Source organism: Streptococcus sp. V919 (assembly GCF_054353475.1).
The window spans coordinates 1-57,671 of sequence record NZ_JBTHHY010000003.1 but is presented as its reverse complement, the minus strand read 5'-3'; the positions used below and the strand labels follow the sequence as shown (position 1 = coordinate 57,671).

At 39.7% G+C, this 57,671-nt stretch carries 52 protein-coding genes, 1 tRNA gene, 1 rRNA gene and 1 other RNA gene (1 of these 55 running past the window's edge); 7 read left to right on the top strand and 48 right to left on the bottom strand.

Going from position 1 to position 57,671, the window contains the following annotated elements; all coding sequences use genetic code 11:
* Together ACXYSK_RS08135 and ACXYSK_RS08130 are read left to right on the top strand one after the other, a co-directional pair.
* Positions 1-399: the 3' end of a DUF4097 family beta strand repeat-containing protein gene (locus tag ACXYSK_RS08135; RefSeq protein WP_458625659.1), read on the top strand. Its footprint begins 549 nt before the window's first position; only the last 399 of its 948 coding nucleotides appear in the window; its start codon lies off the left edge, out of view; the stop codon is at positions 397-399.
* Between the two features lie 30 nt (positions 400-429).
* Positions 430-1,389, top strand: coding sequence for a DUF6574 domain-containing protein (locus ACXYSK_RS08130; protein ID WP_458625658.1), 960 nt, complete (start codon positions 430-432; stop codon positions 1,387-1,389).
* A 104-nt stretch (positions 1,390-1,493) separates the two neighbouring features.
* Here ACXYSK_RS08130 and ACXYSK_RS08125 read toward each other — a convergent pair whose 3' ends face one another.
* The 10 genes from ACXYSK_RS08125 to ACXYSK_RS08080 form a co-directional block, all read right to left on the bottom strand.
* A complete protein-coding gene (locus ACXYSK_RS08125; protein WP_458625657.1) occupies positions 1,494-2,354 on the bottom strand; it encodes a DUF4299 family protein in 861 nt (286 codons plus the stop codon).
* A 127-nt stretch (positions 2,355-2,481) separates the two neighbouring features.
* Positions 2,482-3,468 (bottom strand): oxygen-dependent tRNA uridine(34) hydroxylase TrhO, encoded by a 987-nt coding sequence (gene trhO, locus ACXYSK_RS08120; protein ID WP_006151074.1) that lies wholly within the window; start codon positions 3,466-3,468, stop codon positions 2,482-2,484.
* 196 nt (positions 3,469-3,664) lie between these two features.
* The gene (locus ACXYSK_RS08115) at positions 3,665-4,858 is read right to left on the bottom strand and encodes an L-lactate MFS transporter (RefSeq protein ID WP_458625656.1); all 1,194 of its coding nucleotides are present in this window, start codon (positions 4,856-4,858) and stop codon (positions 3,665-3,667) included.
* Between the two features lie 380 nt (positions 4,859-5,238).
* Complete coding sequence (locus tag ACXYSK_RS08110) at positions 5,239-6,732, bottom strand: ABC transporter substrate-binding protein (RefSeq protein WP_458625655.1); 1,494 nt, start codon at positions 6,730-6,732, stop codon at positions 5,239-5,241.
* 104 nt (positions 6,733-6,836) lie between these two features.
* Positions 6,837-7,757: a carbohydrate ABC transporter permease gene (locus tag ACXYSK_RS08105; protein WP_195183527.1), complete on the bottom strand. Its 921-nt coding sequence runs from the start codon at positions 7,755-7,757 to the stop codon at positions 6,837-6,839.
* A 13-nt stretch (positions 7,758-7,770) separates the two neighbouring features.
* The gene (locus ACXYSK_RS08100; protein WP_458625654.1) at positions 7,771-8,700 is read right to left on the bottom strand and encodes an ABC transporter permease; all 930 of its coding nucleotides are present in this window, start codon (positions 8,698-8,700) and stop codon (positions 7,771-7,773) included.
* Between the two features lie 201 nt (positions 8,701-8,901).
* A complete protein-coding gene (locus ACXYSK_RS08095) occupies positions 8,902-10,782 on the bottom strand; it encodes a beta-N-acetylhexosaminidase (RefSeq protein WP_458625653.1) in 1,881 nt (626 codons plus the stop codon).
* Positions 10,776-11,645: an ROK family protein gene (locus ACXYSK_RS08090; protein WP_458625652.1), complete on the bottom strand. Its 870-nt coding sequence runs from the start codon at positions 11,643-11,645 to the stop codon at positions 10,776-10,778. Before ACXYSK_RS08090 ends, ACXYSK_RS08095 begins: the two co-directional genes overlap by 7 nt.
* A gap of 86 nt (positions 11,646-11,731) precedes the next feature.
* Positions 11,732-14,377, bottom strand: a complete 2,646-nt coding sequence (locus ACXYSK_RS08085; protein ID WP_458625651.1) for an alpha-mannosidase — start codon at positions 14,375-14,377, stop codon at positions 11,732-11,734.
* Positions 14,378-14,572: 195 nt separating this feature from the next.
* Positions 14,573-15,853, bottom strand: coding sequence for a glycoside hydrolase family 125 protein (locus ACXYSK_RS08080; RefSeq protein WP_458625650.1), 1,281 nt, complete (start codon positions 15,851-15,853; stop codon positions 14,573-14,575).
* A gap of 172 nt (positions 15,854-16,025) precedes the next feature.
* Between ACXYSK_RS08080 and ACXYSK_RS08075 the strand changes: the two genes are divergently transcribed.
* Both ACXYSK_RS08075 and ACXYSK_RS08070 read left to right on the top strand, forming a co-directional pair.
* The gene (locus tag ACXYSK_RS08075; RefSeq protein ID WP_458625649.1) at positions 16,026-18,110 is read left to right on the top strand and encodes a GH92 family glycosyl hydrolase; all 2,085 of its coding nucleotides are present in this window, start codon (positions 16,026-16,028) and stop codon (positions 18,108-18,110) included.
* 427 nt (positions 18,111-18,537) lie between these two features.
* Positions 18,538-19,986: an APC family permease gene (locus ACXYSK_RS08070; RefSeq protein WP_458625648.1), complete on the top strand. Its 1,449-nt coding sequence runs from the start codon at positions 18,538-18,540 to the stop codon at positions 19,984-19,986.
* A 106-nt stretch (positions 19,987-20,092) separates the two neighbouring features.
* Here ACXYSK_RS08070 and polA read toward each other — a convergent pair whose 3' ends face one another.
* The 19 genes from polA to ACXYSK_RS07975 form a co-directional block, all read right to left on the bottom strand.
* Complete coding sequence (gene polA / locus ACXYSK_RS08065) at positions 20,093-22,726, bottom strand: DNA polymerase I (RefSeq protein WP_458625647.1); 2,634 nt, start codon at positions 22,724-22,726, stop codon at positions 20,093-20,095.
* 64 nt (positions 22,727-22,790) lie between these two features.
* A complete protein-coding gene (locus ACXYSK_RS08060) occupies positions 22,791-23,912 on the bottom strand; it encodes an N-acetylmuramoyl-L-alanine amidase family protein (protein WP_458625646.1) in 1,122 nt (373 codons plus the stop codon).
* A gap of 94 nt (positions 23,913-24,006) precedes the next feature.
* Positions 24,007-24,273, bottom strand: coding sequence for a Veg family protein (locus ACXYSK_RS08055; RefSeq protein WP_006154753.1), 267 nt, complete (start codon positions 24,271-24,273; stop codon positions 24,007-24,009).
* A complete protein-coding gene (gene dnaB, locus ACXYSK_RS08050; protein ID WP_458625645.1) occupies positions 24,270-25,628 on the bottom strand; it encodes a replicative DNA helicase in 1,359 nt (452 codons plus the stop codon). The genes ACXYSK_RS08055 and dnaB overlap by 4 nt, the downstream gene beginning before the upstream one ends.
* A gap of 42 nt (positions 25,629-25,670) precedes the next feature.
* On the bottom strand, positions 25,671-26,123 hold the full coding sequence (gene rplI, locus ACXYSK_RS08045) for a 50S ribosomal protein L9 (RefSeq protein WP_016466507.1): 453 nt from the start codon (positions 26,121-26,123) through the stop codon (positions 25,671-25,673).
* Positions 26,120-28,093, bottom strand: coding sequence for a GGDEF domain-containing protein (locus ACXYSK_RS08040; protein WP_458625644.1), 1,974 nt, complete (start codon positions 28,091-28,093; stop codon positions 26,120-26,122). The genes rplI and ACXYSK_RS08040 overlap by 4 nt, the downstream gene beginning before the upstream one ends.
* A 180-nt stretch (positions 28,094-28,273) precedes the next feature.
* On the bottom strand, positions 28,274-29,212 hold the full coding sequence (locus ACXYSK_RS08035) for a DUF561 domain-containing protein (RefSeq protein ID WP_458625643.1): 939 nt from the start codon (positions 29,210-29,212) through the stop codon (positions 28,274-28,276).
* Between the two features lie 111 nt (positions 29,213-29,323).
* Positions 29,324-30,238, bottom strand: coding sequence for an MBL fold metallo-hydrolase (locus ACXYSK_RS08030; protein WP_006150515.1), 915 nt, complete (start codon positions 30,236-30,238; stop codon positions 29,324-29,326).
* Positions 30,239-30,242: 4 nt separating this feature from the next.
* A complete protein-coding gene (locus tag ACXYSK_RS08025; RefSeq protein WP_458625642.1) occupies positions 30,243-31,355 on the bottom strand; it encodes an acyl-CoA dehydrogenase in 1,113 nt (370 codons plus the stop codon).
* 16 nt (positions 31,356-31,371) lie between these two features.
* A complete protein-coding gene (locus ACXYSK_RS08020) occupies positions 31,372-32,280 on the bottom strand; it encodes a LysR family transcriptional regulator (protein ID WP_269797867.1) in 909 nt (302 codons plus the stop codon).
* A gap of 124 nt (positions 32,281-32,404) precedes the next feature.
* Complete coding sequence (locus ACXYSK_RS08015) at positions 32,405-33,055, bottom strand: 3-oxoacid CoA-transferase subunit B (protein WP_006150518.1); 651 nt, start codon at positions 33,053-33,055, stop codon at positions 32,405-32,407.
* A gap of 1 nt (position 33,056) precedes the next feature.
* A complete protein-coding gene (locus tag ACXYSK_RS08010; protein ID WP_441348672.1) occupies positions 33,057-33,782 on the bottom strand; it encodes a CoA transferase subunit A in 726 nt (241 codons plus the stop codon).
* 16 nt (positions 33,783-33,798) lie between these two features.
* Positions 33,799-34,578, bottom strand: a complete 780-nt coding sequence (locus ACXYSK_RS08005) for an enoyl-CoA hydratase/isomerase family protein (protein WP_269797869.1) — start codon at positions 34,576-34,578, stop codon at positions 33,799-33,801.
* A 277-nt stretch (positions 34,579-34,855) separates the two neighbouring features.
* A complete protein-coding gene (locus ACXYSK_RS08000; protein ID WP_441348673.1) occupies positions 34,856-36,034 on the bottom strand; it encodes an acetyl-CoA C-acetyltransferase in 1,179 nt (392 codons plus the stop codon).
* Positions 36,035-36,052: 18 nt separating this feature from the next.
* The gene (locus tag ACXYSK_RS07995; RefSeq protein ID WP_006150532.1) at positions 36,053-36,901 is read right to left on the bottom strand and encodes a 3-hydroxybutyryl-CoA dehydrogenase; all 849 of its coding nucleotides are present in this window, start codon (positions 36,899-36,901) and stop codon (positions 36,053-36,055) included.
* Positions 36,902-37,004: 103 nt separating this feature from the next.
* Positions 37,005-38,213, bottom strand: a complete 1,209-nt coding sequence (gene fadE / locus ACXYSK_RS07990) for an acyl-CoA dehydrogenase FadE (protein ID WP_441348674.1) — start codon at positions 38,211-38,213, stop codon at positions 37,005-37,007.
* 216 nt (positions 38,214-38,429) lie between these two features.
* Entirely contained in the window at positions 38,430-38,978 is a 549-nt protein-coding gene (hpf, locus tag ACXYSK_RS07985) for a ribosome hibernation-promoting factor, HPF/YfiA family (RefSeq protein ID WP_006150510.1), read from the bottom strand.
* Positions 38,979-39,057: 79 nt separating this feature from the next.
* Positions 39,058-39,720: a ComF family protein gene (locus ACXYSK_RS07980; protein ID WP_006150533.1), complete on the bottom strand. Its 663-nt coding sequence runs from the start codon at positions 39,718-39,720 to the stop codon at positions 39,058-39,060.
* Positions 39,717-41,015, bottom strand: a complete 1,299-nt coding sequence (locus ACXYSK_RS07975; protein WP_441348675.1) for a DEAD/DEAH box helicase — start codon at positions 41,013-41,015, stop codon at positions 39,717-39,719. The genes ACXYSK_RS07980 and ACXYSK_RS07975 overlap by 4 nt, the downstream gene beginning before the upstream one ends.
* A gap of 55 nt (positions 41,016-41,070) precedes the next feature.
* On the opposite strand from ACXYSK_RS07975, the gene ACXYSK_RS07970 reads away from it, so the two are divergent.
* Together ACXYSK_RS07970 and cysK are read left to right on the top strand one after the other, a co-directional pair.
* On the top strand, positions 41,071-41,706 hold the full coding sequence (locus tag ACXYSK_RS07970) for a YigZ family protein (protein WP_441348676.1): 636 nt from the start codon (positions 41,071-41,073) through the stop codon (positions 41,704-41,706).
* A gap of 146 nt (positions 41,707-41,852) precedes the next feature.
* The gene (gene cysK / locus ACXYSK_RS07965) at positions 41,853-42,779 is read left to right on the top strand and encodes a cysteine synthase A (protein ID WP_006150537.1); all 927 of its coding nucleotides are present in this window, start codon (positions 41,853-41,855) and stop codon (positions 42,777-42,779) included.
* Positions 42,780-42,832: 53 nt separating this feature from the next.
* Here cysK and ACXYSK_RS07960 read toward each other — a convergent pair whose 3' ends face one another.
* From ACXYSK_RS07960 to ACXYSK_RS07945, 4 genes are read right to left on the bottom strand one after another with little or no spacing between them, the layout of a single operon-like run.
* Entirely contained in the window at positions 42,833-43,069 is a 237-nt protein-coding gene (locus ACXYSK_RS07960; protein ID WP_235083605.1) for an acyl carrier protein, read from the bottom strand.
* A gap of 1 nt (position 43,070) precedes the next feature.
* Positions 43,071-44,063, bottom strand: a complete 993-nt coding sequence (gene plsX / locus ACXYSK_RS07955) for a phosphate acyltransferase PlsX (RefSeq protein WP_006150504.1) — start codon at positions 44,061-44,063, stop codon at positions 43,071-43,073.
* Positions 44,060-44,830, bottom strand: a complete 771-nt coding sequence (recO, locus tag ACXYSK_RS07950; protein ID WP_458625641.1) for a DNA repair protein RecO — start codon at positions 44,828-44,830, stop codon at positions 44,060-44,062. Before recO ends, plsX begins: the two co-directional genes overlap by 4 nt.
* A complete protein-coding gene (locus ACXYSK_RS07945) occupies positions 44,827-45,996 on the bottom strand; it encodes a pyridoxal phosphate-dependent aminotransferase (protein WP_458625640.1) in 1,170 nt (389 codons plus the stop codon). The genes recO and ACXYSK_RS07945 overlap by 4 nt, the downstream gene beginning before the upstream one ends.
* A gap of 154 nt (positions 45,997-46,150) precedes the next feature.
* Between ACXYSK_RS07945 and ACXYSK_RS07940 the strand changes: the two genes are divergently transcribed.
* Positions 46,151-47,161: a YeiH family protein gene (locus ACXYSK_RS07940; protein WP_458625639.1), complete on the top strand. Its 1,011-nt coding sequence runs from the start codon at positions 46,151-46,153 to the stop codon at positions 47,159-47,161.
* 28 nt (positions 47,162-47,189) lie between these two features.
* On the opposite strand, the gene ACXYSK_RS07935 is transcribed toward ACXYSK_RS07940, so the two are convergent.
* The 15 genes from ACXYSK_RS07935 to rrf all read right to left on the bottom strand — a co-directional run bounded on the left by ACXYSK_RS07935 (position 47,190) and on the right by rrf (position 57,661).
* On the bottom strand, positions 47,190-47,627 hold the full coding sequence (locus tag ACXYSK_RS07935) for a CoA-binding protein (protein ID WP_006150501.1): 438 nt from the start codon (positions 47,625-47,627) through the stop codon (positions 47,190-47,192).
* A 141-nt stretch (positions 47,628-47,768) separates the two neighbouring features.
* Entirely contained in the window at positions 47,769-48,611 is an 843-nt protein-coding gene (gene srtB / locus ACXYSK_RS07930) for a class B sortase, LPKTxAVK-specific (protein WP_458625638.1), read from the bottom strand.
* A gap of 76 nt (positions 48,612-48,687) precedes the next feature.
* A complete protein-coding gene (locus ACXYSK_RS07925) occupies positions 48,688-49,380 on the bottom strand; it encodes a carboxypeptidase-like regulatory domain-containing protein (protein WP_458625637.1) in 693 nt (230 codons plus the stop codon).
* Between the two features lie 270 nt (positions 49,381-49,650).
* A complete protein-coding gene (locus tag ACXYSK_RS07920; RefSeq protein ID WP_006150516.1) occupies positions 49,651-50,619 on the bottom strand; it encodes a ribose-phosphate diphosphokinase in 969 nt (322 codons plus the stop codon).
* 214 nt (positions 50,620-50,833) lie between these two features.
* Positions 50,834-51,328, bottom strand: a complete 495-nt coding sequence (locus ACXYSK_RS07915) for a beta-class carbonic anhydrase (RefSeq protein ID WP_004250355.1) — start codon at positions 51,326-51,328, stop codon at positions 50,834-50,836.
* Positions 51,329-51,488: 160 nt separating this feature from the next.
* Positions 51,489-52,184, bottom strand: a complete 696-nt coding sequence (locus ACXYSK_RS07910) for a TIGR00266 family protein (protein ID WP_458625636.1) — start codon at positions 52,182-52,184, stop codon at positions 51,489-51,491.
* Between the two features lie 70 nt (positions 52,185-52,254).
* Positions 52,255-53,625: a DNA repair protein RadA gene (gene radA, locus ACXYSK_RS07905; RefSeq protein WP_458625689.1), complete on the bottom strand. Its 1,371-nt coding sequence runs from the start codon at positions 53,623-53,625 to the stop codon at positions 52,255-52,257.
* 36 nt (positions 53,626-53,661) lie between these two features.
* On the bottom strand, positions 53,662-54,150 hold the full coding sequence (locus ACXYSK_RS07900) for a hypothetical protein (protein ID WP_458625635.1): 489 nt from the start codon (positions 54,148-54,150) through the stop codon (positions 53,662-53,664).
* 63 nt (positions 54,151-54,213) lie between these two features.
* Positions 54,214-54,657, bottom strand: coding sequence for a dUTP diphosphatase (locus ACXYSK_RS07895; RefSeq protein ID WP_044020006.1), 444 nt, complete (start codon positions 54,655-54,657; stop codon positions 54,214-54,216).
* A gap of 52 nt (positions 54,658-54,709) precedes the next feature.
* Positions 54,710-54,807, bottom strand: an RNA gene (gene ffs, locus ACXYSK_RS07890) — signal recognition particle sRNA small type.
* Positions 54,808-54,839: 32 nt separating this feature from the next.
* Positions 54,840-55,307 carry a tRNA adenosine(34) deaminase TadA gene (gene tadA, locus ACXYSK_RS07885; protein WP_458625634.1) on the bottom strand — a complete coding sequence of 156 codons (468 nt, stop codon included), beginning with the start codon at positions 55,305-55,307 and terminating at the stop codon, positions 54,840-54,842.
* A gap of 199 nt (positions 55,308-55,506) precedes the next feature.
* Positions 55,507-56,793, bottom strand: coding sequence for an adenylosuccinate synthase (locus tag ACXYSK_RS07880; RefSeq protein ID WP_458625633.1), 1,287 nt, complete (start codon positions 56,791-56,793; stop codon positions 55,507-55,509).
* A 243-nt stretch (positions 56,794-57,036) separates the two neighbouring features.
* On the bottom strand, positions 57,037-57,270 hold the full coding sequence (comW, locus tag ACXYSK_RS07875; protein WP_458625632.1) for a sigma(X)-activator ComW: 234 nt from the start codon (positions 57,268-57,270) through the stop codon (positions 57,037-57,039).
* Between the two features lie 196 nt (positions 57,271-57,466).
* Positions 57,467-57,540, bottom strand: a tRNA-Asn gene (locus tag ACXYSK_RS07870).
* A gap of 5 nt (positions 57,541-57,545) precedes the next feature.
* Positions 57,546-57,661, bottom strand: a 5S ribosomal RNA gene (rrf, locus tag ACXYSK_RS07865).
* Between the last annotated feature and the right edge of the window lie 10 nt (positions 57,662-57,671).

The window sequence follows — 57,671 nt, the reverse complement described above, 5'->3', positions numbered from 1 at the left end:
ATTAAAAATAGCCAACTAACCACAGCTGGAATTGTCAATGTATTTGAAACCAGTCTGACTGACAGCCGCATCCAAGCAGAACATGAACATATCTCTGCTGACGACATCCAAATCCATGGCAGAGTGGAATTAGAGACAGAAAAAGATATGACCCTAAAGCTAACCCAAAAAGAATTTGACAGAATCAATCTAGATCTTTCTTCTGACCATGGTTCCATCTATCATCGTAGTCGGGAAGGATATAATCCAAACGAGGAAAATAAGGAAGATGAAGAGTTCTCTAATCCTTACAAATCAGAGAAAAAAGATACACAAGATTTACTTGTCGCAAAAGCTGGTCGAGACATCAATCTACCAAAAGAGGATGTTCGCTCGCCTTCTTATAGAAATCATGAATAAAAAGTTACTAATCAAAAGGGAGGTCTCATCATGACTCAAGAATGGTTTGAAAGTGCTGATTTCGAGAAAACAGCCAACAATGATAAAAAAGAAAGTCCATCTGACCCCGTCATTCCCGTGGAAGAACTAAAAGAAAAAGAAGAGTTGCCAGTAGTCGAGGAAAATTCCCAAGCTATTCCAGAAGATAAGGATGCTGATTTAGAAAAAGTAGAGACTGAAGAACAAGAAGAAGCTGAAGATAAACTGGCAACAAAGACAGACCAGTCAGAAGAGCCTGTCAAAGAAGCACCTCAGCCTAGCAAATCTTTGGAAAGTCCATTTGTCCCAGATCCTGTACCTACAAAAACGGTAATCTTCAAAGAAGAACTAGCTGACTTTTGGATTTGGTTACAAGGTGCCCTTAAAGAACCGACAGCAAGGTTCGATACAGATAAAAAACATAGTTACACTGCCTTTGCGCTCCTAACTATCTTTTCTGCCACGAGTTTCCTCTTTACAGTTTATCACACCAAGCAAGGCTACTACGGCCGCATGGCAGCCATCGACTCTAAAGCTCTCCAGCATCTCCCTTCACTAAATCTCTTTTCTATCTTCTCTATCCTGGTAGCGACAAGTTTGTTCTTCTTCTCTATCCTCATGGGTGGATTTGTAGTCAAACGTTTTGTCGATCAGGACAGTGATTGGACATTGGAAAGAGCCTTTCAAGTACATAGCAGACTCTTGGCTATCCCAATTCTCTTGACAGGTATTGCTAGCTTCTTTGCCTTCTTTAACGGTCTACGCTTTGCGGCTCTTCTCTGCCTCATTAGTATGTGCATGGTACTACTTGGTAACCTCTATATCATTTCAAGACCTAGCAAGGATAGTCAAACTGATTCCTTCTATCGCCTTCTCTTGGCTTTCTTGGTCAACGGAGGTGTCCTATTTATCTTTTTCCTAGCAGAAATGGCACTTGTTTTCGACTATCTTCGAATCCTTGCTTTTATGTAAGATAAAATCCTGTCATAGTGACAGGATTTTTTGTGTACACAAAAAGCAGATCAAACGATCTGCCTTTTCACATTATTTAAAACCAATATCTTTCATTTATGCCTCTAGTTACCTTTTACTAAGTTCTCAAAATCTTTCCCTAAAACAGGTCCTACTTCTACTTGATTGGCATCTAGATTCTGATAGAGTTCTTCTGGCAAAGCCCCCAAGAAGGTTTGATAATCCAGTCTAGCTACCGCTTCATAGTCTTCTGGTTTTGAGCCATCTCCAGAAATTTTTACTAGATCAATTTCCCAGACAAGCTCTTTTCCTACCAACTGTTCAACATAAGGCGCTGGAATCACTGGTTCTTTTGGCAAGATTGTTTTCACTCCCTGAGCCAGGTGGTAGATACCATGAACCTTACCCTCGCTATCTGGATAGAATTTGGCGCTGGCAGGATATGCATCCGACCCTTGAACCTTTTTGACTAATGCTTCAAAACGTGCCAAACCATCTTCTTTTAAGAAGCTTTCTAAATCCTTCTTGTCAAAGTAAACAGGTGATAGAATTCCTTGGCAGAAGCCCAAACGAGCACCCTTATCTGCCAAATAGTTTTTGACAGTATCGTGGAAATAATTTTCCAAATCAAAGTCTGCCAATCCTTCAACTTCTTCACCAACCTTGCTAGATAAGGCTTGCAAGAGAGCTTCTACAATCTCCCAGTCAACTCTCGTAATCAAGTCAGGAATGATTACTTGATAGCCTTTTTGAGAGTCTAGGTAGCGAACTTTAAAGAGGAACTGAGATCTACCAACGATTCCACACTCGATATACTCGAGACGATTAAGCGGTTGGCGGAGATAGACAGCATCATAACTATGCGACTCTAATCCTTCTACTAAGCCCAAAACCGATTTAGCAGTAAGAATCTCCTGTTGTCCTAGAATACTTTGTTTATTTGGAATAAAAAATGTTTTCACCATAAATGGTCTCCTTTGAAATCGTTTACATCTAGTATACACCATTTTCCTGAAAGATGCAGAAACAAATTTTAGATTTTTGGGTAAAAAGCATAGAAAAACAGCCCTTTTCCAAGGACTGTTGATACTTTTATATAACTTCAGAATGATCTAGGTTCTCACCAATCACTGCTAAACGCTCAATAACTTGGTCTTGCGTCAATTCATGCTCTAAAACATAGCGATTGCGTGGATGAACACGACACTCGTGTGAGCACCCGCGGAGGTACTTGTCTTCATTCTCTTCAGATGTCAAGATACGACGGTTACAGAAAGGATTACCACAGTTTACATAGCGTTCGCACGGTGTGCCATCAAACCAATCTTTTCCGACGATGGTTGGATTGACATGATTGACATCGACTGCAATACGCTCATCAAAGACATACATTTTACCATCCCAAAGTTCACCTTGAACTTCTGGGTCTTTACCGTATGTTGCAATACCTCCGTGCAATTGACCAACATCTTTATAACCCTCACGAACCATCCAACCAGAGAATTTTTCACAACGTACTCCACCTGTACAGTAAACCACGACACGTTTATCCATGAATTTTTCCTTGTTATCACGAACCCACTGTGGTAACTCGCGGAAGTTACGGATTTCTGGACGAATTGCTCCTCGGAAATGACCTAAATCATATTCATAGTCATTACGTGTATCTAAGACAACGGTATCTTCATCAAGTAAAGCTTCCTTGAACTCTTTTGGAGATAGGTAAGCACCAGTTGTTTCTAATGGATTAATGTCATTGTCAAAGTCATTGTCTTCAAGACCAAGGTGAACAATTTCTTTTTTGTAGCGAACAAACATCTTCTTGAAGGCTTGCTCGTTTTCTTCATCAATCTTGAACCATAAATTCTCCATTCCTGGGAGACTGTGAACATAGTCCATATATTTTTGTGTTGTTTCGTAGTCACCTGAAACTGTTCCGTTAATACCCTCATCAGCCACAAGGATACGACCTTTTAGACCGATAGATTTACAGAAGGCCAAATGATCTGCAGCGAATTGTTTCGCATTCTCAATTGGAGTATAGAGGTAGTAAAGTAAGACACGAATATCTTTTGCCATAAGATTTGTTCTCTTTTCTATTCTTAAATTTTCAGAATTTTTCATCTAACTATACTAGTATACCGATAAAGAAAAGCGATTGCAATTTATTTGACTGAAAATTAACCTCCTATAACTAGGACTCGTTCTGATTTCCAATCCCACATATGATTTAAAACAATAAAAAATCCTTGGATTTTTCCAAGGATTTATGATTTTAAGCTTTTTTCATTTTAGCCATGTAGAAAAGCTGTAGAAGAATACCAACAAATGCCATACCGATTACGATGAAGAAGGCCATTGTATAGTCTCCTTGGTTGGCTTGGGCAATTCGTGCACCTAGCTGAGGGCCTGCAATCGCAGCAACACCGTATGCAGTAAACATCCAACCGTAGTTTGTTCCTACATAAGTTACTCCCCAGTTTTCAGCAGTAATACCTGGGAAAGAACCTAGGAAACCACCGAATGACAAGGCAACCATCATTACACCAAGGATAGCCAAGATGCTTCCTGGGCCTTTGAACAAGGCTGTGAGCAACAATCCAGCAGCAACTGCTCCAAACATAGCAATAACTGTAGGGTAACGACCAATCTTATCAGAAACTGTACCCCAGAAGATACGTCCAAATGTGTTAGCGATAGATACTAACATAACGAAGAGAGTAGCTTCTCCAACAAGTTGATATTGGTCAGAAATTGCTGCAGCAGAACCGATGATCATCATTCCACCAGTAGCACCAAGAACATAAATCAACCATAGAAGCCAGTAATTTCCGTCACGGAGCATTTCTTTGTAAGTTTTACCTTCTGGTTGAGCAGCTCCAACTACTGGCGCAGCCGTAGGAGCTTTTTCCATTACCAATGAAGACGTACAAATAACAATTAGAAGAATGATACCTAATACTTTGAATGTTGAGTAAACACCCATAGAAGCAATCAAAGCTTTGGCAACTGGACCGATAATAAGGGGACCCAACCCGAAACCTGCTGCTGTCAAACCACCAGCTAGACCTTTTTTATCTGGGAACCACTTAGTGGCAACTGAAGTAGATGCTCCATAAGCAGCACCGATACCAAGTCCTAGGACAACCCCGTAAGTGAGGTAAAGGATTGGAAGAGAGGTAGCAAATCCTGTAGCAAACATACCAGCACCAAAGAGAATACCACCTAAAAATACAAATTTCTTAGGTCCTACTGAATCGACTTTAGGACCAAAAATAATCATACCAACAGGTACCATTGCAAAAGAAATACTAAAGGCCAAAGAAGTCTGGGCTTGAACCCATCCTTGACTAGCATTGGTTTCTAGCAGTGCCTTTTGAAAGACTGACCAGGCGTAACCAGCGCCTAGAGAGAGATTCGTTAAAATGGCTGCTGCCAAAATTAACCAACGATTGGGTGTTTTTTTCATATGAATAACCTCATGTAAAATTCTTATTCCCAAAGGGAATAGTTGACAAATATTGTCGGTTTTTCACCTACTTATCCTAGATGGCTAGTCTAGAAATCAATAAATAGATAAAGTAATTTTCACAATGTTAAGCGCTTTCATTGTCTTATATATTTATTATAAGCTAGATTCATTTGAAAATCTACTTAATTAAACTAATAGGGATATTAGCTCAATTAAGCCCTATTCATATACTATCATATTGTATTTAAAAAGATTTTCTAGTCGCTCTCTTTAGCATTTTCGCACCAAATACAAAAAGAATCACTACCCCGTCTGGAAATATCCAGATAAGGCAGTGATCGCAATTTTTAGGAATGAATACACGAAATCAATCTATCTTAAGATTTTTTGCTTTTCAAGAATTCATCGTATTGTTTTTGCATTTCATCCAATACTTTTTGGTAAGCACCTTCAGATTTAAGTTTTTCCATCAATTCTGGAATAGCTTTTTCTGGGTCTACAGTACCAGTGTTGATAGCTGTATCGAATTGTTGCATAGTGTTAGTGATAGCTGAGATTTCAGATTTCACGTTGTCAGTGTTGAAGATGAATCCAAGCGCTGGAGATTCTTTTGCAGTTTCCAAATCTTTCTTAGATTGTGCAATTTGTTCATCTGTAACGTTTTCGTTGATGTAAAGGATCCAGTTGTTACCAGTGTTCCATCCTGACATGTGAGTGTTTCCTTTGTATCCATCAAGGACACGAACACGGTTTTCTTTACCTTCAACTTTTTCCCAGTTCTTGCCTTCTGGTCCATAAACAAGTCCGTTCAAGAGTTCTGGGTTAGTGTTCAAGAGGTTCAACACTTCCATTGCTTTTTCTTTGTTCTTAGAGTTGTTTGAGATTACAAAGTTTGCAACTTGAGTTGTTTGGTTTTTCTTGATGAAGTTAGTAAATGGTTTGATTTTGATGTCTCTGTTAGCAACACGAGAAAGCAAGCTGCTACCGTAGTCAGCTGGTCCTACTGTTTCTTCGCGAACAAGCCAAGTATCTTGAGTAAGGTCATATGAAGTATCACTAGTTGCTACGTCTTTTGGAATGTATCCTGCTTCATAGTATTTGTGCATAGTCTTCAAGTGTTCTACGAAACGAGGAACTTCGTAACGGTTTACGATCTTAGTAGTGTCGCCTTCAAGGTCGATGACGAATGGAAGACCATTTGCAACTGGGTAGTCAAAGTTTTCTGATGGGATAAAGTTTTTACCAACAGCGAATGGCATTACATCTGGAGCTTTTTCTTTGATTTGTTTCAATACTGGTTCAAGTGTTTCGTATGAAGTTACACCTGAGATATCGATACCATATTTTTCAAGAAGTGGGCCGTTGAAAGCAAAGTTTTGTGAAGATGCAACGTTAGCTGCAACTGGAACTGCATAGATTTTACCGTTTACAGTGTTCCCTTTGATGTAAGCTGGGTCAAGCGCTTTGTAAAGGGCAGCTCCTTCTTTCTTGTACAATTCGGTCAAGTCAGCATAAGCACCTTTTTGAGCGTTTACAACGTAGTTATCTGCAAATGCGATATCATAGTTTTCACCTGATGAAGTGATAACTGACATTTTCTTGCTGTAGTCACCCCAACCAAGGTATTGGATATCTAATTTAGCACCAACTTTTTCTCCGATGATTTTGTTTGCATTTTCTAGCAACTCATCCAAGTTATCTGGTTTGTCACCGATTTGGTACATTTTGATAACAGTCTTATCACCTGATGACGATGATGATGATTCAGCAGCTTTTTGGTTGTTTCCTTTAAGGTTACCACAAGCTGCAAGTCCAGCAGCCAAAGCTAGAAGGCTAGCTGAAGTAAAAGCATATTTTTTCCAGTTTTTCATGATAAAAACTCCTTTTTTTATTTTTAAATTTAAAACAATTTTAGTGATCTACTTTTCAAAAGAAAAGTTAGATAGGGTAGAGAAAACTTGTTTCTCAGTGTCTCTTATTCTTTAACACCACCGATGGTTAAACCTTTTACAAAGTAGCGTTGGAAGAATGGATAGAGAATCGCAATTGGAACTGTCGCAACAACGACCATGGCCATACGACCTGTTTCTTTTGGTAAGGCAACAGCAAGTTGTCCTGACATCCCAACTGACTTAGCAATGTAATCCATGTTGTTTTGAATTTGCATAAGCAAATATTGCAATGGATACAAGTTATCACTCTTGATATAAAGAAGGGCATTGAACCAGTCGTTCCAGAATCCAAGTGCTGTCAAAAGTGTGATAGTCGCAATCCCTGGAAGAGAGAGTGGTAAACAGATTTGGAAGAAGATCCGCGCCTCACTAGCACCATCAATACGAGCCGATTCGAGGATTGCTTCTGGAATGGTTTTCTTGAAGAAAGACCGCATCAACATGATGTTGAATGGTGATAGAAGCATCGGAACAATCAAGGCCCAAATAGTATCACCCAAGTGAAGTAGCTGAGTTACCACGATATAGCCTGGTACCAAACCAGCATTGAACAACATACTAAGAAGAGCAAAGATTGTAAAGAATTTGCGATACTTAAATGTTGAACGTGAGATGGCATAAGCGTATGTTGTTGTGATGAATACGTTTGTCAAGGTACCGACAACTGTCACAAAGGTTGAGATAAAGAGTGCTTGCAAAATTTTGTCTTTAAATTGAGCCAAGAACTGGAATCCATCTACACCAAACTTCGATGGGAAGAAACTATATCCATATTGAACAATACTTTTTTCGTCTGTAATTGAGATAATGATTACAAAGATGAAAGGCAAGATACAAGAGAAGGCCAGCAAACCAGATATGATACTAAAGAAGATATCTGCCTTTTTGCTGAAGGAGTGTATGCCAACATTATCAATTTTTTCTTTTTGAATTTTTTTTGCCATATGCTCCTCCTTTCTAGAATAGTGCTGAGTTAGGATCAACACGTCTTGCAAGTAAGTTTGATAGGATAACGAGAATCAAACCGACGACTGACTGATAGAGACCGGCTGCTGAAGCCATACCGATATCTGCTGTCTGAGTCAATCCGTTAAAGACATAGACGTCCAATACGTTTGTTACACTATAGAGCTGACCAGCGTTGTGAGGGATTTGGTAGAAAAGACCGAAGTCTGCACGGAAGATATTTCCGACTGCAAGGATGGTCAATACTGTCACAAGCGGTGTCAACTGAGGGATGGTTACGTTACGGATACGTTGCCATTTGCTGGCACCATCCACTGTCGCTGCTTCGTAGTAAGTTGGGTCAATACCCATGATCGTTGCGTAGTACATCACACTACTATATCCAAAGCCTTTCCAGATACCTAGGAAGAGGAGGAGGTAAGGCCAGATACTGACATCAGCGTAGAAGTTAACACCCTTCATCCCTAGAGCTTCTAAGGTATGGTTGATAAGCCCTTTATCGATATTTAGGAATGCATCTGTAAAGAAACTGATGATAACCCAAGATAGGAAGTAAGGGAATAACATAGATGTTTGGTAGATTTTAACCATTTGCTTAGAGCGAAGTTCACTAAGGATAATGGCGATACCAACTGACACAACCAAACCGATAAAGATAAATCCAAGGTTGTAAAGTACTGTGTTTCGAGTGATGACAAAGGCATCCTTGGAACTAAACAAGAATTTAAAGTTATCTAGTCCGACCCATCTACTATTTATAATACTGTGGACGAATCCTTCACCAGTCATATGGTAGTCTTTGAAGGCAACCACATTCCCAAAAACTGGAATGTAGAAGAATAAAATCAACCAAATTGTTCCTGGTAGTACCATTAAGAGAAAAATCCAATTATCTCTTAAAGTTTTTGAAAACTTGTTCATAATTTCCTCCCTTTTTATTTTCTAAAACTTCATAATCTCACATTTTTAAACTTGATAACGTTTACAAAAATAGTATACTCTTATTTTTAGGACAGTTTAAACTACAAATTATAGAAAAAACTCCACAAATTATTTTATGTGGAGAACTTTTTATATAAGAATAGGTTTCACGGGAAACTTTCTTCCTGAATAGAGTTTTTTCTAGGTCGTATAAATAGTCGAAGCTGTCGCAATGGTATGCCATTGGTTGGCTGTCGTTGCTGCGAAGTCCTTATCTCCGTAGAAATCATTAAATGGCAAGATATCTACTTCTAATTCTTCGATACTTGAGATAGAACCAGCTAGATAATCTTCAATACGACTTTCTGCTCGCTTGATTCGTTGCAAGAGTCCACCCATACGGATATCTACGGTATCCAAACCAAAGACCTTGTTCTCTTTCAGCCATTGGTGGCTAAAGAGGCTATGGAAGGTTTCAATCTGGCTTCTTAATTTTGGTAATTCTTCCCTAGCAATTTGTTGCAAGCTCTCTTTATCACCTGCTTGATAGGCTTGACGAATGCGTCGGCCCACATTCACTTTACTGCTTAAAATCTGGTTCAACTGAGCCTGAGTTTCAAAGAGATAAGCGTAGATGCCTGCTTTTTCTTTGATAGCAGTAAGAGTCTCAGCTGCTTGGGTAAAGTGTGGTTTGTCCTGCTCAGGAGTCATGTGCTTGTCAAGGATTGGACAGAGAACATCCTGATAAAAGACATAGCGATTAGGGTTGATTCCACTGAGATTGTCTGGTAGGTCTGGCAAGAGGTTGGCTAGATCCAGCTGCATAAAATCCTCAACCGATAGGCCTGTATTGGTCTTGAAATGAGCTGACAGACGTTCTAAATCATTGCGGTAGCTGAGTTCTGCCCAGATTTGTAAGCTTGGCAGAATCGAGAACTGGGCTGTTTCACCACCATTATCCCCCCAGCCAGTCACAATGACTTCTTTGATCTGATTAGCACGGCAAGCTTTGTTGGCTTCGACCGCAATGAGACGGCTGAAGTGGTTGTGAGGCGTAAAACCAATCCACTTCCAAGCACCACCAGCAAAGGCGATATCCTGGCTAATCTTGTGGTGATTACGGAAGTTTCGGTTGTATTTTTCCTCGCTATCCTGATAGTAATCCCAGTAAACCAAGGTCACACGGTCTTTGAGACGGTCTAAGTAAACACGAGTTTCTTCTGGAATTTCTACATCACGGTCGTACTGGCCATCTGCTGACATAAGCTTGAAGAACATATCGCTCCACATCTGGCAGTGGAAACCATACTTGTCTGCAATATCAAGCACGCGCTCCAAGTGTTGGCACATAAGGAGACTACGATCCACAATACCGTTCAAGATGAGGTAACGTCCCAAACCAACCAAGTGAGCTTCGTCCATCCCGATATTGACCTTGCGAGTTTGTAGTTTAGACAAAGTAGCAAACATACCGTCAATCAGATCGTAGACTTTTTCTTCACCGATGAGGAGAATATCCTCTACATCGCGGAGTTCTTGCACTTCTTTGACGCCCCATTTGACAAAGGCTGACAAGTGGGCCAAGGTTTGGATACATGGGACAAAGGTCATGTCAAACTGCTGGGCGTATGCTTCGATTTCCTGTAATTCTTCAGCTGAATAAGCCCCACGGAAATAACCAAAGTAAGGCTGTCCCTCAATCTGATAGGTGTCCTCCATATAGAGCTCAAAGGTTGAGTAGCCCATGAGAGCTAAGACCTCAATCATCTGTTTGGCAGATGCGACATTAAGCACGGCATTGCGCGAACAGTCCGCCATATAGGCTAAATCTTCATAGGCTACCTGCTCTTCAATCTCTACCTTGTCCCCTTCTGCTAAAGCTGTTGCTAGCACAGATAAAGCACGGTAGAGTTGATGAGGTTTACGGTAGATCAGTTGATACTGCCCCTTCTCACCCTTGATAGAGATAGAAGCTTGGTCAGACTGAGCGACTGCCACCTCTACATCTGGTAGAGAAATGTGATTTTTTAATACTTCGATAGATTGGGCTTGTTTGGGACTAAGTCCTGTAAAACTTACCATTGGTTTTCCTCCTGTAACCAGTTCACAAGGGCACCGTAGAGATTGGCATCTGCGTGATAGGTGCAAGCTTGGATGACTGGAGCGATTGTATATTCTTCATATCTTTCCACAAAGGTATCTACTGCTTTTTGCACACCTTTGATAAAATCTGGGTTTTGACTGATAGAGCCACCTAGGCTAATCACATCTGGATCAATGAGATACTGGATATTGAGCAGCCCTTGAGCAAGATTACGATTCATACGCTCAATGGCTTCCTGGCAAAAAGCATTGCCGGCTGCCGCTTCTTGGTAAACCTTGCGTCCGTCCCAATCAGACTGACCTGATTTTTCAATCACATAACGAACCATGTTTCCTGTAGAAGCTAGTAATGACCAGTTGTTGAGTTTTTCTGCAGGCTCTATAGTTGTCATATAGCCAAACTCACCACCCAAACCATGACGCCCACGGTGAAGCTTCCCATTGATAATCATAGCCCCACCGATTCCTGTACCAATCACGACACAGGCTGCATTTTCAATCTCAGGATGAGCTAGCAATTCACTCAGTCCAACACAGTTGGCATCATTTTCTAGATGGATAGGTAACTGGTGATGAGCAAGGGCCTCATACCATGAAAAACCATGGATGTATGGAATCGCACTAATCCCCTCAATCACCCCGGTTTCTTGATTAACGGCTCCTGGCACACTCATGGCAATCCCACGGTAGTCACGTTCTGACAATCGCTGGTCCAACCAAGCTAGCAACTCTTCCAGAGTCTCTGGCGTTGCGGTGCTGGCCTTATCTAAAATCTTTCCATCAGGAGTGAGACTAGCAAACTTAATCCCAGTCCCTCCGATATCAATCGTTGCAAGGGTCATTGCTTTTACCTGTAAAAAGGAGCGAGAAAAGCAGTCGGTTCTTACTCTTTTCGCTCCTCCTTTCTTTTTATGTTATCTTTTTGAAATTAGATTTCTTCTTTTTTGATCAATTCTGTACGAATTTCTTGTGGCGCCAATAGTCCTGAATGAACTGGATATGGTCGTTCCAATAAGTCAAGAATGGTTTGTTGTTTGTCAGACACACGAACATTTTCTTGGCTCATATTGTAGTAACGAAGGACGTAACCTTCTTCATTTTCAGCTACCTTAAAGGCTGTTGGACAAACTTGTGGTAAGTTGAGTGCTGGATGGTTGAAGAGACTACCTGTTGCTGCAACGCTACCCTCTTGTTTTGCAACTTGAAGAGCTGTAAATGGCACTTGGAAGGCTTTGGCACGACGGAAGGCTGAGAAACGATCCTGAGCCTGATGGCATTCTACTGCAAACTCAACTTCGATATCGCGCAAGCATTGTGCTTCTGGTGTAGGGAAGTAGCCCCAGTCACCGAGTTCACCTGAAGCACGAAGAAGTGTTACAGCCATTGTATCGTCTCCTAGGATTTCGTATTCGTTCAATCCTTTGTTGGATACAGTTACTCCTTTAACATCATCATACAAGCTGACAAAGGCTTGTTGGTGTTGTGGATTTTCAGGATTTTCCCAAGAAGCTGCTGGTTTATTTGGTCTTGTCACAACTTCATAGATGCTTTCAGAATCGTTACTTGGGCGAGTGTTATGAGTTTTAACCAAGAGACGGATGCGGTGGTCTTTGGCTGTATTGGTAAAGCGAGTCTTGAAGCGAATCTGTGGATTGTACACAAAGACAGTCATCTCAGTTTCAAGGGGAATAGTTGTCAATTCTTCTGAACGTCCTGCATCTCGTTTCATGAACTCAATAATGCCTCTTTGTTCAGCATCCAATTTTTCATCTGCGCTAACTGGAATAGTCAAGTCATGTTTTAGTAAAACCTTAGCATAGCGAGCATTATTTTCCAGAACTTCATAACCTTTCAGTTGAGCGAAAATTGGCTCTGTTCCTTTTGGTTGGAAATAAATGTACTCATTCCCGATATCGCCACGGTCCTCAAATTGGATAAAGTCCTCGTAAGCTTCGTTTGTAGTCTTGTCGTAGACTGTGATACCTTCATCTACACTTACGGTCACAAATGGAGTATCAATAACTCCATTTTGGAAGATACCATCGCTTTGTGCTGCTGGCCCTTCGACTAATTGGAAGCTTGACCAAGAAAGTGGTGCAAGGTGAATTGGAATTGTCACGCGCACTTGACGTGCAATATAAGGTTGACGGAATTTATCCTTGGGTAAGGTATAACCAAAACCTGCCCCCAAGTCTTCTATCTTCGCTTCAATGACATGATCATCCAAATCTTGAACATGGTAATCTGGCAAACTCAAAGCCGCCATTTTCTTGAAGCCTTCTGTCGGGTGCAATTCCTTGAAATCACAAGTGTCTACATCTACCACAACACTGGCAGTATCAACCTTGTCATGTAATCCAGTGTTGATGACTGTAAAGAGGTGGTCGCTTTGTGCTTCCTGAGTTGCTATTTTGTGTTTCCATTCATTGAGAAGGTTTGTTTTGACAAAGTTCCCAACTTGGTTGACCTTGGCAAAGCGAGTTTCCATTTCACGGTGAACCTCGTCAATACTACAACCACAGATACTATCGTGTGGGGCATTCTGCAAGAGCGTTTTCCAAGCATAGGTTAACTGATCTTTATGATTATGCCCTCCTGTAAGAATAGTCAATGGTTCCACGACTTGCTCTAGCAAGTTGCTGTTTTCCTGGAAGGCTTGTTTGAGATAAACACGTGAAGATGAGGTATTGGCAAGGGTGTACCAACCATCCGTTTCCTGGCTAGTCAACTCACCTGTAACAGTTGATAGGTGTTCAGGAAGTGCACTTTCGACTGCTTGAACGTATTCATCAAAGGAGCTGTGAACAAAGGTCACGTCAGGGAAAAGTTCGTTTGCCACACGAATGGCTTCACTCAAATTTCGTTGAACTGGTTGGTGATCACATCCGTTCATCATCAACCATTGATTAGTCGATGCATAGTCACGAACATCTGACAATTTTTGTTTCCAGAAAGCTAAAGCTTCGTCTTTATCTACCGGAATTTCGTTCCCGTTACTGTACCAGTTAGCAAATAGAATGCCGAGTACACGGCTACCATCCGCACCCTGCCAGTACATCTCAGAAAATTGAGAGGTAAACTGCTCATCTTCGAGGACTTGGTTGTCAAATCCGATTGGCTTCACACCACGACCAAAGGCTGCTACGTGAATGCCTGATTTTTGAAGGATTTGAGGTGCTTGCCCCATATTTCCAAAGGTATCTGGGAAGTAACCAATTTGAGTTGATTTGCCCCATTTAGCGCATTCAGATTGACCAATCAAGGTATTGCGGACATTGGCTTCACTTGAAATCAGGTAGTCATCCTGCAAGATGTAAAAAGGACCAATCTTGAGCTTGCCTTCGTCGATATAACGCTGCACCTTGTCACGGTTTTCAGGACGAATTTCTAAATAGTCATCGAGGACGATGGTTTGTCCATCCAGGTGGAAACTCTTGAACTCAGGATCATTTTCAAAAAGATCAAAAAGATTGTCAAAAAGTTCCACCAATTGCATCCGGTGACTTTCAAAAGGTAGATACCACTCACGATCCCAGTGACTGTGAGAGATGATATGTACAACAACATTTTCCATGAGTAAAACCTCATTCTAACTTAAATTTTTAATGTTTTAAATATAAACTTGTAATTCTAACAAGAATCAGTGAAGCTAAAGCGTGCTCCTTATACTCAATGAAAATCAAAGAGCAAACTAGGAAGCTAGCCGCAGGCTGTACTTGAGTACGGCAAGTCGAAGCTGACGTGGTTTAAATTTGATTTTCGAAGAGTATTAGCGAATATCCAAGTAATCCAAGACTAATTCGCAGAACATCATGTTGGCCCATGAGAACCATTCACGAGAGTAGAGAGTCGGATCGTCTACGTGGAAGCTTTCGTGCATGACACCTGTTCCACCATCACAGGCAACTAGTTGGTCTAGCAAGTATTTTTTCTCTGCTTTATCTGTAGCAGTTAAGCCTTGGATAGATAGAGCAATCGGCCAAATATAGCGATAGAAGGTATGAGAACTTCCGAGCCCACTTGCGTACTCTCCTTGGTAGAAGTAAGGATTTTCAGGGCTCAGAATAGTGCGACGTGTGGCTTGATACACTTCGTCATTGACATCACAGTAACCAAGATATGGAGCGGCCAACAAACTTGGTACGTTAGGGTCGTCCATGATGCTAGCATTTCCCAAACCATCTACCTCAAAGGCATAAATTTTTTCACCCTTGCTGTTTGTAGTGTAGGCGTAATTTTCGATACCTTCTTGAATCTCAGCTTGCAGGCGTTTTGCATCTGCAATAATACTCTCGCTATCGGCTAGTTTCAATTCTGCAAAAATTTCCTGGACATAACCCAAGACAACCACTGCAAACATATTTGACGGAATTAAGTAGCTATACTGACAGCAGTCATCACTTGGACGAAAGGCTGACCAGGTCATCCCTGTCACAGCAAAGTCAGGTCCAAAACCATCATTGACCAGCGTATCTTCCTTACGATCGGTATCGCGAACAAAGCGATACGGTGAATTCTTGTGGTCTTGTTCAACTGTCCAGAGATGAAGAATTTCCTTGGTCGCTGTGACAAAAGTTTCATCAAACTGGCTAGTCTCACCAGTTTCTTTCCACAGAAGATAAGCCAACTGCAAAGGGTAGCAAAGCGAATCAACTTCATACTTGCGCTCCCAAATCCAGCCATTCAAATCGGTGTGATCAGTCTCGTGATGGCCCTTCCAGTTCTCCTCAATATTGAAAGAGTTGGCATAGGGATCCTTGAGAATCAAAGTCATCTGTCGTTTGACCAAACCAGCAATGGTCTGACGCAAACGAGGGTCTCTTTTAGCCACATGAAGATAAGGTCTCAGCTGAGCAGTTGAGTCACGAAGCCACATAGCTGGGATATCTCCAGTCAGTACAAAGGTCGAGCCGTCGTCTAAGATTTCAACTGTATTGTCTAAAGTGTCTGTATAGCAACGTTCAAAAATATCTACCCATTCCGGATGATCTTTAGCACGCTCCGCTACCCCATCTAGCCACTCTCTGACAATTTCTTTTGAATAAACCATAAACTATTTTGCCTCTTTCAAACAAATTTTCATTTTCAGTATATAGCTTTTAGTCCAGAAAATATATACACAAATGTTAGTCATTATTCTACAAAATTGTTATATTTGAAAGTCATTTTCTAAAAGTCTCCTTTTTCTGATATAATGTAGAAAACTACAGAAGGAAATCACTATGAAACCTATACTTGAAACCATTGATACGCGTTTTGGAACAGCCTGTAAACATGCATTTTCACGAGGAAACACCCTACCATACACTGGGGTTCCTTTTGGCATGAATTACTTTGTCCCCCAAACCAGTGATCAAGAAGGGTCATGGTTTTTTGATCCCCATCTTCCTATCTTTCAGGGTATTCGACTAACCCACCAACCTAGCCCTTGGATTGGGGATTACTCCTGGCTCTTACTGACACCAGTAACAGGAGAAATCAGCGGCGATACTCTCTTTTATCGTCAATCTTCCTACAACTTTGAGCGTGCTATTTTCAATCCCCATTATCTCAGAATTTTTTCTGAGCGTTATCAGATTGAAACTCAGTTAAGTCCCACTTGCTATGGAGCTTCTATTCAACTAAGACAGATACAAGGAAAAAAACTTTCCCTCTATCTTCACGCGGCGGATAAACTGACAGTCGAACAAGTCGATAAGCGAACTCTGGCCCTGAGACAAGAAGGAGAAACTGAAACCAATAAAAGTCCTCTCGTCATGTTTACTGCTCTTGCATTCTCTACGGATATTGAATCTATCAAGCAAGAGGGACAAGACTGGCGAATTGACTTGGCTGGAGCGAAAGTTCAAGTTCAACTGGCGACTTCCTTTATTTCCAAAGAACAAGCCCTCTTTAATCTTCCTAAACAAGATTTTGAAGACACGAAAACAAACGCCAAAGCGAGTTGGGAAGATCTTCTAGGTCGTTTTGATGTCGTAGAAACTGGGCCAGTAGATCAAACATTTTTTGACCACTGCCTCTACAGACTTTTCCTTTTCCCGCAAACCTTTTATGAGGTAAATGAGCAAGGTGAAAACATCCATATGGATCTAGCTGTAGGAACTATCAAGCCTGGTCTACTCTTTACCAACAATGGTTTTTGGGATACCTTCCGTACTTCATTCCCACTCTTTGCCTTGATTATTCCAGAGCGCTATCGTCAGTTTCTAGAAGGCTTCCTCAATAGCTATCGTGATACTGGATATCTGCCTAAGTGGCTTGCACCTGATGAAAGAGGAATGATGCCTGGAACCCTGATTGATGGTCTGATTGCAGATAGTGCTTGTAAAGATATGGCGCCTGAGCTTGAAGAAGAATTTCTCAAAGCTATGCTTGAAACTGCGACTAAGGCTGATCCAAAAGCTATCAACGGACGCCATGGTCTGACCCAATACCAAGAACTAGGCTATCTATCTACAGATTTCCATGAAAGTGTCAGCCACACACTGGACTATGCCTACAGTGATTTTTGCATCTCTACTTGTGCAGCAAAATTAGGTCAAGAAGATCTAGCCCAAACTTATGCTCAATATGCTAAGAATTATCAGAACCTCTTTGACTCTGAAACAGGCTGCATGAGGGCGCGTGATGTAGATGGTAACTTCCGTCCTGACTTTTCTCCTTATAGTTGGGGACGGGACTACGCCGAATGCTCAGCTATTCAAGCCAGTCTCGGTGTTTTACATGATATTTCTGGCCTTAGTCAACTCATGGGGGGAAAAGAAGCCTTTAGCGACTATCTTTTGAAAACTTGCCAAAGTCTCCCACTCTTTGAAACGACGGGTTATGGATATGAAATTCATGAAATGAGCGAAATGGCAACAGCGCCATTTGGTCAACTAGCCATTTCAAACCAACCAAGTTTCCACATCCCTTATCTTTTCCGCTATAGTAATTATCCCCAATATACTAGTCTCTTAATCAAGACCCTCCGTCAAAAAGCCTTCCGAGCTGGCTGGGATGCTTATCCAGGAGATGAAGATAACGGTAGTTTATCGGCTTGGTATGTCTGGTCTGCCCTTGGACTTTACCCGACCTGCCCAGGAAAAGCAAACTATGACCTTGGAATTCCACTCTTTGACCACCTTCGTGTCTATCTTGCAGAAAAAGATAAGTGGTTGGATATTCGTACTCAGCAAAATCATGAACACTTCCACTTTGTCCAAGACTGTCGATTGGACGGGAAAGAAAAAGAAAGCATCAGCCATCAGGAATTGCTTAATGCTCAAACCCTTGACTTTAATCTCAGTTGGTTACCAAAACATTAATAACCTAACCCCTTTGTCGTACATAAAGGGGTTTTCTTATCCAAATAAAGTTATCCACAAACTGTGAATAACCTTCAACTTTTCTTCGGAAAATATTTTCAAGATTTTCCAAAACATATTTCCAATCCAAGTATCTATGATTTGCAATAGAAATTCTGTTAGAATCCTTGTCCCATCCAGCTTTATACTAGTTTATCATATCTAATAATTCCTAAATTTTTTGTCGCCTTCCCAAACGACAACTATAAAAATATTTTTGGTAGGACGGAATCGAGTTGTCCACAAGTTGTGGATAACTCTTTCTCAACCAACAAGGCCTTCCTCTTATCTTTTAGCGAGCCTTTACATTTTTTATAGTAAATTTAAAATTTTGTTAGGCGCTTTCAAAAAAACATGATATACTGAAATTATCAGAAAAGGAGACATTATGAAAAAAGATCAACACCAACTTAATTGGCTAATGGTTTCTCTGATCGCTTTCAACATGGTTTGGGGGCTAGGAAACGTCGTCAATAACTATTCTCAACAGGGAATTTCAGTCGTCGTATCTTGGGTTTTAATCCTCGCACTCTACTTCATCCCTTATTCCCTCATTGTCGGACAACTAGGTTCCACCTTTAAGGAAAGCGGAAGCGGTGTGAGTGACTGGGTTGAAAAAACATCAACCAAACGTCTCGCCTACTTTGCTGCGTGGACCTATTGGGTTGTGCATATCCCTTACCTCGCACAAAAGCCTCAAGGAATCCTGATTCCGCTTGGATGGGCCTTGCAAGGTAACGGACAATTTCTAAAACAAATTGACTTCCACTGGATTGTTATTCTCTGCTTACTTATCTTTGGACTTTTCCTCTACCTTTCTACAAAAGGATTAGCAACTCTAAAAGTCATCGGTAGCTTGGCAGGAAGTGCTATGCTGATTATGTCTTTACTCTTTGTCCTTTTGGCTGTCGGATTACCTTTCATCAAACCAGACATCCAGTTTGCGACACCACATATGGATCAACTGAGTACCTACATTCCAAATTTTGATTTTTCTTATTTTACAACGATCTCACTACTAGTCTTTGCAGTTGGTGGTTGTGAAAAAATTTCCCCTTATGTGAATCAAACTCGCAACCCTGCAAAAGAATTTCCAAAAGGTATGATTGTCATGGCAATCATGGTAGGTCTCTCTGCTATCCTTGGTTCAGTTGCCATGGGAATGCTATTTGATGGCAATAACATCCCTGAAGACCTCATGCGTAATGGTGCTTATCAAGCCTTCCAAATGTTAGGAAATTCTTGGGGAGTTGGAAACCTATTTGTTGTGATCTACGCTCTTACAAACATGGTCGGACAAATCGCAGCGCTTGCCTTCTCTATTGACGCACCATTGCAAATCCTTCTCAATAACGCTGATGAAAACTACATCCCAAGCTGGCTTCGTAAACGTACTGAAAAAGGTATCCTCATTAACGGTTACCTCCTTACAGGTGTCCTCGTTAGCCTTATCATCATCCTTCCAATTTTTGGTATTCAGGAAATTGACGGACTTGTAAAATGGATGACCAACCTCAATTCTATCGTGATGCCGATGCGTTATCTTTGGGTATTCCTTGCCTATATGATGCTCAACCGTGCTTGGAAAACATACAAAAATGCCGAATACAAGTTTGTGAATAATCCTAAGCTTGGCTTTGTTATCGGTACTTGGTGCTTCCTCTTCACTGCTTTTGCTTGTATCCTTGGTATGGTTCCAAAAATTAGCTATGCTGAAAATCCAACTGCTTGGCAATTCTCTCTTCTTACAAACATCTTAACACCAATTATTCTGATTGGATTAGGTGTGATTCTACCAGTACTTGCCAAAAAAGAACAAAAGAAACAAAGCAAATAAATTCTACTATTAGCTAGATAGTTTCGCTTTTGTCTTTTCCTGAAAGAAAAATCCCCTTTGAACCGTAACATTCAAGGGGATTTCTTTTTGTTTGATAATCTATTTTTTACTTAGCTTCATACCAAGTCACGCCTTCATTCTCATCAGCAATCAATGGCACACTGAGTTGAATGGCTTCTTCCATGGTTTGTTTGACGAGTTTTTTAATAGCAGCTAATTCCGACTTAGGCACTTCAAGAACAATTTCATCGTGTACTTGTAACAGCATCTTGGTCTGATAACCACCTGCAACTAAGGCTTTATCCAGCTGAATCATAGCGATTTTGAGAATATCTGCAGCCGATCCTTGGATAGGTGAATTGATTGCTGTACGTTCTGCAAAACCACGAATGTTAAAGTTACGTGAATTGATATCTGGCAACTCACGGCGACGTTTGAAGAGGGTCTCTACATAACCCTTATCACGTGCCTCACGTACCACTTCATCCATGTAGTTTTTGATTCCTGGGAAGCGTTCAAAGTAGGTATCAATGTAAGCCTTAGCCTCTTTACGGCTGATGCCCAGATTATTCGATAAACCAAAATCTGAAATTCCGTAGACCACTCCAAAGTTAACAGCCTTGGCATTACGACGATCATTTGGAGTCACATCCTCAGGGCGTTCAATTCCAAAAACCCGCATAGCTGTTGAGGTATGGATGTCAGCCCCCTCTTGAAAGGCCTTGATTAAGTGCTCATCTTTAGAGATATGGGCTAAAACTCGCAACTCAATCTGTGAGTAGTCCGAGCTGAGAAGGACACTATCCTCCCATTCTGGCACGAAAGCCTTACGGATAAGTCGCCCTTGCTCCAAACGAACAGGAATATTTTGCAAGTTTGGATCCACACTAGACAGACGCCCTGTCTGAGTCAAATCTTGTACATAGCGCGTGTGAATCTTGCCATCAGCTAAAATCCAGTCCTGTAAACCAATCACATAAGTGGATTGAATCTTAGCAATCTGACGGTAATCAAGAATTTTCTTGACAATTGGGGCAATTGGGGCTAAACGCTCCAAGACGTCTACTGCTGTTGAGTAACCGGTCTTGGTTTTCTTAGTATATTCTAGAGGAAGACCTAACTTTTCAAAGAGTAGTTCTCCTAATTGCTTGGGTGAATTGATATTAAACTCTTCACCAGCCAGCTCATAAATTTCTTGCGTCAGTTTTTCAATGACCCGCTCATTTTCAGCTTGCATCTCCATTAAGGTTTCTTTTTTAACCTTAATCCCAGCGATTTCCATCTTAGCAAGGACAAAGGCCAGAGGTTGCTCCATGTCATAGAGGAGGTCAAGTTGTCCGTTTTCGCTTAATTTTTCAAGTAAAACAGGCTCTGTCTCAACCAATATAGCAACCTTACGAGCCAAGCGTTCCAAGAATTTCTCTCGCTCTGGGATAGCTTTTTTGACACCTTTACCGTAGAAGGTTTCATCATCGACTAGGTAAGTTTGGCCATAAAGACTAGCAATGGTTGAAATTTCATTGTTCTCTACTGTCGATAGAAGATATTTGGCTAAACGACTGTCAAAAGTAGGAGCCTGCAAATTCAAACCAAAGCGATTTAAGAGGACTTTTGCTTTCTTAAAGTCATACACCTTCAGAGGTGTTTTTTCTAGAAAATCTTTAAAAATCGGATTCTGCAGCAGTTCCAACTTATCTGTAGCGTAGAGCTGATCCCCACATGACCATGCAAAACCAATCAATTCATCTGTATGGTAGTTTTCCCCAAAGAGCTCAAAGTGAAAAATGGAGTCGGCGCTAAGCATATCTTCGCTCACTTTATCAACCATAGTAAAGTTCAATGCTTCAGTTTGATTGGTCTGAGAAGCATTCAAGGCCTGTTTCAGTTGTTTGAAGCCCATCTCATCGTAGAATTTACCAAGGTTTTCCACATCTGGACCGCTATAAACCAAATCATCCAGTCCAATCTCAATCGGTGCTTTCGTATCGATAGTTGCTAGTGTTTTAGATAAGAAGGCTTGTTCCTTGTCATTGACAAGATTTTCCTTCATCTTAGAATCCTTCATACTATCGATATTTTCATAAATCCCTTCAAGTGAACCATGTTCAAGCAAAAGCTTAATACCTGTCTTTTCACCAATCTTAGTTACGCCAGGGATATTATCCGACTTATCTCCCATGAGAGCCTTAAGATCGATAAATTGAGTTGGTGTGATGCCCATCTTTTCCATGAGATAATCCGGTGTAAATGCCTCAAACTCAGCTACACCTTTCTTGGAAATCTCAACCACCGTATGCTCATCCGTCAACTGAATTAAATCCTTGTCTCCACTGACGATAGTTACATCAAAAGATTCCTTTTCAGCCAAGCGACCCAGGGTACCAATGATATCATCTGCTTCATACTGGGCCAACTCATAATGGCGAATCCCCAGATGGTCTAGCAACTCACGGATAAAAGGAAATTGCTCCCGAAACTCATCCGGAGTCTTGGCACGACCACCCTTATAATCTGCATACATCTCTGTACGGAAAGTCGTCTTCCCCGCATCAAAAGCAACCAAGATATGACTCGGTTGAATACGCTCCAACAGATGATTTAGCATCAGGTGAAAACCGTAGATTGCATTGGTATGAAGTCCATTGTCATTTTTAAAACGATCCAGTTGCTGGTAAAGCGCAAAGAATGCTCTGAAAGCAACTGAAGAACCGTCAATTAGTAATAATTTTTTCTTGTCCATACACCCATTATAAAGGAAAGCAGGGAAAAATACCATTGCTAAGAGTTAGATTATAGGAGAAGGCTTATTGAGTTGATTTTTCTACTCGCGCACCGTTACTGTCGACTTGGAAACCATCTATTGTCGTATCTACTGCCAATTCTCCAGATGCGTTTACGTAATAATATTTCCCTGAAACCTGGAACCACTGACTAGACTTCATAGCACCTGAGCTTTCGAGGTAATACCAAATGCCCTTATCCTTTAACCATCCCGTCTGCATTTCTCCAGATGATTTCAAGTAGTACCACTTAGATCCGTCTTTTAGCCATCCTGTTCTCATAGCACCACTTGTTTGGAAATAGTACCAACTTCCGTCTATTTTTTTCCAACCAAGAGCCACTTTGTCATTTTCATAGTAGTACCAGATTGTCCCCTGTTTTTCCCATCCATTCTTAGAGGTTGCCGTTTTAATTAACGGGATATAACGTCTATTCCCACTTCGTGACATATAACTAATCCATCTATAACCATCCTTTTCAAGAGTTTGATCATAATGAACACTCATTCCAGGTTCGTAGTAGTCGATGATAGTAGATGTCAATGATGGCTGATTCATAATAGCTGCTTTTTCTGTAAAATAATGTGTTCCACTAGAGGCTAGTACAGATTGATAATTTCCTACACTAGCATTCCCTACATCTTTAAAATGAATGAATCCAGTCATAGAACTTGCTTTTACTGTCCTACGATGATACGTTTCTGTATAGTCGTAATTGTACTCCTCGATTTCAATCATGTCTCCAATCACGTTAGAAACCCAAGCTACATGACCATGCGTTCCCCTCGTGCTCCAAGCAATAGCCCCAATCGCTGGTCTCTGATCTACACGATATCCTTCTTTTTGAGCTCGATAGCCCCATTCTTTCGCATGCCCATAAGCAGCTGGTAGTTCAAATCCATTAACACTACTTAATCGAAAAGCTGCAAAAGATGTGCACTGTCTTGAGTATAGGCGCCATTTATCAATATTTTGATTCCCATTTTTATAATAATAGGGATAATCATCTCCACGTGCCTTTGAGCCATTGTTTACCTGATTGGCATGAACAGTTCCTCCACCAAACAAAAAAGCACCTGCTAGCAATAATGATACTGTACCCACCGTCGTTCTCTTTAGAAAAGTTCCCTTTTTACTATATGTCATTCATTCTCCTTCGAATAGATAAATTTTTGAGGTTAACCTCATTTATATCATTCGAAAGAAAAAGAAAAAAGTGAGAATACTCTCACTTTCAACCTTAATCCAAATAGTGAATCAAATTCTTTTCCGTTAAAATATCTGAATAGGTGAAGGATTCAACATAGACATTGGCCTGTTTGTCCCCTTCAACATTTCCAAATTCAACGATAAAGAGCGATGGATAAACTTCAATGAGTCTTCCTAAGCGATTCTTTTGGCGTTTACGACCATTTTCTAAGGTCATTTCCACGACTTGTCCTTCATGTGCCTTGATTTCCTCTTTGATTTTTTTCATCTTGGCTACATCTGTAAATGCATCTGTCATCTTTGTTCCTCTCTCTTCGAAATGCTTGAAAACTTGTTATACTCTTTTTGGAAAATCAATTCTACCGTTCCACGTGCACCGCTACGGTTTTTCTCGATAATAACTTCTACTTTGTTATTAGGAAGACCTTCCTCTTCTTCGCCACCACGCTCATAATAGTCGTCACGATAAAGAAAGGCTACAATATCCGCATCCTGCTCGATAGATCCAGACTCACGAATATCTGATAATACCGGTCTTTTATCTTGACGTTGTTCAACACTACGCGACAACTGACTCAGCGCGATAACGGGAACCTTCAATTCCTTGGCCAAAATCTTCAACTGACGTGAAATCTCTGACACCTCTTGTTGACGGTTTTCTCTGCCTGTTCCTGTGATTAGCTGCAGGTAGTCAATCAAGATTAATCCAAGATTGCCTGTTTCCTGAGACAATTTTCTGGCGCGTGACCGAATTTCAGTAATCCGGATTCCGGGTGTATCATCGATATAGATGCTTGCTTTAGCAAGATTCCCTTGAGCAATGGTGTACTTACGCCACTCTTCCTCAGTAAGTTGTCCAGTACGAATAGAGTGAGACTCTACTAGCCCTTCGGCAGCCAACATACGGTCGACCAGACTCTCTGCACCCATCTCGAGAGAGAAAATTGCAACAGTCTTGTCTAGCTTAGTTCCAATATTTTGAGCAATATTTAAAGCAAAGGCCGTCTTACCAACAGCAGGACGAGCTGCTATAATAATCAACTCTTCCTCGTGTAAACCTGTAGTCATATGATCCAAATCTTGATAACCAGTAGCAATTCCTGTAATATCAGATGTTTGTTGTGAGCGAGTTTCCAAATTTCCAAAGTTTAGGTTTAGGATATCACGAATATTTCTAAACCCACTACGATTGGCATTTTCGCTAACATCAATCAAGCCCTTTTCTGCCTGAGCAATAATTTCATCCACAGGACTAGACGCTTCATAAGCTTGATTAACAGATTCTGTCAACTTAGCAATCAGGCGACGAAGCATAGCCTTCTCTGCTACAATCTTTGCATAGTATTCAGCGTTTGCAGAGGTTGGTACAAAGTTGATAATCTCAACAAGGTAGGACAACCCACCAATATTTTGCAAATCACCTTGATCATCTAAGATCGTGCGAACAGTCGTTGCATCAATGGCTTCGCCACGATCTGACAAGTCAACCATGGCCTGAAAAATCAAACGGTGAGCATACTTAAAGAAGTCTCGAGAGTCAATATATTCTCGAACAAACACGAGTTTACTCTCATCGATAAATATAGCTCCCAATACTGATTGTTCTGCCAAGATATCCTGGGGCTGAACTCGTAGTTCCTCTACTTCTGCCATCAGATTTCCCTTCCTTTTACAACATAATTACTCAAATCTAGATTAGCCTTCTTTTACACGAAGATTGATGACACCAGTTACATCCTGATAAATTTTTACAGGAACATCAATCAAGCCAACCGCACGAATAGGAGATTGGACTTGAATATGGCGTTTATCAATTTTAATTCCAAATTGTTTTTGAAGCTCTTCCGCAATTTTCTTGCTAGTAATTGAACCAAAAGTTCTTCCATCTGGACCAACTTTTTCAACAAACTCAACAATTGTTTCTTCAGCTTCAAGTTTTGCCTTAATTTCTTGTGCTTCTGCAAGAAGTTGAGCATGTGCTTTTTCTTCAGATTTTTGCTTACCACGCAACTCGCCAATTGCTTGAGAAGTCGCTTCTTTAGCAAGGTTTTTCTTAATCAAAAAGTTTTGTGCATAACCTGTTGGAACTTCCTTGATTTCGCCTTTTTTTCCTTTTCCTTTTACATCTGCTAAAAAGATTACTTTCATTCCTCTGTCTCCTTTTCACTAAGTTCATTAGAAATAATGGTTTTCAATTTATCACCTGCTTCTTGCAGACTCATATCTGTAAGTCGAGCAGCTGCCAGGTTGAAGTGGCCTCCACCACCCAATTCTTCCATAATCCGTTGCACATTAATCTTACTACGACTTCGTGCAGAAATGGAAATATCCCCTTGGCGGTTTTTTGCAATGACAAAACTAGCTTCAATACCTGACATGGCCAGCATCGTATCGGCTGCCTTACTAATCACTACAGTATCATATTTCTTAGTATCCTTGGCCTGAGCGACAAGAATAGAAGGTTGTACAGCCTGTCCTTGTAAGATGAGTTCATTCACCAATCGATACTCTTCAAAGTCAGTCGCCGCAAGTTCCTGAATTACAACACTATCACTTCCACGTGTTCTTAGATAGCTCGCTACGTCAAATGTTCGGCTAGTCACACGAGAGGTGAAATTCTTGGTATCTAGCATCATACCGCCCATCAGAACACTTGCTTGAATACGACTCAATCGTGATTTCTTAGAGTTTTGGAATTGGATTAACTCTGTTACAAGCTCACTCGCGCTACTTGCTCCACTCTCTATATAGGTAATAACCGCATTATCTGGGAAATCTTGATCTCGTCTATGGTGGTCAATAACAATCGTTTGTGTGAACAAATCATAAAACTCTTTTGACAAGGTCAAGGCCGTCTTAGAATGGTCTACCATTACAAGCAAAGAACGATTAGTTACCATTTCCATAGCCTGATCTAGAGTAAGGAGTTTTGTTACTCCCTCATTCTCTAAAAATTGAATGGCTCGATGAATATCAGGAGACATTTGTTCAGCATCATAGACTACATAACTTTCATCCAAGACATTACTAGAGAACAATTGCATCCCAACCGCAGAACCCAAAGCATCCATGTCTAAGTTTTTATGACCAACAACGAAAACATGATCAACACTCTTCAATTTTTCAGAGATTGCCGTCATCATCGCTCTTGTACGTGTTCTTGTTCGCTTAATAGAAGCTGCCGTTCCACCACCAAAATAAATTGGATTCTTCGTTTCATCATTTTCTTTGACAACAACTTGGTCTCCACCACGAACTTCTGCAAGATTGAGATTTGATAAAGCAACTTTACCAATGCCCTCATGATCGCCATCACCGTATGATAAGCCCATACTCATAGTCAATGGTAAATCTCTCTGTTTGGCTTCTTCACGAAAAGTATCAATTACAGAAAATTTATCCTGCATCAATTGTTCTAAAACCGTATAATCAGTAAACAAGTAGAAACGATCCATGGCCACTCTACGAGAGAACATTTGATGTTTTCCAGTAAATTCTGCAACAAAATTCGCAACAAAACTATTAATATGGCTGATATCAGATTCAGATGTTTCATTCTCTAAATCATCATAATTATCTACCGAAATAACACCAATAACAGGACGACTCGTCACCAATTCCACTGTGGCTTCGTATTCTCCAGAAACGTCAAAAAAGTAGAGCACCCCCGAGTTTCTATCTAGATGCACTGCATAACGCTTTTCTCCCACATTGGCATAAATTCCAGGCGAAGATATGGCTGTTTTTATAATTTCTTGAACTTGAGAATGGTCAATTTCTCCATCTTCCGTTGTCAGCATTAACTCTGCATAGGGATTGAACCACTCAATCTCACTACTTTCCATGTTTAGTTTGACAACTCCAACAGGCATCTGTTCTAATAGTGAACTTAAACTATCTTCCGCCTGATGGTTTACGTACTGGATTTGTTCAATTTCAGTTTTCTGATAAGATTTCTTCTGAAAATAAAAGAGCAAAAGAAATGCTACCATCAAGAAAAGTAAACATACTATTGTGACTAGATTATTTTGAAGAAAAACAACCAATACGGTCATGATTATAAAGGAAATCCCAACAAATAAGTAAACAAATAAGGGATTCATTTCATTTTTTTTCATTACAAACCTCTTGCGCATTATTATACCATAAATATAGGCAAAAAGCGAACTTAAGGAAGTTTACAAGGGTATTAGACAAGTGTTTTGTAAAGGTTTTTAAAGAACAAAAGAGGGCGATTAAATCGCCCTCCTATAGATATACTTTTATATTTGTCTTAAGAATCTACTCTGTTGGATAGATTATTCGCCTACTGAAATTTCAACGTGTTTAAGACGTTCTTGTGCTTCTGCCACGATTGTTTCGATGATTTCTTTACATGGTTTAATTTCTTTTACCATACCTGCAATTTGTCCACTCATCATTGAACCGTGTACAGTATCACCTTCGTAAACAGCTTTAGAAAGTGAACCGATAGTAATTTCCTCAAGCTCTTCACGGTTTGTACCTTTTTGTTCTAATTCGATGTAGTGGTCTGTCATTTCATTGCGAATACAACGAACAGGAGCTCCTAAAATACGTCCAGTAACAGCAGTTGCTGTATCATTTGCTGCAAGGACAGCTTCTTTATAAGCATCAGAAATTGGACATTCGTTTGAAGCCAAGAAGATAGTACCCATTTGTACACCTTGAGCTCCAAGTGTAAAGGCAGCAGCCAATCCACGACCGTCAGCAATACCACCCGCAGCGATAACAGGGATGTCAACTGCATCCACGATTTGTGGAATCAAAGCCATTGTGTTAGTTTCTCCGATGTGTCCACCAGCTTCTGAACCCTCAGCAACAACTGCATCAACCCCTAATTCTTGCATCTTTTGAGCATGTTTTACACTAGCAACAACAGGAATAACTTTAACACCAGCTTCTTTCAAGTATGGCATGATGTGTTTTGGAGTTCCTGCACCAGTAGTAACAACTGGAACTTTTTCTTCGATAATAACTGTTACGATATCTTTAATGTTTTTCATCATCAACATGATGTTAACACCAAAAGGTTTGTCAGTTAATTTTCTCAATTCACGAATTTCTTCGCGAAGTTGTTCACCAGTCATGCCACCAGAAGCGATGATTCCAAGACCTCCAGCTTCTGATACAGCAGCAGCTAGTTGATAGTGAGAAATTTGAGCCATAGCCCCTTGGAAAATAGGGTATTTGATTTGTAAAAGTTTAGTAATAGACATATGTTTACTCCTTTATTTTTATGTCAGCTGGTGTTTGAAATGTAGCAGGCATTATTTACCTGTACCTGACAAACAAGAGAATTTAGTCATTTGTCTCCTTATACATAACTATTATAAAAAGTCTGGTCTACGATCTTGCTGTTCAGTAAATGGAATCACTGGTGGACGTGAACGCAATACATAGTTTACAAATTCTTTTCCTTCCTTATCAAACTCTGCAACTGCAAAGAACTGATCGTGATAGAAGAAGAATTTATAGTTGTTTTCAAAGGCCTGGCGAAGCCACTTATCTTTAGCTGAAATAGATTTCATAGGGTAATCATCTACAGCTGGAACCCAAAGTGGATTGCGGTGAACGTGTGTTAGCATGAGGTCCCCCATATGGATCATTGTGTCTTCACCCTGTTTAAGCAATATGATACAATGCCCATTACTATGACCGCTAGTATGAATCATTTGAATTTCTGGAATGATATCAATCGAATCTGAGAAGGTTGTAACTTGATCTTGAATCGGTTCCCAATTCTCTTTGAGGTAAGTTCCGCGAGTACGATTATTAGGATTTCTCATCTCGTACCATTCTATATCATTGACAATAATCTTTGCATTTGGAAACTTAGAAACAAGATTGCCCTCAGAATTAACGCGTGTCAGGCCACCTGAATGGTCATGGTGCATATGTGTCATCAGTACATAATCAATCTTCTCTGGAGACAAGCCTAAAAGCTCTAAACTCTCTTCGATTTTACTTTCAGATAAAATTCCTAGATTGCGTCTTTGTTTCTCAGACAATTTTGCCGTATCGAAACTCGCATCCATCAGGTAATTCTTCCCTTTGTATTGAATCAAGATCGGATCTGTCAACTCAGACATCATATTGTCTTCATTTGTTGGATAGTATCGAGACCACACAACTTTTGGAACAGGACCAAATAATGTCCCTGCATCAGTTAATTTATCAGCTCCTCGTAGCCATGTCAATTTCATATCGTGAAATTGATACTCTTGCAACTTGAGTTCTGTCATTTTATTACTCCTTTAGCCACTGGTGTGCTATTCTTTTTCGAATTGAGTCTCCAGATTTCCCGTAACTTTCAATAGTTTTAGCATCTTTTAAATAACGATCAATCGGGCTTTTATCCTGTGCTTGTAGCGGACCTATTAATCTGATAATCTCTTCAGAAATTTCAATAGCTACTTTTGTAGTAAATAATTTAATCTGTGAAACATACAAAGAATCATCTAACATTTGATTTTTATATGAATTGAAATACGCTTCTGCTGCACATAGTTTTGTATATAAATCAGCAAATTGATGTTGATAAATCGTCGCATCAATCAACCTCTTACCAAAACCACGTTTCACCTTTAGAAAAGATAAACCTTTTTCAAAAGCTCCTTCGGAAATTCCAATAGAAACTGCGCTTAAACCTAATTGAAGCTTTCGAACAAAGTCATTTAACTGTTCTTGACCAGCTAAAGTCATCCCTAATAAACTATCCTCTGATAATTCAATATTATCAAAAGTAACTGAACTGATTGGTAAACCTTTTAGTCCTTGTTTAGGGATATCTTCTCCAAAGTAAACACCTGGGTCCTTAGTGTCTACGATAAAAAATCCAAACGACGGTTTCTTTTCATCATTTTCTACTTTGGCAAATATAAAAAGTATATCCGTAAAACGGCAATTTGAAACAATCGATTTCTTACCTGAAAGACGCCACCCATTACTCGTTTTAGTCGCAGCTGTATTCACTAATTCTAGATTTTCGCCAAGATACCCCTCAGAAAAACCTAGACCAGCCAATATCTCTCCTTTAATTAATTTTTCAAGATATAGACTTTTTTGTTTAGAACTACCGTATCGATTAATAGGATAAATCCCATAGCAAGCCTGGGTTAATAAAACTGTCGAAAAAGCAGCAAATTCTTTTGAGATTAAACGAATAAAAGTCATGAATTCTTCGCTTAAAATCGAATCTTCATCCCTTACGATGGATGAAAATATATCAAAAGATTCAATAAACTTATCGAACAATTCTCTTGGAAATTGATTTTTATCTGTTCTATGCTCAAAAAAGCTTGCAATTAGACTGCTTATCTCTGCATTATACCTTTTAGCAAGGTTATCATTGTAGACCATTACTCTTCACCCCAAGCTAATTCTCAGACAAGGGTTGATAATACCCTTTTAACAATTCTTCATACACATAGGATTCGACCTCGTTGTAGGAATCCTTGTACGGTCTACAGAACCAAACATTAAAAGGAATCGGGTCATTAAATCGAACAGTTTGGAAGCGACTACTATCTACAAGAGTTTCAACAGATTTTGGTAAAATTGTAATCAAATCTGTTTGATAAGTAGACTCAATTAAAAAGTCCCAAGTAGATGATAAATAAGCAAATTTAGTATTTATGCGTTGTGAACGAAGTTTCTCAACCACCAAATCATAAGTCGTAAATGTTTTATTAAAGATTGCTAAATCATAATCAGCAAGATCAGACCAATCTAGCGCTTCTTTCTGTGCTAATGGATGATGTTTATCCATATAAGCAACATACTCGTCTAAATGAATAATATGTTGTTCAAATTTTTGTGCATCTAAGTTTGTTGGCTCAATTAAAAATGCTAGGTTCAAATCACCGTCACTCATTTTTTGGTGAATTTCTTTCCCTCCACCCTCTATAACTTGAATATAAATGTGAGGGTTGTTTCTCAAAAAATGCGGTAGAGCGTTTGAGAAGAACGTTCTTAATATCAAAGAAGGAATACCAAGATTAATAGTCCCTCTCTGCTTTTGTGATTCAATATGAATCATTGAAAGCATCTCTTCGTGACGATTAACAATTTCTGTGGCAAAACGATAAATCTTTCGTCCTGCCTCAGTCAAACTTTCCAATCTACCATTTTTTCGATTGAATAATTGGATTCCTTCAGCTGCTTCAAAATTTGTTACAAATTGACTTAAGGCTGACTGACTAATATGGATCTTCTTTGCTGCAATCGAAAGATTGCAACCACATTCGACTATATTAATGAAATAGTTCATTTGTATAATATCCACTTAGCTATCACCTTACTTCCATTTATTTTTACATTTAGATACCAATTGATACTACCGCCTAAAAAGACGATAGTATCGTTTACATATATAATATCATGCTCAGAAGAAAATAGCCAGCATTAGCCTAGATAGGCATTGTCTTCACATCTTCTGCAACAATAACGTCACCGGCTGTTTTTTCAAGAACTTCTTCTACAGTTACACCTGGTGCTACTTCTTTCAACAAGAATTTACCATCTTTGAATCCAAAAACAGCTAGTTCTGTAATGACAAGATCTAATACTCCTTTAGCTGATAGAGGCAATGTGCACTCTTTCAAAAGTTTAGATTCGCCACCTGTAGTATGTTGGATTGCTCCAATTACGCGTTTAGCACCTACCAAAAGGTCCATTGCTCCACCCATACCTGGTGCAAATTTTCCTGGGATAAGCCAGTTTGCAATACTTCCGTCTTGGCTTACTTCAAGAGCTCCAAGAACAGTCGCATCAACGTGACCACCACGAATAATCGCAAATGATGTTTGCAAATCAAACAAAGCAGCTCCTGGAAGGAGAGTGATTGGGGCACCACCTGAGTTTGCTAGGTTAGGATTGTAAGTATCTTTAGTTGGTGTTTCACCAAAGCGAAGGGCACCATTTTCAGCTTGAAGAATTACGTTAACACCTTCTGGGATGAAGTCTGCAGAAGCATTTGGAATACCAAATCCAAGGTTTACAACATCACCATCTTTAAATTCAAGAGCAACACGTCTTGCAATAATTTCTTTTGGTTTCATATTATTTTACCCCCGCTAATTTATTAGTCTCTGTCCAGAGTTCACCCATCATCTTGTGGTGTTCTTCTGGAGTTAAGCCTTGGACTACATAGTCAACAAGGATACCCGGAATATAAACGTCATCCGGTTTAATTTCACCAACTTCAACAATTTCATTTGTTTCAACGATAACTGTATCTGCTGCAAGAGCTAGTTGCAATGAAATGTTCTTAGTTGTACCATCAATGTACAAGTTCCCGTACTTATCTGCTTTTGTAGCTTTAATCAATGCTACATCAAGTTTTAGAGGATCATAAAGGAGGTACTCGCGACCATTGCGAACAATTTTTTCATGGTTATTTTCTAAAATAGTACCAACTCCTGTCGGTGTCAAAACTCCTCCAAGACCTGCTCCAGCAGCGTGAAGACGTTCAACAACAGTACCCATTGGAGTGAATTCTACTTCCATTTCTCCACTAAAGTATGCTTTTTGAGCAGCAGGAGATGTACCAATGTGGGCAGCAACATATTTTTTAACTTGGTGGTTTTCACAAAGGCGTCCAACACCCACTTCTTTACCTGGATGTGAAGTAACAACTGAAACCAAAGTCAAATCTTGTTGATTTTGTCTAACCAACTCTTCGATCAACTCCAAAGGTTCACCAACAGCAAGGAATCCTGAAATCCCTACGACATCACCAGGTTTTACTTTAGAAATAGCTTCTTGTAATGATAAAACAGCTTTCATACTAACACCTCAATTTTTATTTACGGTTGAACACGGCTTTACGTTTTTCGACAAAAGCACGCATTCCTTCAACTTTGTCTTCAGTAGAAAAGAGAAGAGCTTCAGCTTCTGTCTCTAAACGAATTGCATTCTTAAGAGGAAGTTCTGAACCAACTTGAATGACATGCTTAGCTTTTTCAACAGCCAACGGAGCATTTTTCATGATACTTTTAGCTAGTTCTTCAGCAGATGACAATAATTCCTCAGCTGGAACAAGTTTGTTCAATATACCTAGGTCATAGGCTTCATTTCCTTTGACGATTCTAGCAGTGTAGATCAATTCTTTTGTCTTGCTAGTACCGATCAAACGAGACATTCTTTGTGTTCCTGCGAAACCAGGAATGATACCCAAGCCAACTTCAGGGAATCCTACCATCGTCTTTTCAAAGCCAATTCTAATATCCGTTGAGAGTGCAAGCTCCAAACCGCCTCCCAAAGCATATCCATTAAGAACTGCAATAGTCGGTTGAGTAAGATCAGACAGACGGGTAAATGTATCATTGGCATATGTCATGTATTCGAAGGCTTGGATTGGAGACATTTGGTCCATTTCCTTAATATCAGCCCCTGCAACAAATGCTTTATCACCTTGGCCAGTCAAAATAACAACACGGATGTCTTCATGTTTTTCTACTTCATCCAAAACAAGATTTAAATCCGTCAAAACCTCTGAACTCAACGCGTTCAAAGCTGCTGGGCGGTTAATGGTGATATAACCGATACCATCTTTAACCTCTAATAAAACTGTATTACTCATTATTCTCCTCCTACTTTAAGTTTTTTTGAGTATAGAGTACTGCGTCAACAAATACCGATACTAATGTAAGTGCTTACATTATAATAATACCTTATTTATTAACAACGGTCCACTTAGTATTTATGCTTGGAACTATAAGTTCGTCTTATAGGAAAGCACTTTTATTTTGATACTTTAGACTTCTAATTATTTAGAATAAAAAATATCTTACCCGAAATTCTCCGAGGAGATTTCAGGTAAGATATAATACATTTTAGTCAATCGAATAAAGTAGGAATTAACGTTCTACGATAACTGCAGTACCCATTCCTCCACCGATACAAAGTGTAGCAAGACCACGTTTTGCATCACGTTTTTCCATTTCGTGAAGAAGAGTAACTAAGATACGGCATCCTGAAGCACCGATTGGGTGTCCAAGAGCGATAGCTCCACCGTTAACGTTTACTTTTTCTGGATCAAGACCTAGTTCTTTACCAACTGCACATGCTTGAGCCGCAAATGCTTCGTTTGATTCCACCAAGTCAAGATCTGCAACTGTAAATCCACCTTTTTCAAGTGCTTTACGAGATGCATAGATTGGACCGCAACCCATAATTTTTGGATCAAGACCAGCGCTTGCGTAAGATTTGATAGTTGCCAATACTGGAACTCCCAATTCTTTAGCTTTGTCAGCACTCATAACTATAACTGCTGCAGCACCATCATTGATACCTGAGGCATTACCAGCAGTCACAGTACCATCTTTCTTGAATACTGGACGAAGTTTAGAAAGTCCTTCAAATGAAGCGTCTTTTCTTGGGAACTCATCTGTATCAAATACAATAGGCTCCCCACGACGTTGTGGAATTTCAACTGGAACGATTTCTTCTTTAAAGCGACCAGCTTCAATAGCTGCAACTGCACGTTGTTGTGATTGAACAGCAAAGTTATCTTGGTCTTCACGAGTGATTCCATATTGTTCAGCAACGTTTTCTGCTGTAATACCCATGTGGAAACCTCCGAAAGCATCTGTCAAACCGTCACGAAGCATAGAATCTACTACTTTAGAGTCTCCCATACGAGATCCCCAACGTTGGTTTTGAACAACGTAAGGAGCTTGACTCATGTTTTCTGCACCACCAGCTACAACAATATCTGCGTCTCCGCACAATACTGCTTGAGCTGCCAATTGAACTGCTTTCAAACCAGATCCACAAACTTTGTTAATAGTGAATGCTGGAGAAGTAACTGGGATACCCGCGTTAACACTCATTTGACGTGCAACGTTTTGTCCAAGGCCTGCACCAAGGACGTTACCCATGATAACTTCATCAACTTGTTCTGGTTTCAAGTTTGCTCTTTCGATAGCGCTCTTGATAACTAAACTTCCCAAATCAACAGCAGAAACATCTTTCAAGCTTCCACCGAAGGCACCTAGAGGTGTACGAACCGCTGCAACAATAACTGCTTCTTTCATTATTTGCTCCTTATAATCTTAGTATTTAAAGAATCCTTCTTTAGTCTTACGACCTAGTTTACCAGCTTCAACCATTTTCTTCAATAGTGGTGCTGGACGGTATTTAGGATCACCGAAGCCGTTATTCAATACTCCCATGATTGCCAAACATACATCCAATCCGATCAAGTCAGCAAGTGCCAATGGGCCAATTGGATGGTTTGCACCCAATTTCATAGCTTCATCAATTTCTTCTGCAGAAGCAACACCTTCACCAAGGATAAAGATAGCTTCGTTAATCATTGGGATCAACACACGGTTAACAACGAATCCATAAGAGTCTTTAACGTCAACTGCAGTTTTTCCAATTTTTTCAGTCAATTCGCGAACTGCTTTTACAACTTCATCTGAAGTTTGAAGAGCACGAATCACTTCAACTAACTTCATGACTGGTGCTGGGTTGAAGAAGTGCATACCAATTACACGTTCTTGATGAACTGTAGCCGCAGCAATATCCGTAATAGAAAGAGATGATGTGTTAGAAGCCAAAATTGTTTCAGGAGCAGTAATTTCATCCAATTGTTTAAAGATGCTGAGTTTGATATCTCTGTTTTCTGTAGCAGCTTCAATAACCAATTGAACGTTTTTAGCATCTTCGTAAGAAGTTGAAGGAATCAAGTTACCCAAGATTTTTCCTTTTTCTTCTTCTGACATACGTCCTTTTTCTACTGAACGAGCCAATTGTTTAGTGATATTATCAATCCCTCTTTGTACAAATTCTTCTTTAATGTCATTAAGGTATACTGTAAAACCAGATTGAGCGAATACTTGCGCGATTCCGCTACCCATTTGACCAGAACCAATGATCATTACTTTAGAAATACTCATTTTTTTCTCCTATTCATTTTAATATATAAAGTTTATAAAGAAAGAATCGGAACGGTCTTTCAGCAAATGCTAAGCAACCGTTCCAAATTCATTATTATACGAATTATACGAATGCACCGACACCAGTGAGTTCACGACCAACGATCAATGCGTTCACTTCGTGAGAACCTTCGTAAGTGTAGATTGCTTCAGCATCTGCAAAGAAGCGAGCTACGTCAGTTTCAAGAGTGATTCCGTTACCACCACATGTTTCACGTGCAAGGGCAACTGTTTCACGCATTACCAATGAGTTATGCAATTTAGCAAGTGCAGAGTTAAGCATCAATTCGTTACCAGCTTCTTGCATTTCTGCGATACGAGCTGAGTAAGAAAGTGCTGCTACTGCGTTAGCTTGCATTCTAGCCAATTTTTCTTGAACGATCTGGAATGAAGCAATTGGACGTTTGAATTGTTGACGGTCTTTAGCGTATTTAAGAGCTGCAACAAATGATCCACAAGTTATTGCAGTTGCAATGTGAGCAACGTCAGCACGAGTAAATGTCAAGATACGAGCTACATCGCCAAATCCGTTGATGTTTACCAAACGGTCTGAATCTGGAACTTCAACATTCTTCATAGTAATGTGACCATTACGTACGCAACGAAGAGAAACTTTGTGAGGGATTGGCTCAGCGTGGTATCCTGGAGCACCTTTACGAACGATGAAACATTTCACGCGTCCATCTTCAACGTCGCGAGCGAATACTGGAACAACGTCAGCTGTGTCTGATCCACCGATCCAACGTTTTTCACCGTTCAAGATCCATTTGTCTCCAACGCGCTCAGCTGTTGTAGCAAGACCACCAGCGATGTCAGAACCTGACAATGGCTCAGTCAAAGCGAAACATCCTTGCCAGTCAAATGCAGCCAATTTAGGAAGGAATTCTTTTTGTTGACGCTCATCACCACCAAGCAAGATTGTGTTGTAGCAAAGTCCACCATGTACTGTGAAGAATGTTGCAATAGAAGCATCGAAACGACCTAATTCAAGGTACAAGAATGCGATGTAAAGTTCTGATGGTTTGTAGTTTCCTTCTCGTCCTTCGAACAATTTAGGGTTGTTCATGATTTGTGCGCCTTTTGCTACAGCGTAAAATTGTTCGAATGGGAAATCAGGTGCTTCCCAATATTCATTAATTACAGGACGAAGGTGTTTTTCAATCAAACGACGAGTTTCTTGTAAAACTTCTGCTTCTCCCAATGTTAAACCATCTGCATAGTGGAATAGATCCTCTGGATATAATTCGCGCAAGATTTCTTCTTTAGTTGCCATCTGTGGACTCCTTTGTAATAAATTAATTTTAGAGCGCTTACATTTTTACGCTCAATATTTGTTGACATGACTATTTTAACTTAAAGCGCTTTCTTTTGTCTACTTAATTAAAGTAAATAGCCCTATAAGTTGAGTTAATACTCCAACTTATATCTTTGTAAAATCAAATAAGTGAGCTGTTTTCAACAGCCCACTTATATATTAAACGACAATATCTTATGATTCTTTTGCTTCAAGAAGGCCAATGTCTCCATCTTCACGACGGTAAATTACATTAGTTGTTTCGTCCTCAACATCGATGTAAATGAAGAAATCATGACCCAATAAATCCATTTGAAGAAGTGCTTCTTCAAGGTCCATTGGTTTTAAATCAATATGTTTTGAACGAACAACTTTAGCTTGAGCAACATCTGAATCTTCAACTAAAGCATCTGTAAATAATTGGCTAGTAGAAACTTTGTTTCTGTTCTTACGTTCAATTTTTGTTTTATTTTTACGAATTTGACGTTCAATCTTATCTGTTACCAAATCAATGGATCCATACATATCTTGAGAAACATCTTCTGCACGAAGAGTAATAGATCCAAGTGGAATTGTTACTTCTACCTTAGCAGTCTTTTCACGATACACTTTCAAATTTACACGTGCATCTAGTTCTTGATCTGCTTGGAAGTATTTTTCGATCTTTTCGAGTTTAGAAACTACATAATCACGAATTGCTTCTGTTACTTCTAGGTTTTCACCACGGATACTATATTTAATCATATAAGTACCTTCTTTCTAAACATATTTGTTTTTCTATATTTATTATAACGCTTTCAAAAAATTATTGCAATCTTTTTCCTCATCTTACGAGGGAAAATGTTCTAACCTCTTCTGCTCCTGCATTCTCTAGCATACTCTTGACACGATTAACAGTCGCACCTGTCGTATAAATATCATCAATTAATAAAATTTTCTTTGGGATCGTAACGCCGTTTTTAATAAAAAATGGGAGTTCTGTGGCTAAACGTTCTGAACGATTTTTTGAAGAGCTTGCTTTCACTTCACTTTTTCCTAATAAATCCAGATAGGATAAACCTGTAGTTTCTATTAAGCCCTCAACCTGATTAAATCCCCTTTTAGAGAATCTCTCTGGACTCAAGGGAATGAGAAGAATTTGAAACTCTTTATACTTTCGCAGTTTATCTTTTAAAATTGAAGCAAAAATCTTTCTAAGAATATAATCTCCATCAAACTTGTAGCGGCTAAAGTAATCCTTCATTGCTTGATTATAAGTAAAAATCGCTTCATGACTGACATCAATCCCTTCTTTACACCAAAGTTGACAATCTTGACACGAGGTTGACACTCCTGCTTTATAGCAGGTTGGACAATGTTCTTCTCCTATTTTTTCGAAACTTGAGGAGCACGTAAAACAGAGCGAACCTGCCTCCTTTTTTAAAAAAAGAAGATTTCTAAAGGTTAAATTACTTCCCAAGTGTTGTCCACATAGTAAGCAAGTCATAAACCCGCCTCCTTATTCATCAACTTAATTTCTTTTATGGCATTTTTAATCGAACTATTTAATCCATCATGAAAGAAAATTAAATCTCCAGTTGGTCTATCCATGCTGCGTCCAACTCGTCCTCCAATTTGAATTAAACTCGATTTTGTAAAGAGGCGATGATTTGCTTCGACAACCATTACGTCTACACATGGAAAGGTAACTCCACGTTCCAATATTGTTGTACTTATCAAGATGGTTAATTCTCTATCTCTAAATGCTTGAACTTGTTCTAATCGATCTTCTGTAACAGACGATACGAAGCCTATTTTCTCATTTGGAAACTGCAGCTGCAAGATTTCCTTTAACTTCTCTCCTTTTTTAATCTCTGAAGCGAAAATGAGTAATGGATAGCCTGATTTTCGTTGTTTTTCTATATAGCTTTTTAATTTGGGTGGTAGACGATGTTTGTCTAAGTAATTGTCCAATTTAGATAGCCAGACTGGTTTGGGAATTATTAAGGGGTTACCATGAAACCGCCTTGGTAAACTTAACCTTTTCAACTCTCCTAAGCGAACCTTTTTATCCAATTCATCTGTAGAGGTGGCTGTAAGGAAAATGCTGAGTCCGTTTTCCTTTACACAATTCTTTACAGCTTTGTAAAGCATCTTGTTGTCAACATAGGGAAAAGCATCAACTTCATCAACTATTAGTAAATCAAAAGCTTGATAGAATTTTAATAACTGGTGAGTCGTTCCAACAACTAGAGGTGTCCGAAAATATGGTTCAGATTCCCCATGTAACAACGCGATTTTACAGGCAAAATCATTTTGTAGTCGTTTATATAACTCCAAACAAACATCTATCCGGGGGCTCGCTAAACAAACTGCCCCACCATCATTAATGACTTTTGCCACAACTTCATAAATCATCTCTGTTTTCCCAGCGCCAGTCACGGCATGAACTAAAGTTGGCTGCTGACTTTCTACAGCTTTAAGTAATCCTTTTGATACTTTCTCTTGAAATGGAGTCAATTGTCCCTGCCATTTAAGAACCTTTTGTTTTGGAAATTCTTCCTGAGGGAAATAATATAAACCTTGATCACTCCTAACTCGCTTCATCAACAGACATTCTCGACAGTAGTATGCATCAATGGGCAATAACCATTCTTCTTGAATCACACTATCACATCGTTGACAAACTAGTTTTCCCTTCTCTTTTCGCATACTTGGGAGTTTCACTGCTAACTCACGCTCTGCTACACTTAATTCCTCTTCAGTAAAAAGACGTCCTAGATAATTTGGATCTATTTTCATACTTCTTTATTCGTAAAATCTAGAACTTTATCCTATTTTTTAGTACAATAAAAATATGGAATGTAGAACAATTAAAGAGGACGGACAAGTCCAAGAAGAAATCAAAAAATCACGCTTTATTTGCCATGCAAAGCGCGTCTATAGTGAAGAAGAAGCTCGAGCTTTCATCACTGCTATTAAGAAAGAACACTATAAAGCGACCCACAACTGCTCTGCTTTTATTATCGGTGAGCGGAGTGAAATTAAACGAACTAGTGACGATGGAGAGCCTAGTGGTACTGCCGGCGTACCTATGCTAGGTGTTCTGGAAAATCACAATTTAACCAATGTCTGTGTAGTTGTTACCAGATATTTTGGTGGTATCAAGCTTGGAGCTGGTGGTCTTATCAGGGCTTATGCAGGTAGTGTTGCTCTTGCTGTCAAAGAGATTGGAATTGTAGAAATTAAAGAACAAGCAGGGATTCAGATTCAAATGAGTTATGCTCAATATCAAGAATATGGCAATTTTCTTAAAGAACATAATCTCATGGAACTTGAAACAAATTTCACTGATCAGGTCGAAACAATCATTTTTGTTGATAAGGAAGATAAAGAAACTATCAAAGCTTCTCTCATAGAATTTTTCAATGGGAAAGTCACCTTAACAGATCAAGGTTTACGAGAAGTCGAGGTTCCTATAAACTTAGGATAAAATAACGGAAATACTGCCTTATTTATCTAACCTTACTCTTTTATATCCGATATAAAAAAATCCTATCGCTTCGATAGGATTTCTATATTTTACAAAAGGTAAAGTTAGCGTTATACTAGTAGCATCTTATATATAGAGGTGCTAATATGGCGATTTATAACAATATCACTGAACTTGTCGGTAGAACACCGATTGTTAAATTGAACAACATCGTACCTGAGGGTGCAGCAGATGTTTACGTAAAACTAGAAGCCTTTAACCCAGGGTCATCCGTTAAAGACCGCATTGCTCTAAGCATGATTGAAAAAGCTGAACAAGAAGGCAAACTTAAACCTGGTTCTACTATTGTAGAGGCAACAAGCGGAAACACTGGTATCGGTCTTTCATGGGTTGGTGCTGCTAGAGGCTACAAAGTTGTCATCGTTATGCCTGAGACAATGAGTGTGGAACGTCGTAAAATCATCCAAGCATATGGTGCCGAACTCGTTCTAACTCCAGGAAGTGAAGGTATGAAAGGCGCTATTGCTAAAGCTGAAGAAATCGCTGCTGAACGTGATGGTTTCCTACCTTTGCAATTTATCAACCAAGCTAACCCAGAAGTTCACGAAAGAACAACAGGAGCTGAAATTCTAGCTGATTTCGGAGCTGACGGTTTAGATGCCTTTGTTGCCGGTGTTGGTACTGGAGGAACTATTTCAGGTGTTTCTCATGCTCTTAAAGCTGCGAATTCAAACATTCAAGTTTTTGCAGTTGAGGCAGACGAATCAGCTATCTTATCAGGTGAAAAACCTGGGCCTCATAAAATTCAAGGTATCTCTGCTGGATTCATCCCAGAAACACTTGACACAAAAGCTTACGATGGTATCGTTCGCGTAACATCAGACAATGCTCTTGCACTTGGTCGTGAAATCGGTGGAAAAGAAGGGTTCTTAGTAGGTATTTCTTCTGCTGCAGCTATCTATGCAGCAATTGAAGTCGCTAAAAAACTTGGAGCAGGTAAAAAAGTCCTTGCACTTGCACCAGATAACGGAGAACGTTACCTATCCACAGCACTTTATGAATTTGAAGTGTAGTCTCCTAAATACACCAATTAGAAAAAGCAACATGCCTAGCATGTTGCTTTTTCTTATGTTCTATTTTTAATAATTGCTAATACATCTGCGACGCTATTGAGGTTGTCGATTTCTTCATCACCGATTTCGATTCCAAATTCGTCTTCGATTGTTAAGATGAATTCCATCAAATCCACAGAGTCAGCATCCAAATCATCCTTCAAACTCAAGTTTTCGGTTACGACAAAGTCTTCCCCTTGACGTTCTTGGATAATCGTAACAACACGGTCAAAAATTTCTTTATCTGTCATATTATTCTCCTGAAAATTCACGCGCAGTCTGTGCAACTACATCTGTCTCAAGCATGGTACGAATCTGACGAAGTGTACTGTATACAGCCTTAGCGTCACTTGATCCATGAGTCTTAACAACAGGCGCCTTAACGCCAAACAAGACGGCACCACCAACATCTGAATAGTTGAGCTGTTTTTTCAAACCTCTGAGATTATCCTTGAGAAGGAATGCGCCGAGCTTGGCTCTAAGTCCACCACCTACAATGGCATTCTTAAGTAATCCCATGATCCCCATAGCAGTACCTTCAATAGCTTTGAGAACAGCGTTTCCCGTGAAACCATCGGTTACGACTACATCTGCAACACCATCCATCAAGTCACGTGCTTCCACATTCCCGACAAAATTCAAACTCTCGTCAGCTGCTAATAAGTCATAGGCTTCCTTGCGTAGTGGATCTCCCTTACTGCTTTCTGTACCGTTGTTCAGAAGGCCAATACGGGGATTTGCAATACCACGAACATTCTTGGCATAGAAGGAACCTAGGATAGCGTATTGATGCAGATGATGAGCTGTATTTTCGGCATTAGCTCCGAGATCCAGCATATCAAACCCCTTACCATCAATCGTTGGCAATGTTGACATAAGCCCAGGTCGGTCGATATTTTTGATACGACCAACGATGAAAAATCCTGCTGCTAACAAAGCTCCTGTATTTCCTGCCGAGAGAACAGCATCTGCTTCTCCGTCCTTAACTGCCTTAGCCGCCAAGACCATACTAGCATTTTTCTTTTTGCGGATAGCTTTTGTAGGCTCATCGTCAGAGTCAATTTTCTCATCTGTATGGATAATGCTGACGCGGTCTGTAGCTGTTAGATATTGCTTGATTTTACTTTCGTCTCCGTAAAGTTGAATCTCAATATCTGAAAAGTCAGCAAGGGCTTGATTGACACCCTCTACAATAGCTTGTGGTGCATAATCGCCACCCATTGCGTCTACTGCGATTTTTTTCATTTGTCTTCCTCTTTTAGTAATTGTCCCCAGTCGGCTAGGGAATCAATAAATTTCTTTGATTTTAGGTGAATACCGACATACTCTTCGTAAATCTGGTCCATAAACTTACGCAATTCTTGCTTGATTTCGGCCTTAAGCGAGATAGTCTCCAAGGTCTCAAAATCAATGGCTTGAAATTGATTGAGCAGATAAGGAATATTGGGATTTAAGTGACATCGTTTCTCATCTTCATGGTAATGCTCGGGGCAAAGACAACCTCCGTATTTGAAGGAAAAGTCAAAGGCCTGCCCAACACGATGGCAGAAAGTACACTCATTAAAGTTCAGACTAATCCCAAAACGTGTCAAAATTTGAATTTCAAAAATATTGGTCAAAACCTGATAGTCTAAGCCCTCTTCCATCAACTCCAAAGTCTTTTGCAAAAAAGCAAACAAGGGTGCGTCCTGCTGATTATCCTGCAAACTCGCATCTGCCAAGGCTGCAACATAGGTTGCATATGCCATAACAAAGAGGTCGCTATTGATTTTCGGAAAAGTCTTTACCTCATGGTAATCTTCGATATAGCTGAGTCCATCATCGTTAATTTTTAGGAGAAAACGAGCCAGGACCAAGGGTTGAATGACTGGAGTAAGTTTAGATTTACTGGCATGTTTCACAAAAAACATCCGTTTTCCTGCTTGTTCTGTAAAGATCTTGACAAGCTTATCATCCTCACGAAAGTTACGATTGTAGAGCACCAGGCCTTGACTCGTAATAGACTGAATCATGATTCTTTCATGTACTCCTCAAGTCGTTTCATAGCCTCTCTGATGGTTTCCATGCTAGCTGCATAAGATAGGCGAACATACCCTTCTCCGTACTGACCAAAGGCAGCACCTGGGATAAAGGCAACAGCCTTCTTATGAGCAAAATCTTTTAGAAAAGCAAAAGAATCTTGATTGTAACCTGCAGGAATCTTAGCAAAAATGTAAAAAGCACCATCTGGTTTGATAATCTCAAAGCCAAGGTCCGTCATCTTCTCGATAATGTAGTCTCGACGCTTGATATACTCCTTCTTCATCGGTTCTGCATCATCTTTACCAGCTGTCAAAGCTTCCACTGCAGCATGTTGCGCCATGGTATTTGCAGCAGTAACCAAGTATTGGTGACTCTTGATGAGTTGAGCTGTGAAGTTTGCTGGTGCAAAGATAAAACCTAAACGCCATCCTGTCATAGCATGAGATTTAGATAGACCGTTAATGATAATGGCTTGATCTCTCAGCATCGTTCCCAAAGATACATGATTTTCTCCTGTATAGGTCAATTCTGAGTAGACCTCATCACAGACGACGAAAATATCATACTTGCGTAAAACGTCTGCCAAAGCTTCTAATTGCTCGCGACTATAAGTAATGCCAGTTGGGTTAGCTGGATAGTTGAGAATGACAGCCTTAAGCTTGTCACCTTGCTCTAGTATGGCCTTCTCCAGCATTTCAGGAGTCAAGACAAAGCCATTTTCAGTCGTATCAATCTCGACAATCTCTGCTCCCACTAGATTGACAATCGGCTCATAGCCAGGATAGGCAGGAGCTGGCAAGAGAACCTTGTCTCCCTCTTCTAGGATAGCTGTTAGGGTAGCTGACAAAGCCTCTGTCGCACCAATTGTGACCAAGATTTCATTTTCAGGATTATAGTCTAGCTGGTATTTTTCTTTTACAAAATCACTAGCCGCCTGACGCAAGGTCAGTAAACCGCTCATCCCTGTATAGTAGGATTGGTTCTGGTTAATGGCTCGCTTTGCAGCCTCCTTGACATGATCTGGTGTTGTAAAATCCGGTTCTCCCAATGTCAGACGTAACACTCCAGGAATCTCTGAAATAGCCTGGTCAAACTGACGAATCAAGGAAACTTGAATCTTATCTAATTGTTTATTAAATCGTTTGGTTAGGTCCATAGATATCCTCCTTGATTAAAGAACATATATCTATTATACTACAAAAGCTCCTTGACCGCAAAAATCCATTTAGTCACAGCCTATTTCCCACTTTCTATTTTACTTTTTTGATAGACAAGCTTATAATAAGAAGTGCTTATTTTCGGAGGTTTTTATGTCATTTCTATCAAAAAATGGGACCGGACTTCTAGTCTGTCTTATCATTTCTATCATCTCTTGGATTTTAGGAAGTTTCTTGCCTGTTATTGGGGCACCTGTTTTTGCCATCTTTATTGGCATGATTCTCCATCCCTTTCTCACTTCCTATAAACAACTGGATGCTGGTTTGACTTATAGCTCTAAAAAATTACTCCAGTACGCTGTCATCTTGCTTGGATTTGGACTCAATATCTCTCAAGTTTTCGCAGTTGGAAAATCTTCCCTCCCTGTTATCCTTTCAACCATTTCTATCGCCTTAATTGTAGCTTTCTTTTTCCAACGCTTGTTTGACCTCGATACAAAGCTGGCTACCTTAATTGGAGTAGGTTCTTCTATCTGTGGAGGCTCTGCCATTGCGGCAACCGCTCCTGTCATCCATGCTAAGGAAAAAGAAGTCGCTCAAGCCATATCTGTTATCTTTTTCTTCAATGTCTTGGCAGCTCTTATCTTTCCAACTCTAGGTTCTTGGCTCCATCTTTCCAACGAAGGTTTTGCTCTCTTTGCAGGGACAGCAGTCAACGATACTTCCTCTGTGACAGCTACAGCTAGCGCCTGGGATAGTCTTTATCACACCAACACTCTTGAGTCAGCAACTATTGTCAAACTGACACGCACCCTGGCTATTATCCCTATTACTCTCTTCCTCACCTACTGGCAGAGCCGTCAACAAGGTAACAAACAAGGAGTGAAGCTTAAAAAAATCTTCCCCGTTTTCATTCTCTACTTTATCCTAGCTTCTCTGCTAACTACCATTCTCACTTCATTCGGTATCAGCAACAGCTTTTTTGCACCTCTCAAACAACTCTCTAAATTCCTCATTATCATGGCCATGAGCGCTATCGGTCTCAAAACCAATCTCATCACCATGATCAAGTCCAGCGGTAAATCTATTCTACTCGGAGCCCTCTGCTGGATTGCCATTATCCTGACTAGTCTTGGCATGCAAATACTCATCGGTATTATCTAAGACAAAAGGTAGCCTAAAGGCTACCTTTTTATTGTTCAAGAATCAATCGTGTATGTTCTTTCTTAATACAACGATTCATCACAATATCTTCACATCCGCCAGCTCGGAGAATTTCTTCTGCCTCTTGATTTTCAAGACCAAGTTGAGCCCAGAAAATCTGTGCATCTGCTTGTAGAAAGTCACGTGCAACATCTGGTAAAAACTCACTGCGACGGAAAACATCCACAATATCTACATGAAAAGGAATCTCAGCAAGACTAGCATAAGCCTTTTCTCCAAGAATTTCCTGGCCTGCTAATTTCGGATTGACTGGAATGATTCTATATCCTCGAGACTGCATCTCCTTAGATACACGATTACTAGTTGTTTCCTCGCGATCCGACAGACCTACTACAGCTACCGTTTTGCTAGTTGTTAAATACTGACGTACTACGCCATCACTTGGATTGATAAATTCTTGAGTCATAAAAATCCTCCTTTTTCATCAGTATAGCATATTTTGAAAGAGTTTGCAGAAATTTACTATAAAAACAAAAATCAAAAAATCCTCCCAAAATTAAACTATTCATTTAATTTTAAGAGGATTCATAAAGATTTTATTTAAAGATTATTCTCTTGTTGGATTATACTGAAGGCTTTCTCCGTGTTGTTTGACAAAGTCACTCATCTCTGAGTCAGGAATTTGTCGAAGGTAGAGATTGGCACGAATCGTATCATCTTCTTCACGACAAGTAGAAAGCACAAGATATTTATCCTTAGCTGATACCTTGACATTTGGTTTCTTAACCTCTGCAGTATCATAAATAGTAGTTAGCTGTTTCTCAAAATCCGCATCATCATCAAAAGAAGTACGGTAAAAAGCTGTTTCTTCTGGGACAATAATCATGGCAACAGCTTCATAATAATACTTTCTTTCTGGAGTTTCAATGACAACATAAGGATGCTCATCAAAATAATCTTGTCGACTGAAATAGTTCACATCTTTAAACATACGGTGGTCAGGAACTTTACTACCACGGGCATGACCAAATAACCAAGTCAATCGGTCACTAAAGTCCTTCTTGTTATCAGCATCCATAAAGACTGTCCCCATTAAAGGCTCGTTAACGCCATCAAAGCGCTTATCTAAATAAGTTGCATTATCCGTTGTTTGAACGACTGGTTCATCCAACTGTGTACCCGGAATATATACATAACCCACAGTTTCAGAGTTTGTTGCAAGTAAACCTTTAAATTTATTAGAGAGATATTCTTTTTCTTCCTTACTAGCAGTATAAGTTTGCTTTGGCGCTTCCTGGGTAACGGTAGTCTCAGTCGGCTTATTCTCACTTGATGCCGAGAAGCTGTTATTATATATAAATAAGGCTCCCAAAGCAACGATAACTACTGCAGCGATAGAAGCAATTATTTTAGTAATTGGTGTTTTCTTTGTTCTAGAGTGTCCACTCATTTTTCTACCTCGTTATTTACTAAAAAAATCACTGAAACAAAGTTTCAGTGATAGTATACTTCACCAAATAAATAAATTATTTAGCAGCGTGTGTTTTTGGAAGGGCTTTTTGACCTGCTTTAGCGTCTACACCAGCTTTTTTAGCTGCTTCATCAGCTTTTTTAGCTTGGTCTACAGCACCTGGTTTACCATCTTCTGGTTTAGTTGCTGCTTGATCAGCTGCTTGATCAGCTGCTGCTTGAGTAGCTGCTGGCTTGTTATCCTTGTTGTCGCTACCTGGAGTGTAGTTAGGGTTCAAGTAGCTATCAGTTTTTTCAATCACAAGGTAAGCATTAGTGAACATGTCGCCACCTACAACGATTGCACCTTCTTGATTAGCGTTTTGGAAGTATCCAGCAGGTGCTGCTGCTACACGGTAACGAACAGTTGTTCCTACAGGTGCTGCGATAGAAGCATCACCATTTGCATCTGTAACTGCTTGAGAAGCAACTCCATTTACAAGGAAGTCTACTGTGACACCAGCTACTGGTGCACCCAAACGGTCTGATACGTTAACACGAGCATGTGTTCCGTTTGGTACTACACGTTTTGGAGTTCCATCAGGATTAAGATTGTGTCCTGGTTCATATGGGTTTTGCACTGGTTTAGCTGGGTTGTATTGTTTATCTTTTGGTACTACACCGTTTTCTACACCGTTGTCAGCTGAAACAGCTTGGAAAGCACTAAATACTGTAAGTGCTGCTACTGATGATAATAAAACTTTCTTCATGTTTTATCTCCTCTTTAATTTTAAAATTTAATTATAAGGATAATCCTTACTAACTCAAATTATATCACATATATTAGAGTTGTCAAGCTTTTTTTAAAATAAATTTATATTTTCTGGTAAAAAACAAGTCAAATTCATTCTAATTTAAAAAATCAAATAATATTCTTGAAACAATTGATACAAAAATATTTAAATTCCGAACAATACAGACATCTGTAATCGATAGGGTTCTGAATTTATAAGCGTTTTTTTATTTCCTCAATTGTAAATTTAAATAGTCTTCTCAATACTAAACAATGGAGATAGTGGACGTTTTTCGTGGATACGGATGATTGCATCGCCTAAAAGATGAGCGATAGAGATTTGCTCAATCTTATCAATCAAGCGCTCTTCTGGTAGATAGATAGTGTCCAAAACAACCAGTTTTTTGATGGCTGATTTCTGGATGTTGTCCATAGCTGGTCCTGAAAGAACTGGGTGCGTGCAGCTTGCATAAACTTCCACAGCTCCTGCTTCAGCAAGGGCATCTGCTGCGTGACAAATAGTCCCAGCTGTATCAATCATATCGTCAATCAAGATACAAGTTTTACCTTCAACCTTACCAATGATGTTCATCACTTCACTAGTGTTCATCTTGTCTACACTGCGACGTTTATCAATAATCGCAATCGGAGTTTTCAAGAATTCTGCTAATTTACGAGCACGAGTGACACCACCATGGTCTGGACTGACAACAACATAGTCAGAACCAACCATACCACGGCGCTCAAAGTAATCCGCAATCAAAGGAGCACCCATCAAGTGATCAACAGGAATATCAAAGAATCCTTGAATCTGCGCAGCGTGCAAATCAATCGTCAACAAACGATCCACTCCAGCTACTTCAAGCATATTTGCCACGAGTTTTGCAGTGATTGGTTCACGCGCTCTAGCCTTTCTATCCTGACGTGCATAACCATAGTAAGGCATCACAACGTTGACAGATTCTGCACTGGCACGTTTCAAAGCATCAACCATAATCAAAATCTCTAGTAGATTGTCATTTACAGGTGAGCTAGTAGATTGTAAGATAAAGACATGTTTCCCACGGATAGATTCTTCGATGTTAACTTGAATTTCTCCATCTGAAAATTGACGAACAGTCGATTTTCCCAATTCTATCCCAATCTCTTGTGCCACACGTTCTGCCAATTCTTTATTTGAAGAAAGGGCAAACAGCTTTAAATCAGAAAAAGACATGATTTCCTCCAGTATTTATGTATCACTTGTGTTTTTTACAATATTTTCCATCTACCATTGTAGCGCTTTTTTCTTGATTTTTCAATAAAAAATAAGACAAGAGTAGACATTTATCCTCTTGTCTTATACTATTTTATATTAGTGATAGTAAGGCAAAAATTTATCTATCTTATCATCCTACTTCATGCTACTCTAGAAGCTTTTCAATAGAAAGTTAGTATATCTCTCTCATACTACCTGTATCTACATCATAAACAGCTCCTGAAATTATGACATCATCTGGAATTAATGGACATTCTCGCAACAATTTCATATCCTCTCGGACACTCTCATCGATGTCTTGAAACGGTAAAAAATCCTGCCCAGATACATCAACTCCCAATTCACATTTCAAGTGTTCTTGGAAGTCCTCGTTATTAAAGGTTTGGGCACCACAGTCTGTATGGTGAAGAACCACGATTTCTCTTGTCCCCATCTGCTGCTGGGAAATGACCAATGAGCGAATCATATCCTCCGTCACTCGACCACCCGCATTCCGTAAAATATGGGCATCTCCCAGAGCTAACCCTAGAGCAGGTGCAACGTGTAAACGCGAATCCATACAAGTCACTATGGCAACCTTGGTCTTGGGTTTAATGGATAAATGAAGATCTCCATGTAGTTCTACATAGGCTTGATTGGCCTTTAAAAAATTTTCAAAATAGGACATGATTACTCACTTTCTTACTTGCAGATAATTTGAATACCAAATTATTTATTTCTTATCTTACCATCTTTTCTTTGTCTTGTCAGTCTTCAACTTTCATATAAAAAACTAGCACAGAAATATCCAGCAGCTAGCCTGGGTTTCTGTCCTAGTTTTTTTATTGTTATGAACCTTTTTGGATATACTTGTTAAGAGAACCTGCAAAGCTTTGAAGATTGAGACTTTGTACATAGACCTCACCAGTCCCTCGGAAGGTGTTCACCACTCCTTCACCTGTACCGATAGATTGCCAAAAACCATTTTCTAGGTGAATATCATAGTCCAAAGACTGGCTCCAAGCCACCACATGAGCATTATCAATCGTTACTTCTTGGTTTTGCAGTTCAATTTTTTTAATCGAACCAAAAGCATTGGCCAAAAGAGTTCCTTGACCTTGAGTAGTCATCACAAAGAGACCGCCTTGCCCTCCAAACAGAGCTTTACCAATAGACTGGCGCTCCATTGTATAGAAAGCCGTCCCATCAAGAGCCAGAAAAGCCCCATCATTCAAACGATACTGCTTTTCACCTAGCTCAAGAGCAATAACTTGACCAGGAGTATCTGGTGCTAAAGCAAGGTTCCCGTTGTCAGACTCTGCAACAGCTTGAGTAATAAAGGTACTTTCACCAGAAACCATTGAACGCCCTACAGCTTTGACAAAACGGCCTAAGCCAGAACCGCTAGCATTGAGCTGGGTATTGAGGCTTACATTAGGCGTATGGTAGACCATGCTTCCACGCTGGATAAAGACTGTTTCTCCTTGGTTGAGCGACAACTCTACCAAAGGAAATTGCATTTGACTATCCATAGAAAATTTCATCAGAAATTCCTCCTTGTTTTAATAATTGTTAGCAATAAAATAATTAGTAATCTAAACCTGAGTAAAACGATTAGGAGAATACTTTTTTCAAGACTTCCTGAATAGTCGTCACCCCAATCACCTGAATTTCCTTAGGTGGCTTGATTCCAGTTAAAGAATTCTTTGGTACATAGATTTTTGTAAATCCAAGTTTCGCTGCTTCATTGATCCGTTGTTCGATACGATTTACACGCCGAATCTCTCCAGTCAAGCCCAACTCTCCCACAAAACATTCCTGAGGGTTGGTTGGTTTATCCTTGTAACTCGAAGCAATAGCAACTGCAACTGCCAAGTCAATGGCAGGCTCATCTAACTTGACACCACCAGCTGATTTAAGATAGGCATCCTGATTTTGCAAGAGAAGCCCTGCACGTTTTTCCAAAACAGCCATAATCAGACTAGCGCGATTGAAATCAAGACCAGTCGTAGTACGTTTAGCATTTCCAAACATAGTCGGTGTCACCAAAGCTTGAACCTCCGCCAAAATCGGACGTGTACCTTCCATAGTTACTACGATTGACGAACCAGTTGCTCCATCCAAACGTTCTTCTAGAAATACCTCACTAGGATTCAGGACTTCAACCAAACCACCTGATTGCATCTCAAAGATTCCAATCTCATTTGTCGAACCAAAACGGTTTTTGACTGCTCTCAAGATACGGAAGGTATGGTGGCGTTCCCCTTCAAAGTAAAGCACGGTATCCACCATATGCTCCAACATACGAGGACCAGCCAAGGTTCCTTCCTTGGTCACATGCCCTACGATAAAGATAGCAATGTTATTGGTCTTAGCCAGCTGCATAAGCTCAGCGGTCACCTCACGCACCTGAGAAACCGATCCCTGTACCCCTGAAATTTCAGGAGACATGATGGTCTGTATAGAGTCGATGATGAGGAAATCTGGTTGGATACGCTCCACTTCTGCCCGCACACTCTGCATATTAGTCTCAGCATAGAGATAAAACTCACTGTCGATATCACCCAAGCGCTCTGCACGGAGTTTGATCTGTTGAGCAGACTCCTCCCCACTAACGTAAAGAACTGTTCCAACTTGAGACAGCTGGGTTGATACTTGAAGGAGAAGGGTCGATTTCCCAATTCCTGGATCTCCACCGATAAGGACAAGACTTCCCGGCACCACACCACCACCGAGCACTCGGTTAAACTCCTCCATCTCCGTCTTGGTTCGATTGACATTGATGGAAGTCACCTCAGCTAATTTCATGGGTTTGGTTTTTTCACCCGTCAAGGACACACGCGCATTCTTGACCTCTGCAACCTCAACCTCCTCAACAAAAGAAGACCAAGACCCACAGTTTGGACAGCGCCCTAAATACTTGGGGGAATTATATTCACAATTTTGACACACAAATGTCGCTTTTTTCTTTGCGATGATTCTAATCCTTTCATTTTTAAATCTCTTATTGTTTTTACGTGACTAACTATCTCTTTTCAGAACAGTCAATCCTCCATCATCCGCATGGACATAATACTCCCCATCAGGACTAAATCCAAAAATATAGGGTAAATAACCTTTATAAATTTGAGTTCTAGTTTCTTCATTTTCTTCCCAATAAATGGTTGAAATGGGATATTCTTCTGATTGGTCTGTATCCATTGTCACTCGGACGTCTTTACCATTATCCAAAGGGAGACTTCCACCATATTGACCAGCGATAGGAATAGGTGAATCATAACCCTCACACATGGCCACTAATTCCATTTCATCGTAATCGCCATCTATTGGAATGACTTGCCCATTTTCACTATCAATGATGGACATGTAATCTGAAGAAATGCAAAGAATTTGATGATAGGCCTCAGGAATAAATGCTAGGTAAAGAAAACCTCCAATACTGATCTCATAAATTTTCTTATATCCTTGACAATTCTCCGCGGTAAAAGCTTGAAAATCCTTATAGTTCATTTCATTGTTCTTCTTTCCATCAATTGATTTCTCACTCTATTGGGTGGAAAACAGATTCACGTCTTAGTGCCCAGTTGATCCAAACCCACCAGTACGAACTCCGTCTGCCTCATCTCCATCTGCGATTAAAAATGGAGCAAAGACAGCCTGAACTACACGTTCTCCAACTTCAAGAACAACTTCCTGATCGGTAATATTTTTCATCTGAGCAAAGATATGGCCCTCATTCCCAGGATTACCATAATAGTCTCCATCAATAACGCCAACAGAGTTGATCAAGACCAAACCTTTCTTACGAGGATTTGATGAACGGTCATAAAGATAGAGCACTTCAGTCGGCTGCATATAAGCCTTAACACCCGTTGGGACGAGAACAATCTCTCCTGGAGCGATAACCGTACGCACCGCAACCTTTAAGTCGTAGCCAGCTGCATGCGCTGTCTCACGTTTGGGTAACAAAGTTTCATCTGTAAAACTAGAAACTAATTCAAAACCACGAATTTTCATAATATCCTCTTTTTAATCTTTTATTCTAGGCTATTTTATCTTATTTATTCGAAAAAAGCACGAAAAAAGAGCACACAATTCACATCGCTTAGGGCTGCTGGATTCCTCCCCTGACCCGCTTCACGCAGAACTGTTGCTCCGTTAGTCATTATACCACATTCTCCTCTATTTTTAAAGAGAAATTATTTTTTACGTCGATTTCGGAAAAAGTCTTGCATAATCTCTGCACACTCACTCTCTAAAACACCTGTTTCAACGTTCACACGGTGATTGAGTCTCTCATCTGTCAAAATATCGTACAAGCTTCCAGCAGCGCCAAATTTCTGGTTTTTAGCCCCGTAGACTACGTTTGGAATCCGTGCGAGACCAATGGCCCCACTACACATAACACAAGGCTCAATGGTCACAAAAAGAGTACAATCAAGCAAGCGCCAGCTCTCTTCGCTCAAATTAGCATTCTCTATGGCCATAATTTCCGCATGCATGACTGCCCGTTGCAACTCCTCGCGCGCATTGTGTCCTCTCCCAATGACTTTTCCGTCCTTGACAATTACACAACCAATCGGGATTTCATCATGTTCTAAAGCAATTTCTGCCTCTTTTAAGGCCTCTCTCATAAAAGCTTCTTTTTCTTCAAGCGTGTAATTCATCTCTTCTCTCTTCCTGGCTATCAATTCTATCATTATACCATGTTTCTCAACACAAAAAAAGCCACCGAATTCGGTGACTTTATAGGGAGATTATTATGAAAAAGAAAAGTTTAGGAAATTTGTTACAACAAGTTAGGAGGTCTTCTTGTAACTGTCTATAGTATATCCGACATGTCTTAAACAAATCTTAAAAAATCTCCTATGACCAAACACTTTCTAAAATATTTGTCTGTTCACGACCAGGACCTACTGAGAATGTTGAAATACGAACACCCACCAATTCACTAACACGGCGAATATAGTTGCGTGCATTCTCAGGAAGATCTTCCAAAGTACGTACTCCAGTAATATCTTCATGCCAACCTGGTAGCTCCTCGTAGATTGGTTTACAACGTTTCAATTGTTCAAGACTAGCAGGGTAATAATCAATACGTTGACCGTCAAGATCATAGGCCACACAGATTTTAACTGTATCCAAACCACTCAAAACATCGATAGAGTTCAAAGAGAGATTTGTGATACCAGAAACACGACGGCTATGACGCATAACAACTGAGTCAAACCAACCTACACGACGTGGACGACCAGTAGTTGTTCCATACTCATGCCCAACTTCACGGATACGATTTCCAACTTCATCAAATAGCTCAGTTGGGAAAGGACCATCACCAACACGACTTGTGTAAGCTTTACATACACCTACAACCTTGTCAATCTTGCTTGGACCTACTCCAGAACCAATTGTCACACCACCAGCAACAGGATTTGAGGAAGTAACAAATGGATAAGTTCCTTGGTCAATATCAAGCATAACGCCTTGAGCCCCTTCAAAGAGAACACGTTTACCATTATCAAGCGCATCGTTCAAAATAACAGAAGTATCTGTCACATATTGTTTGATTTGTTGCCCGTATTCATAATATTCTTCAAAAATATCATCAAATGAAATAGGTTCACTATCATATAATTTTACAAATTGACGATTTTTCTCAGCAAGATTACGGTCTAAACGCTCACGGAAAATTTCTTTATCCAAAAGATCCGCAATACGAATACCTACACGAGCTGCCTTATCCATATAGGCTGGACCAATTCCTTTAATTGTAGTCCCAATCTTGTTATCACCCTTAGATTCTTCTTGAAGACGGTCTAATTCAATGTGATAAGGCAAGATAACATGCGCACGATCAGAAATACGTAAATTATCTGTTGTAACACCTTCCTCATGAAGATAAGACAATTCTTTCACAAGAGATTTAGGGTTTACAACCATTCCATTACCAATTACAGAGATCTTCTCTGGGAAGAAAATGCCTGAAGGAATTAAATGCAGTTTAAATTTTTTTCCATCAATGACAATAGTGTGACCTGCATTATCACCACCTTGGTAACGAGCAATCACCTCTGCATTAGCTGAAAGAAAATCAGTAATTTTTCCTTTACCTTCATCACCCCATTGGGTACCTACAACAACAACTGAAGTCATAATAAAATTTCGTCTGAGCCTAAAGGCTCGTCCTTTCTCATATACATGGCGGGACTCTCACCCACAATTATTTCTTACAATTTATTATAAGAAAAAAACACTATTTTATCAAGGATAAACACTAGAAAAGATTAGGGTTTTCGCTAGATTTTAAAATAAAAAAAGGAAAAATTTAAGATTATTCTATATATTCTTTATTAACAACAAAATAACATTCGTAATAAATGAAAATGACTATATCTACTAACTATAATTGAATGTTTGTCCAAGTAAATGATTAAGATAGATACGATAAGCAGCCCTAAAATGACAGAGAAGAAAATCCTTCTCATCTTTTATCCTAAAACGAACTAAGTAATAAAGTAAAAATTTTAAATGAAGCGACTCCCAATCATCACTAGATTGAACTAAAAATGAATATTCTTTTTCAACTTGTTTTAGAAAAAGAAAACAATAATCATAATACTTTTGGAGCATATAAAAAACCTTTCTTATTGATAAAATAAGTTTATCAGAAAGGTTAACTAAAAAGAAAAATATCTCTGTAAAGTTAAAATATTAAGCTAAACGAACTTCAAATAAACGGAAGAAGTAAGAATAGATGAAAAAGTTCATAAAAAATTTTATAAGAATATTGAAGAAACAAAAAAACGTTCCTCAGAACGTTTAAGAACTCCGCCAGTAGGACTCGAACCTACGACATCATGATTAACAGTCATGCGCTACTACCAACTGAGCTATGGCGGATAACAGCTAAGCGACTTCCATATCTCACAGGGGGCAACCCCCAACTACTTCCGGCGTTCTAGGGCTTAACTTCTGTGTTCGGCATGGGTACAGGTGTATCTCCTAGGCTATCGTCACTTAACTCTGAGTAA

Excerpts from the sequence above, each read along its gene's own strand:
- ACXYSK_RS07935 (WP_006150501.1), bottom strand. The coding sequence starts at position 47,627 with ATGACTCAAGAATTTATCAATCCAAGTGATGGCGTAGTACGTCAGTAT.
- ACXYSK_RS08035 (WP_458625643.1), bottom strand. The coding sequence starts at position 29,212 with ATGTCTATTACTAAACTTTTACAAATCAAATACCCTATTTTCCAAGGG.
- ACXYSK_RS07980 (WP_006150533.1), bottom strand. The coding sequence starts at position 39,720 with ATGACTTGCTTACTATGTGGACAACACTTGGGAAGTAATTTAACCTTT.
- ACXYSK_RS07970 (WP_441348676.1), top strand. The coding sequence starts at position 41,071 with ATGGAATGTAGAACAATTAAAGAGGACGGACAAGTCCAAGAAGAAATC.
- ACXYSK_RS07945 (WP_458625640.1), bottom strand. The coding sequence starts at position 45,996 with ATGGACCTAACCAAACGATTTAATAAACAATTAGATAAGATTCAAGTT.
- ACXYSK_RS08030 (WP_006150515.1), bottom strand. The coding sequence starts at position 30,238 with ATGACAGAACTCAAGTTGCAAGAGTATCAATTTCACGATATGAAATTG.
- hpf (WP_006150510.1), bottom strand. The coding sequence starts at position 38,978 with ATGATTAAATATAGTATCCGTGGTGAAAACCTAGAAGTAACAGAAGCA.
- ACXYSK_RS08010 (WP_441348672.1), bottom strand. The coding sequence starts at position 33,782 with ATGAAAGCTGTTTTATCATTACAAGAAGCTATTTCTAAAGTAAAACCT.
- ACXYSK_RS07995 (WP_006150532.1), bottom strand. The coding sequence starts at position 36,901 with ATGAGTATTTCTAAAGTAATGATCATTGGTTCTGGTCAAATGGGTAGC.
- ACXYSK_RS08115 (WP_458625656.1), bottom strand. The coding sequence starts at position 4,858 with ATGAAAAAAACACCCAATCGTTGGTTAATTTTGGCAGCAGCCATTTTA.
- recO (WP_458625641.1), bottom strand. The coding sequence starts at position 44,830 with ATGATTCAGTCTATTACGAGTCAAGGCCTGGTGCTCTACAATCGTAAC.
- ACXYSK_RS08060 (WP_458625646.1), bottom strand. The coding sequence starts at position 23,912 with ATGACATATAGTAAAAAGGGAACTTTTCTAAAGAGAACGACGGTGGGT.
- ACXYSK_RS07940 (WP_458625639.1), top strand. The coding sequence starts at position 46,151 with ATGTCATTTCTATCAAAAAATGGGACCGGACTTCTAGTCTGTCTTATC.
- trhO (WP_006151074.1), bottom strand. The coding sequence starts at position 3,468 with ATGGCAAAAGATATTCGTGTCTTACTTTACTACCTCTATACTCCAATT.
- ACXYSK_RS08095 (WP_458625653.1), bottom strand. The coding sequence starts at position 10,782 with ATGGTAAGTTTTACAGGACTTAGTCCCAAACAAGCCCAATCTATCGAA.
- ACXYSK_RS08100 (WP_458625654.1), bottom strand. The coding sequence starts at position 8,700 with ATGAACAAGTTTTCAAAAACTTTAAGAGATAATTGGATTTTTCTCTTA.
- ACXYSK_RS07925 (WP_458625637.1), bottom strand. The coding sequence starts at position 49,380 with ATGAAGAAAGTTTTATTATCATCAGTAGCAGCACTTACAGTATTTAGT.
- polA (WP_458625647.1), bottom strand. The coding sequence starts at position 22,726 with ATGGACAAGAAAAAATTATTACTAATTGACGGTTCTTCAGTTGCTTTC.
- ACXYSK_RS08075 (WP_458625649.1), top strand. The coding sequence starts at position 16,026 with ATGAAACCTATACTTGAAACCATTGATACGCGTTTTGGAACAGCCTGT.
- fadE (WP_441348674.1), bottom strand. The coding sequence starts at position 38,213 with ATGGCAACTAAAGAAGAAATCTTGCGCGAATTATATCCAGAGGATCTA.
- comW (WP_458625632.1), bottom strand. The coding sequence starts at position 57,270 with ATGCTCCAAAAGTATTATGATTATTGTTTTCTTTTTCTAAAACAAGTT.
- ACXYSK_RS07900 (WP_458625635.1), bottom strand. The coding sequence starts at position 54,150 with ATGAACTATAAGGATTTTCAAGCTTTTACCGCGGAGAATTGTCAAGGA.
- ACXYSK_RS08070 (WP_458625648.1), top strand. The coding sequence starts at position 18,538 with ATGAAAAAAGATCAACACCAACTTAATTGGCTAATGGTTTCTCTGATC.
- ACXYSK_RS07920 (WP_006150516.1), bottom strand. The coding sequence starts at position 50,619 with ATGTCTTTTTCTGATTTAAAGCTGTTTGCCCTTTCTTCAAATAAAGAA.
- ACXYSK_RS07960 (WP_235083605.1), bottom strand. The coding sequence starts at position 43,069 with ATGACAGATAAAGAAATTTTTGACCGTGTTGTTACGATTATCCAAGAA.
- ACXYSK_RS07910 (WP_458625636.1), bottom strand. The coding sequence starts at position 52,184 with ATGAAATTTTCTATGGATAGTCAAATGCAATTTCCTTTGGTAGAGTTG.
- ACXYSK_RS07915 (WP_004250355.1), bottom strand. The coding sequence starts at position 51,328 with ATGTCCTATTTTGAAAATTTTTTAAAGGCCAATCAAGCCTATGTAGAA.
- dnaB (WP_458625645.1), bottom strand. The coding sequence starts at position 25,628 with ATGGCAGAAGTAGAGGAACTACGAGTTCAGCCCCAGGATATCTTGGCA.
- ACXYSK_RS08015 (WP_006150518.1), bottom strand. The coding sequence starts at position 33,055 with ATGAAACCAAAAGAAATTATTGCAAGACGTGTTGCTCTTGAATTTAAA.
- rplI (WP_016466507.1), bottom strand. The coding sequence starts at position 26,123 with ATGAAAGTAATCTTTTTAGCAGATGTAAAAGGAAAAGGAAAAAAAGGC.
- ACXYSK_RS08105 (WP_195183527.1), bottom strand. The coding sequence starts at position 7,757 with ATGGCAAAAAAAATTCAAAAAGAAAAAATTGATAATGTTGGCATACAC.
- ACXYSK_RS08130 (WP_458625658.1), top strand. The coding sequence starts at position 430 with ATGACTCAAGAATGGTTTGAAAGTGCTGATTTCGAGAAAACAGCCAAC.
- ACXYSK_RS08110 (WP_458625655.1), bottom strand. The coding sequence starts at position 6,732 with ATGAAAAACTGGAAAAAATATGCTTTTACTTCAGCTAGCCTTCTAGCT.
- ACXYSK_RS08000 (WP_441348673.1), bottom strand. The coding sequence starts at position 36,034 with ATGAAAGAAGCAGTTATTGTTGCAGCGGTTCGTACACCTCTAGGTGCC.
- srtB (WP_458625638.1), bottom strand. The coding sequence starts at position 48,611 with ATGAGTGGACACTCTAGAACAAAGAAAACACCAATTACTAAAATAATT.
- cysK (WP_006150537.1), top strand. The coding sequence starts at position 41,853 with ATGGCGATTTATAACAATATCACTGAACTTGTCGGTAGAACACCGATT.
- ACXYSK_RS07895 (WP_044020006.1), bottom strand. The coding sequence starts at position 54,657 with ATGAAAATTCGTGGTTTTGAATTAGTTTCTAGTTTTACAGATGAAACT.
- ACXYSK_RS08025 (WP_458625642.1), bottom strand. The coding sequence starts at position 31,355 with ATGGTCTACAATGATAACCTTGCTAAAAGGTATAATGCAGAGATAAGC.
- ACXYSK_RS08125 (WP_458625657.1), bottom strand. The coding sequence starts at position 2,354 with ATGGTGAAAACATTTTTTATTCCAAATAAACAAAGTATTCTAGGACAA.
- ACXYSK_RS07880 (WP_458625633.1), bottom strand. The coding sequence starts at position 56,793 with ATGACTTCAGTTGTTGTTGTAGGTACCCAATGGGGTGATGAAGGTAAA.
- ACXYSK_RS08040 (WP_458625644.1), bottom strand. The coding sequence starts at position 28,093 with ATGAAAAAAAATGAAATGAATCCCTTATTTGTTTACTTATTTGTTGGG.
- plsX (WP_006150504.1), bottom strand. The coding sequence starts at position 44,063 with ATGAAAAAAATCGCAGTAGACGCAATGGGTGGCGATTATGCACCACAA.
- ACXYSK_RS08085 (WP_458625651.1), bottom strand. The coding sequence starts at position 14,377 with ATGGAAAATGTTGTTGTACATATCATCTCTCACAGTCACTGGGATCGT.
- ACXYSK_RS08005 (WP_269797869.1), bottom strand. The coding sequence starts at position 34,578 with ATGAGTAATACAGTTTTATTAGAGGTTAAAGATGGTATCGGTTATATC.
- ACXYSK_RS08080 (WP_458625650.1), bottom strand. The coding sequence starts at position 15,853 with ATGGTTTATTCAAAAGAAATTGTCAGAGAGTGGCTAGATGGGGTAGCG.
- ACXYSK_RS07975 (WP_441348675.1), bottom strand. The coding sequence starts at position 41,015 with ATGAAAATAGATCCAAATTATCTAGGACGTCTTTTTACTGAAGAGGAA.
- ACXYSK_RS08090 (WP_458625652.1), bottom strand. The coding sequence starts at position 11,645 with ATGACCCTTGCAACGATTGATATCGGAGGGACTGGGATTAAGTTTGCT.
- tadA (WP_458625634.1), bottom strand. The coding sequence starts at position 55,307 with ATGAATTACACGCTTGAAGAAAAAGAAGCTTTTATGAGAGAGGCCTTA.
- ACXYSK_RS08055 (WP_006154753.1), bottom strand. The coding sequence starts at position 24,273 with ATGACAGATGCATTTACAGATGTAGCCAAGATGAAAAAAATCAAAGAG.